Annotated in this window: 53 protein-coding genes, 1 tRNA gene and 1 pseudogene (1 of these 55 only partly in view); 26 read left to right on the top strand and 29 right to left on the bottom strand. The window is 69.4% G+C overall.

The genetic code is table 11. The features are described from left to right. Together ACFT7S_RS02800 and ACFT7S_RS02795 are read left to right on the top strand one after the other, a co-directional pair. Nucleotides 1–3, top strand: partial view of an FtsX-like permease family protein gene (locus tag ACFT7S_RS02800; RefSeq protein WP_382726048.1) — the 3' portion only. Its footprint begins 2,841 nt before the window's first position; only the last 3 of its 2,844 coding nucleotides appear in the window; the start codon falls outside the window, past its left edge; the stop codon is at nt 1–3. 123 nt (nt 4–126) lie between these two features. Then, the gene (locus ACFT7S_RS02795) at nt 127–675 is read left to right on the top strand and encodes a bacterial proteasome activator family protein (RefSeq protein WP_328911193.1); all 549 of its coding nucleotides are present in this window, start codon (nt 127–129) and stop codon (nt 673–675) included. Between the two features lie 116 nt (nt 676–791). On the opposite strand, the gene ACFT7S_RS02790 is transcribed toward ACFT7S_RS02795, so the two are convergent. From ACFT7S_RS02790 to pdhA, 7 genes are all read right to left on the bottom strand, one after another. Continuing rightward, nucleotides 792–1,781, bottom strand: a complete 990-nt coding sequence (locus ACFT7S_RS02790; protein WP_382726045.1) for an NAD(P)H-quinone oxidoreductase — start codon at nt 1,779–1,781, stop codon at nt 792–794. A gap of 100 nt (nt 1,782–1,881) precedes the next feature. Then, nucleotides 1,882–3,021 carry a potassium channel family protein gene (locus ACFT7S_RS02785; protein ID WP_382726043.1) on the bottom strand — a complete coding sequence of 380 codons (1,140 nt, stop codon included), beginning with the start codon at nt 3,019–3,021 and terminating at the stop codon, nt 1,882–1,884. Further along, nucleotides 2,979–4,388, bottom strand: coding sequence for a molybdopterin molybdotransferase MoeA (locus ACFT7S_RS02780; protein ID WP_382726040.1), 1,410 nt, complete (start codon nt 4,386–4,388; stop codon nt 2,979–2,981). The genes ACFT7S_RS02785 and ACFT7S_RS02780 overlap by 43 nt, the downstream gene beginning before the upstream one ends. Nucleotides 4,389–4,552: 164 nt before the next feature. Then, nucleotides 4,553–5,428, bottom strand: coding sequence for a DUF6457 domain-containing protein (locus ACFT7S_RS02775; protein ID WP_382726037.1), 876 nt, complete (start codon nt 5,426–5,428; stop codon nt 4,553–4,555). Nucleotides 5,429–5,518: 90 nt separating this feature from the next. Further along, nucleotides 5,519–6,880 (bottom strand): dihydrolipoamide acetyltransferase family protein, encoded by a 1,362-nt coding sequence (locus ACFT7S_RS02770; RefSeq protein WP_382726035.1) that lies wholly within the window; start codon nt 6,878–6,880, stop codon nt 5,519–5,521. Further along, complete coding sequence (locus tag ACFT7S_RS02765; protein WP_382726033.1) at nt 6,880–7,911, bottom strand: alpha-ketoacid dehydrogenase subunit beta; 1,032 nt, start codon at nt 7,909–7,911, stop codon at nt 6,880–6,882. The genes ACFT7S_RS02770 and ACFT7S_RS02765 overlap by 1 nt, the downstream gene beginning before the upstream one ends. Beyond that, on the bottom strand, nt 7,908–9,068 hold the full coding sequence (gene pdhA, locus ACFT7S_RS02760; protein WP_382726031.1) for a pyruvate dehydrogenase (acetyl-transferring) E1 component subunit alpha: 1,161 nt from the start codon (nt 9,066–9,068) through the stop codon (nt 7,908–7,910). Before pdhA ends, ACFT7S_RS02765 begins: the two co-directional genes overlap by 4 nt. A gap of 212 nt (nt 9,069–9,280) precedes the next feature. Between pdhA and ACFT7S_RS02755 the strand changes: the two genes are divergently transcribed. Further along, a complete protein-coding gene (locus ACFT7S_RS02755; RefSeq protein WP_382726028.1) occupies nt 9,281–9,820 on the top strand; it encodes an Lrp/AsnC family transcriptional regulator in 540 nt (179 codons plus the stop codon). Here the strand turns inward: ACFT7S_RS02755 and ACFT7S_RS02750 are convergent. Continuing rightward, nucleotides 9,810–10,403, bottom strand: coding sequence for a TetR/AcrR family transcriptional regulator (locus ACFT7S_RS02750; protein ID WP_382726026.1), 594 nt, complete (start codon nt 10,401–10,403; stop codon nt 9,810–9,812). The genes ACFT7S_RS02755 and ACFT7S_RS02750 overlap by 11 nt on opposite strands. Before the next feature lie 123 nt (nt 10,404–10,526). On the opposite strand from ACFT7S_RS02750, the gene paaN reads away from it, so the two are divergent. Further along, entirely contained in the window at nt 10,527–12,227 is a 1,701-nt protein-coding gene (gene paaN, locus ACFT7S_RS02745) for a phenylacetic acid degradation protein PaaN (protein WP_382726023.1), read from the top strand. A gap of 367 nt (nt 12,228–12,594) precedes the next feature. Here the strand turns inward: paaN and ACFT7S_RS02740 are convergent, their stop codons facing one another. Genes ACFT7S_RS02740 through ACFT7S_RS02730 form a run of 3 tightly spaced genes read right to left on the bottom strand, consistent with a single transcriptional unit; the run spans nt 12,595 to nt 15,625 of the window. Beyond that, nucleotides 12,595–13,332: a TrmH family RNA methyltransferase gene (locus ACFT7S_RS02740; protein ID WP_382726021.1), complete on the bottom strand. Its 738-nt coding sequence runs from the start codon at nt 13,330–13,332 to the stop codon at nt 12,595–12,597. After that, on the bottom strand, nt 13,329–14,651 hold the full coding sequence (locus ACFT7S_RS02735; protein WP_382726019.1) for an HTTM domain-containing protein: 1,323 nt from the start codon (nt 14,649–14,651) through the stop codon (nt 13,329–13,331). The genes ACFT7S_RS02740 and ACFT7S_RS02735 overlap by 4 nt, the downstream gene beginning before the upstream one ends. Beyond that, nucleotides 14,648–15,625, bottom strand: a complete 978-nt coding sequence (locus ACFT7S_RS02730; protein WP_382726016.1) for a DUF5819 family protein — start codon at nt 15,623–15,625, stop codon at nt 14,648–14,650. Before ACFT7S_RS02730 ends, ACFT7S_RS02735 begins: the two co-directional genes overlap by 4 nt. Before the next feature lie 115 nt (nt 15,626–15,740). Here ACFT7S_RS02730 and paaA point away from each other — a divergent pair, with 115 nt between their 5' ends. The 6 genes from paaA (at nt 15,741) to ACFT7S_RS02700 (ending at nt 20,651) form a co-directional block, all read left to right on the top strand. After that, entirely contained in the window at nt 15,741–16,787 is a 1,047-nt protein-coding gene (gene paaA, locus ACFT7S_RS02725; RefSeq protein ID WP_382726013.1) for a 1,2-phenylacetyl-CoA epoxidase subunit PaaA, read from the top strand. Then, nucleotides 16,784–17,074: a 1,2-phenylacetyl-CoA epoxidase subunit PaaB gene (gene paaB / locus ACFT7S_RS02720; RefSeq protein WP_382726010.1), complete on the top strand. Its 291-nt coding sequence runs from the start codon at nt 16,784–16,786 to the stop codon at nt 17,072–17,074. Before paaA ends, paaB begins: the two co-directional genes overlap by 4 nt. Beyond that, nucleotides 17,071–17,772 (top strand): 1,2-phenylacetyl-CoA epoxidase subunit PaaC, encoded by a 702-nt coding sequence (gene paaC, locus ACFT7S_RS02715; protein WP_382726007.1) that lies wholly within the window; start codon nt 17,071–17,073, stop codon nt 17,770–17,772. Before paaB ends, paaC begins: the two co-directional genes overlap by 4 nt. Beyond that, the gene (gene paaD / locus ACFT7S_RS02710; RefSeq protein ID WP_382726004.1) at nt 17,766–18,263 is read left to right on the top strand and encodes a 1,2-phenylacetyl-CoA epoxidase subunit PaaD; all 498 of its coding nucleotides are present in this window, start codon (nt 17,766–17,768) and stop codon (nt 18,261–18,263) included. The genes paaC and paaD overlap by 7 nt, the downstream gene beginning before the upstream one ends. Then, nucleotides 18,264–19,316, top strand: coding sequence for a 2Fe-2S iron-sulfur cluster-binding protein (locus ACFT7S_RS02705; protein WP_382726001.1), 1,053 nt, complete (start codon nt 18,264–18,266; stop codon nt 19,314–19,316). Between the two features lie 162 nt (nt 19,317–19,478). After that, complete coding sequence (locus ACFT7S_RS02700) at nt 19,479–20,651, top strand: acyl-CoA dehydrogenase family protein (RefSeq protein WP_382725999.1); 1,173 nt, start codon at nt 19,479–19,481, stop codon at nt 20,649–20,651. Between the two features lie 4 nt (nt 20,652–20,655). On the opposite strand, the gene ACFT7S_RS02695 is transcribed toward ACFT7S_RS02700, so the two are convergent. From ACFT7S_RS02695 to ACFT7S_RS02680, 4 genes are all read right to left on the bottom strand, one after another. Continuing rightward, on the bottom strand, nt 20,656–21,000 hold the full coding sequence (locus ACFT7S_RS02695; RefSeq protein WP_382725997.1) for a rhodanese-like domain-containing protein: 345 nt from the start codon (nt 20,998–21,000) through the stop codon (nt 20,656–20,658). Nucleotides 21,001–21,046: 46 nt separating this feature from the next. Then, entirely contained in the window at nt 21,047–21,955 is a 909-nt protein-coding gene (locus ACFT7S_RS02690; protein WP_382725995.1) for a J domain-containing protein, read from the bottom strand. A gap of 58 nt (nt 21,956–22,013) precedes the next feature. Beyond that, nucleotides 22,014–23,474, bottom strand: coding sequence for a DUF2252 domain-containing protein (locus ACFT7S_RS02685; RefSeq protein WP_382725992.1), 1,461 nt, complete (start codon nt 23,472–23,474; stop codon nt 22,014–22,016). 143 nt (nt 23,475–23,617) lie between these two features. Next, nucleotides 23,618–24,745 (bottom strand): hypothetical protein, encoded by a 1,128-nt coding sequence (locus tag ACFT7S_RS02680; RefSeq protein WP_382725990.1) that lies wholly within the window; start codon nt 24,743–24,745, stop codon nt 23,618–23,620. Between the two features lie 104 nt (nt 24,746–24,849). On the opposite strand from ACFT7S_RS02680, the gene ACFT7S_RS02675 reads away from it, so the two are divergent. Next, entirely contained in the window at nt 24,850–25,299 is a 450-nt protein-coding gene (locus tag ACFT7S_RS02675) for a MarR family winged helix-turn-helix transcriptional regulator (protein WP_382725987.1), read from the top strand. Nucleotides 25,300–25,482: 183 nt separating this feature from the next. On the opposite strand, the gene ACFT7S_RS02670 is transcribed toward ACFT7S_RS02675, so the two are convergent. Next, nucleotides 25,483–25,565, bottom strand: a tRNA-Leu gene (locus ACFT7S_RS02670). Nucleotides 25,566–25,881: 316 nt separating this feature from the next. Between ACFT7S_RS02670 and ACFT7S_RS02665 the strand changes: the two genes are divergently transcribed. The 6 genes from ACFT7S_RS02665 (at nt 25,882) to pknB (ending at nt 33,965) form a co-directional block, all read left to right on the top strand. Then, nucleotides 25,882–26,766: an FhaA domain-containing protein gene (locus ACFT7S_RS02665; protein WP_382725985.1), complete on the top strand. Its 885-nt coding sequence runs from the start codon at nt 25,882–25,884 to the stop codon at nt 26,764–26,766. 10 nt (nt 26,767–26,776) lie between these two features. Then, the gene (locus ACFT7S_RS02660; RefSeq protein ID WP_382725982.1) at nt 26,777–27,298 is read left to right on the top strand and encodes an FHA domain-containing protein; all 522 of its coding nucleotides are present in this window, start codon (nt 26,777–26,779) and stop codon (nt 27,296–27,298) included. A 129-nt stretch (nt 27,299–27,427) separates the two neighbouring features. Beyond that, complete coding sequence (locus tag ACFT7S_RS02655) at nt 27,428–28,936, top strand: PP2C family protein-serine/threonine phosphatase (protein ID WP_382725979.1); 1,509 nt, start codon at nt 27,428–27,430, stop codon at nt 28,934–28,936. A 20-nt stretch (nt 28,937–28,956) separates the two neighbouring features. Next, a complete protein-coding gene (locus tag ACFT7S_RS02650) occupies nt 28,957–30,357 on the top strand; it encodes an FtsW/RodA/SpoVE family cell cycle protein (RefSeq protein ID WP_382725977.1) in 1,401 nt (466 codons plus the stop codon). Beyond that, a complete protein-coding gene (locus ACFT7S_RS02645; RefSeq protein WP_382725974.1) occupies nt 30,354–31,808 on the top strand; it encodes a peptidoglycan D,D-transpeptidase FtsI family protein in 1,455 nt (484 codons plus the stop codon). Before ACFT7S_RS02650 ends, ACFT7S_RS02645 begins: the two co-directional genes overlap by 4 nt. Nucleotides 31,809–31,973: 165 nt before the next feature. Next, the gene (gene pknB / locus ACFT7S_RS02640) at nt 31,974–33,965 is read left to right on the top strand and encodes a Stk1 family PASTA domain-containing Ser/Thr kinase (RefSeq protein ID WP_382725971.1); all 1,992 of its coding nucleotides are present in this window, start codon (nt 31,974–31,976) and stop codon (nt 33,963–33,965) included. Nucleotides 33,966–34,065: 100 nt separating this feature from the next. Here the strand turns inward: pknB and ACFT7S_RS02635 are convergent, their stop codons facing one another. The 6 genes from ACFT7S_RS02635 to ACFT7S_RS02610 are packed head-to-tail and all read right to left on the bottom strand — an operon-like array spanning nt 34,066 to nt 38,476. Further along, nucleotides 34,066–34,800, bottom strand: coding sequence for a class E sortase (locus ACFT7S_RS02635; protein ID WP_382725968.1), 735 nt, complete (start codon nt 34,798–34,800; stop codon nt 34,066–34,068). A 25-nt stretch (nt 34,801–34,825) separates the two neighbouring features. Beyond that, nucleotides 34,826–36,100, bottom strand: a complete 1,275-nt coding sequence (locus ACFT7S_RS02630; RefSeq protein ID WP_382725966.1) for a class E sortase — start codon at nt 36,098–36,100, stop codon at nt 34,826–34,828. After that, nucleotides 36,097–36,735: an aminodeoxychorismate/anthranilate synthase component II gene (locus tag ACFT7S_RS02625; RefSeq protein ID WP_382725963.1), complete on the bottom strand. Its 639-nt coding sequence runs from the start codon at nt 36,733–36,735 to the stop codon at nt 36,097–36,099. The genes ACFT7S_RS02630 and ACFT7S_RS02625 overlap by 4 nt, the downstream gene beginning before the upstream one ends. Next, nucleotides 36,732–36,920: a hypothetical protein gene (locus ACFT7S_RS02620; protein WP_382725961.1), complete on the bottom strand. Its 189-nt coding sequence runs from the start codon at nt 36,918–36,920 to the stop codon at nt 36,732–36,734. The genes ACFT7S_RS02625 and ACFT7S_RS02620 overlap by 4 nt, the downstream gene beginning before the upstream one ends. A 57-nt stretch (nt 36,921–36,977) precedes the next feature. Beyond that, nucleotides 36,978–37,688 (bottom strand): class E sortase, encoded by a 711-nt coding sequence (locus tag ACFT7S_RS02615; RefSeq protein ID WP_382725958.1) that lies wholly within the window; start codon nt 37,686–37,688, stop codon nt 36,978–36,980. Nucleotides 37,689–37,708: 20 nt separating this feature from the next. Then, on the bottom strand, nt 37,709–38,476 hold the full coding sequence (locus ACFT7S_RS02610; RefSeq protein ID WP_382725956.1) for a DUF881 domain-containing protein: 768 nt from the start codon (nt 38,474–38,476) through the stop codon (nt 37,709–37,711). A 142-nt stretch (nt 38,477–38,618) separates the two neighbouring features. Here ACFT7S_RS02610 and crgA point away from each other — a divergent pair, with 142 nt between their 5' ends. Continuing rightward, nucleotides 38,619–38,873 (top strand): cell division protein CrgA, encoded by a 255-nt coding sequence (gene crgA / locus ACFT7S_RS02605; protein ID WP_362844815.1) that lies wholly within the window; start codon nt 38,619–38,621, stop codon nt 38,871–38,873. Between the two features lie 282 nt (nt 38,874–39,155). Here the strand turns inward: crgA and ACFT7S_RS02600 are convergent, their stop codons facing one another. Together ACFT7S_RS02600 and ACFT7S_RS02595 are read right to left on the bottom strand one after the other, a co-directional pair. Then, nucleotides 39,156–40,046: a rhomboid family intramembrane serine protease gene (locus ACFT7S_RS02600; protein ID WP_382725953.1), complete on the bottom strand. Its 891-nt coding sequence runs from the start codon at nt 40,044–40,046 to the stop codon at nt 39,156–39,158. A gap of 138 nt (nt 40,047–40,184) precedes the next feature. Next, nucleotides 40,185–40,712, bottom strand: a complete 528-nt coding sequence (locus ACFT7S_RS02595) for a peptidylprolyl isomerase (protein WP_382725950.1) — start codon at nt 40,710–40,712, stop codon at nt 40,185–40,187. Nucleotides 40,713–40,996: 284 nt separating this feature from the next. Between ACFT7S_RS02595 and ACFT7S_RS02590 the strand changes: the two genes are divergently transcribed. Continuing rightward, nucleotides 40,997–41,716 carry a DUF5324 family protein gene (locus tag ACFT7S_RS02590; protein ID WP_382726789.1) on the top strand — a complete coding sequence of 240 codons (720 nt, stop codon included), beginning with the start codon at nt 40,997–40,999 and terminating at the stop codon, nt 41,714–41,716. A 142-nt stretch (nt 41,717–41,858) separates the two neighbouring features. Here the strand turns inward: ACFT7S_RS02590 and ACFT7S_RS02585 are convergent. Next, a pseudogene (locus ACFT7S_RS02585) lies at nt 41,859–42,053 on the bottom strand (phosphotyrosine protein phosphatase); the annotation flags it as partial. A 211-nt stretch (nt 42,054–42,264) separates the two neighbouring features. On the opposite strand from ACFT7S_RS02585, the gene ACFT7S_RS02580 reads away from it, so the two are divergent. The 4 genes from ACFT7S_RS02580 to ACFT7S_RS02565 all read left to right on the top strand — a co-directional run bounded on the left by ACFT7S_RS02580 (nt 42,265) and on the right by ACFT7S_RS02565 (nt 46,952). Further along, nucleotides 42,265–43,098: a metallophosphoesterase family protein gene (locus tag ACFT7S_RS02580; protein ID WP_382725948.1), complete on the top strand. Its 834-nt coding sequence runs from the start codon at nt 42,265–42,267 to the stop codon at nt 43,096–43,098. A 60-nt stretch (nt 43,099–43,158) separates the two neighbouring features. Further along, entirely contained in the window at nt 43,159–43,863 is a 705-nt protein-coding gene (locus ACFT7S_RS02575) for a 4'-phosphopantetheinyl transferase (protein ID WP_382725946.1), read from the top strand. Nucleotides 43,864–44,159: 296 nt separating this feature from the next. Next, nucleotides 44,160–44,858, top strand: coding sequence for a DedA family protein (locus ACFT7S_RS02570; RefSeq protein ID WP_382725943.1), 699 nt, complete (start codon nt 44,160–44,162; stop codon nt 44,856–44,858). Nucleotides 44,859–44,978: 120 nt separating this feature from the next. Further along, nucleotides 44,979–46,952, top strand: coding sequence for an MDR family MFS transporter (locus ACFT7S_RS02565; protein WP_382725941.1), 1,974 nt, complete (start codon nt 44,979–44,981; stop codon nt 46,950–46,952). 7 nt (nt 46,953–46,959) lie between these two features. On the opposite strand, the gene ACFT7S_RS02560 is transcribed toward ACFT7S_RS02565, so the two are convergent. Beyond that, nucleotides 46,960–47,427: an RrF2 family transcriptional regulator gene (locus tag ACFT7S_RS02560; protein WP_382725938.1), complete on the bottom strand. Its 468-nt coding sequence runs from the start codon at nt 47,425–47,427 to the stop codon at nt 46,960–46,962. 192 nt (nt 47,428–47,619) lie between these two features. Here ACFT7S_RS02560 and ACFT7S_RS02555 point away from each other — a divergent pair, with 192 nt between their 5' ends. After that, nucleotides 47,620–50,307: an FAD/NAD(P)-binding protein gene (locus ACFT7S_RS02555; protein WP_382725935.1), complete on the top strand. Its 2,688-nt coding sequence runs from the start codon at nt 47,620–47,622 to the stop codon at nt 50,305–50,307. Nucleotides 50,308–50,418: 111 nt separating this feature from the next. Here the strand turns inward: ACFT7S_RS02555 and cysN are convergent, their stop codons facing one another. From cysN to ACFT7S_RS02540, 3 genes are read right to left on the bottom strand one after another with little or no spacing between them, the layout of a single operon-like run. Further along, entirely contained in the window at nt 50,419–52,332 is a 1,914-nt protein-coding gene (gene cysN, locus ACFT7S_RS02550; protein WP_382725932.1) for a sulfate adenylyltransferase subunit CysN, read from the bottom strand. After that, nucleotides 52,332–53,246 (bottom strand): sulfate adenylyltransferase subunit CysD, encoded by a 915-nt coding sequence (cysD, locus tag ACFT7S_RS02545; protein WP_382726788.1) that lies wholly within the window; start codon nt 53,244–53,246, stop codon nt 52,332–52,334. Before cysD ends, cysN begins: the two co-directional genes overlap by 1 nt. A 5-nt stretch (nt 53,247–53,251) precedes the next feature. Then, nucleotides 53,252–54,046 carry a 3'(2'),5'-bisphosphate nucleotidase CysQ gene (locus ACFT7S_RS02540; RefSeq protein WP_382725929.1) on the bottom strand — a complete coding sequence of 265 codons (795 nt, stop codon included), beginning with the start codon at nt 54,044–54,046 and terminating at the stop codon, nt 53,252–53,254. Nucleotides 54,047–54,355: 309 nt separating this feature from the next. Here ACFT7S_RS02540 and ACFT7S_RS02535 point away from each other — a divergent pair, with 309 nt between their 5' ends. Together ACFT7S_RS02535 and ACFT7S_RS02530 are read left to right on the top strand one after the other, a co-directional pair. Further along, nucleotides 54,356–55,135: a thioesterase II family protein gene (locus ACFT7S_RS02535; protein WP_382725928.1), complete on the top strand. Its 780-nt coding sequence runs from the start codon at nt 54,356–54,358 to the stop codon at nt 55,133–55,135. Between the two features lie 33 nt (nt 55,136–55,168). Beyond that, nucleotides 55,169–56,221, top strand: a complete 1,053-nt coding sequence (locus tag ACFT7S_RS02530) for a sulfotransferase family protein (RefSeq protein ID WP_382725925.1) — start codon at nt 55,169–55,171, stop codon at nt 56,219–56,221. Nucleotides 56,222–56,277 lie beyond the last annotated feature (56 nt).

Genomic DNA, 56,277 nt, shown 5'->3' with positions numbered 1-56,277 from the left:
TGAGCGCGGCTCGCTGAGCCGGTTTCCGGCTCGGCGGACCGCCTGTTTCGGTGCCCCTGGAAGTGGTGGATCAACCATTCCCGGGGGCACCACCGTGGTGTATGGCACGTGCGAGAGAATGGCGGCATGGAGATGCCGAGGAATGACCGGTCGCAGGAGCACCCCCAAGTCCTCGTAGTGGGGCAGGACGGAATGGCTATCGGCGGCGGTGACAGTGGCGACGAATCCCGCGAGGTCCCGGTGACGGAAATGGTCGAACAGCCCGCGAAAGTCATGCGCATCGGCAGCATGATCAAACAGCTCCTCGAGGAGGTCAGGGCGGCTCCTCTCGACGAGGCGAGCCGCGTCAGGCTCAAGGAGATCCACGCCAGCTCCGTGAAGGAGCTGGAGGACGGGCTGGCGCCGGAACTGGTGGAGGAGCTGGAGCGGCTCTCCCTGCCGTTCACCGAGGAGTCGGTCCCGTCGGAGGCGGAACTGAGGATCGCGCAGGCTCAGCTGGTCGGCTGGCTGGAAGGACTCTTCCACGGAATCCAGACGGCACTGTTCGCCCAGCAGATGGCGGCCCGCGCCCAGCTGGAACAGATGCGGCGCGCCCTGCCGCCCGGTTCGGGCCACGAGGACGAGGAAGGCGGCTCGGACCCGCACGGACCGATCCGGTCCGGCCCGTACCTGTAAGCACCACCCGTACCCGTAAGCGCCGCAGGGGCCCGGCACGCAACGTTCGACGTTGTGTGCCGGGCCCCTGCGTCTTCCGGGTGCTCCGGTGCTCCGGATGCTGTGCCTGGCGTGGGTCAGGCGGCTGTCGGTGCGAGCAGGAGCACCTTGCCGATGTGCGTACTGGATTCCAGTACCCGGTGCGCCTCCGCGGCGTCCGTCATCGGCATCGTGCGGTCCACGACCGGCCGGACCACACCACCGGCGATCAGCGGCCAGACATGCTCGCGCACCGCGGCGACGATGGCTGCCTTCTCGGCGAGCGGACGCCCCCGCAGGGAGGTGGCCGTGACCGCGGCCCGCTTGGTCAGCAGCGCGCCCAGGTTCAACTCGCCCTTGACGCCGCCCTGGAGGCCGATGATCGCGAGGCGGCCGTTCACGGCGAGTGCCCGCACGTTCCGGTCCAGGTACTTCGCACCGACGATGTCGAGGATGACGTCGGCGCCCGCGCCGTCCGTCGCCTTGTGGATCTCCTCGACGAAGTCCTGTTCGCGGTAGTCGATGAGGATGTCCGCCCCGAGCTCCGCGCAGCGCGCCAGCTTCTCGGGCCCGCCAGCGGTCACCGCGACGCGCGCGCCGACCGCCTTGGCCAGCTGGATGGCCATCGTGCCGATGCCGCTGGACCCGCCGTGCACCAACAGGGTCTCGCCGGGGCGCAGATGCGCCACCATGAAGACGTTGGACCAGACGGTCGCCGTCACCTCGGGCAGCGCCGCAGCCGTCGCCAGATCCACACCCTCGGGTACGGGCAGGAGCTGCCCGGCCGGCACGGCGACCTTCTCCGCGTAACCGCCGCCCGCGAGCAGCCCGCACACCTCGTCACCGACCGACCAGCCCGTGACACCGGGACCGAGCGCCGCGACACGGCCCGCGCACTCCAGGCCGGGGTAGAGGGAGGCGCCGGGCGGCGGGTTGTAGAAGCCCTGCCGCTGCATCACATCGGCGCGGTTGACGGCGCTGGACACGACCTCGACAAGGACCTCGCCCTCGCCTGGTACGGGATCGGGCACCTCGGCCCATACGAGCGCCTCGGGGCCACCGGGTTCGGAGATCGTGATCGCATGCATGGCCGCGAGGCTACTCCGTACGGCGCGCTCCGGCATGCGGCCGACTCGCGCGCCCCGCCCTGCCCCGCCCCGCCCCGCCCCGAATGAGCGGGTCGATCCGCTACCGCAGCCCGCTGCCCGGCGGGGGACTGCTCATCGGGATGTGGGACGGGGAGGCACGCACGATCGTGATGAGGCGGTCCGTCAGTTGCAGCGGGCTGGCCGCCGGATCGTCGTAACCGAGCAGCCGATGACCCCGCAGCACGCTGACGACCAGGTCCTCGACCTCACGCACGTTCTTGCCCACCTCGGCCTTTATCACCGGCCGCTCGATCAGGTCGAGCCCGCTGCCCTGCTGGATCAGGTCCTCCATGACCGTGCCCGCGCTCGGGCTGAGCACGGAGAGCCCGAGCAGCCGCCCGGCCGCGCTGGCGCTGGTGATCACCGCGTCGGCGCCGGACTGACGCAGCAGCGGCGCGTTCTCCTCCTCGCGCACGGCGGCCACGATCTTCGCGCCGCGGTTGAGCTGGCGCGCCGTCAGCGTCACCAGGACCGCGGTGTCGTCGCGCTGGGTGGCAATGATGATCTGACGCGCTTTCTGGAGCTCGGCGCGCAGCAGCACATCGCTGCGTGTCGCATCGCCCAGCACGCCCACGAAGCCCTCGGCGTTGGCGGCCTCGATCACCTTCGTGGCAGGGTCGACGACGACGATGTGTTCCTTCTTCAGGCCCGTGCTGCACAGCGTCTGGATCGCCGAACGGCCCTTCGTGCCGAAGCCGACGACCACGGTGTGTTCACGCAAGTTGCTTCTCCAACGGTTCAGCCGGAAGTCCTCGCGGGTCCGCTCCGTAAGGACCTCGAGGGTGGTGCCGACCAGGATGATCAGGAAGAGCACGCGCAGCGGCGTCACCAGGAGCACGTTTATGAGCCGGGCGCCGTCGCCGTACGGAACGATGTCGCCGTAACCGGTGGTCGAGAGCGTCACCGTCGCGTAGTAGACGGCGTCGAGGAAGTCGACCCGGCCGTCGGCGTTGTCGTGGTACTCGTCACGGTCCACATAGACGATCAGAACCGTGGCGGCCAGCACCATCATCGCCATCGCCACGCGCTTGGCGACCTGCCGCAGCGGCCGGTCCATGACCCGGCGAGGCAGCATCACCCGGGTGGGGACGACATACTCCTCAGCGCGCCTGGCCATCGCATCCTGGCCGGGAAGTTTCACGTGAAACACCCTTCCGTCCACGGCGTCGCCGAGGCCCACGGCAGATCGAGGATCTCCACCTCGGTGCCGGACCGTACCCCGCCCGGCGACACAACGGCCAGCCCGTCCGCAGCGGCGATCCCACGGAGCATGGCGGGGCCGTTGTAGTGCAGCGGTACGACGTGGTCCAACCCGCCCCCGTGCGCGGCACGATGGACGACGGGGACGAGCCGGGTGTCGTGCGGATGTCCCTGCACGCCGTCATGAACGAGCGCCCGGTACGGGTCCTGGGCCGTCCGCCCCGCGATGCCCCGCAGCAGGGGCTCGGCAAGCGTGAGCAGACCGGAGACGGCGGCCAGCGGATTGCCGGGCAGCCCCACGACGTACGGCCCTTGGGAAGCGAGACGGGCCAGCAGCATGGGATGGCCGGGGCGCACGTCGACGCCGTCGATCAACAGCTCGGCTCCGACTTCGGCGAGGACCGGGTGGACGTGATCGACCGGACCGGCGGCTGTGCCGCCGGTGGTCACGACGAGGTCGGCGTCCGAGGTGGTGAGCGCATGCCGCAGAGCCGCGGCGTCGTCGCCGAGGCGGCGGGGCTCGCCGACCTCTGCGCCCAGGGCCCGCAGCCAGGGGCCGAGCATGGGGCCGAGCGCGTCCCGGATCAGCCCGTCGTGCGGGAGCCCGCCGGTGAGGAGTTCGTCGCCGAGCACGAGGACGTCGACGCGGGGGCGGGGCACGGCGACCAGGGCGTCGTATCCGGCAGCGGCGGCCAGCCCGAGGACGGCCGGGGTCACCAGGGTGCCGGCAGGCAGCAGTTCGTCTCCGGTCCGGCACTCCTGGCCGCGCGGCCTGATGTCCTGCCCGGGAACGACCTCGCGCTCCGCGTAGAGCAGCCCCTTCGCTTCGTCGGCGTGTGCGTGCTCGCTGCGGATGACGGCCGTGGCATCTGCCGGGATACGGGCTCCGGTGGCGATCCGTACCGCCTCGCCGTCGGGCAACGCGGCGGGCGCACTGTGCCCGGCGAGGAGTCCTTGGCCCTCCCGCACGGTCCACGGGCCCGGCCCGGCGACGACCCAGCCGTCCATGGCGGAGGTGTCGAAGGACGGCAGATCGGTGAGCGCGTGGAGCGCCTCGGCAAGGACGTGTCCGAGCGCCCGGTCGAGGGGAAGGCGGTGCGCGGAGACGGGAACGGCATGCCCTGCCCGCGCGGCCAGGGCGCGCGCGTCGCCCCAGGAGGTGGCCTTTGAGCGCCGGGGGCGCGAGGGATGCGAAGGGGCGGCGGGGGAGTGCGGGGTGGAGGAGTGCGGGGTGGAGGAGCGCAGGGCCGAGGCCTCCCGCTCCCCCGGACGGTCTGGCCGGTCTGGCCGGTTCGACGCCACGAGAGCCAGAGCCTCCTCCACGGCCCGCTCGTCCTCCGCCGCCATCGCGGGAATCGAGGACGAACCCGGCGCGGGCGAGGACGAGGGTGCCGATGCCGAGCCTGAACCCACGGGCCGGGACGGTGCGTCGCTCGGGGGCTGCATGGCGCCCGGGGACGAGGAGCCGCCGACACCGGTACCTGTACCTGTACCCGCGCCGTGATGCCCCGTCATTGTGGGTCGGCCTCGTTCGTGGCCCCCGCCTCCTCCTCCCACCGGAGGGCTAGCGCGGCGGCCTTGCGGACGGCGTCGGCCACCGCGTCCGCCGTCGCTTCCGGGCCGTCACCGCTGCTCGCCTTCGCCGCCGCGTAACCGACCAGGAAGGTCGTCAGAGGCGCGGCCGGCCGGGCGACGCCGTGCGCGGCATCACGGGCGAGGTCGAGCAGGAGGCCGGTGTCGACGTCGAGGTCGATGCCGAGTTCGTTCTTGACTGCGGTGATCCATTCGTCCAGCACGGTCCCATGCTCCCTGATGCGGGCCCTGGCTGTGGCGATGTCTTCCCAGGTGTCGCAGTCGAAGGAGTCCAGGGGACCGGCCTCGACCCGGGCGAGATCCAGCTCGGCCGTCAGCAATCGCAGCGGCAGTCCGGCGATGCTGCCGTGCTCGGTGGCCAGGAGCGCGAGTTCACGACGCAGCGGCTCGGCCCGGTACATCGCGACCAGCGGCTGGTCACGCCCGCCGGGATCGGTGCACAGGGCGCCCTCCCGGCTCCCTTCCCCGGCGGCGGCCAGCAGCGCCCCGACGATCGACGCCCCGAGGAACGGCAGGTCGGCGGAGAGTACGAGCACATGCTCCGCCGTCGTGTGCCGCACCCCGGCCCCGAGTGCCGCCAACGGCCCCCCGCCGACCGGAACTTCTCGCGTCCAGGTCACGGGCCGTCCGGTCGGCCGCCGCCCGCCCACCACCACGGTGGTCCCGGCTCCGGCGCACGCCGCGAGAACCCGGTCGAGCAGCGACCGGCCGCCGACCCGGACCCCGGGCTTATCGGCTCCGCCGAGGCGTTTGGCGGCCCCTCCGGCAAGGACGATGGCGTCATAGGCGGTCATGCCCCGAGTATGCGTGTACCCGGCCCCGGCCGATCCCCCAGGGACCGGACACGCACCGCGGTCCGGCCCCGCACAGCCCTCGCCCCGCCGCTACACGGTGCGCAACAACACCGCCGGCTGTTCCACGCAGTCGGCCACATACCGGAGGAAGCCGCCCGCCGTACCTCCGTCACAGACCCGGTGGTCGAAGGTGAGCGAGAGCTGGACGACCTGGCGCACGGCCAGTTCGCCCCCGTGCACCCACGGCTTGGGGATGATCCGGCCGACGCCCAGCATCGCCGCTTCCGGGTGGTTGATGATCGGTGTCGACCCGTCGACCCCGAACACCCCGTAGTTGTTCAGCGTGAATGTCCCCCCGGTCAGCTCGGCCGGCGTGAGCGTCCCCGTACGGGCCGACTCCGTCAGCCGGGCGATCTCGGCCCCGATCGACTCCACGTTCCGGGACTGCGCGTCCCGGACGACCGGCACGACCAGCCCGCGTTCCGTCTGGGCGGCGAAGCCCAGATGGATGTCCCGCAGCCGCACGATCTCCCGGGCGGCCGGGTCCACGGTCGAGTTGAGCTCGGGGAACTTGGCCAGCGCCGCCGTGCAGATACGGGCCAGCAGGGCGAGCACCGACACCTTGGGGCCCGCGGACGGGCCACCGGCGCCGTTCATCGCCGCTCTGGCCGCCATCAGCTCGGTGGCGTCGGCGTCGACCCAGCACGTCGCGTCCGGGATCTCGTGCCGGCTGCGCGACAACTTGTCGGCGACCGCGCCCCGTACCCCGCGCAAGGGAATCCGCTCACCGGCAGCACCCAGCCCCGCCCGTGGCGACGAGCCCGCGACGGGCGCCGTGACCGTCACCGGGGCGGCAGTCGCAGCCGTCCGCTCTGCCACGGCCCGGATCGCGGCCTCGACATCGGCGCGCAGAACCAGCCCGTCGCGCCCCGACCCCGTCACCTGACGCAGATCGACGTCATGCTGCCGGGCAAGCTTCCGTACGAGGGGCGAGACAACGGCCACCGGCCCCCGCACCTCTTCGGCGGCGGGCACCGGTTCGGGCGTCGCGGGCCGCGCCGACACCGACTCGGGCCGGACCCGACGGCGACGTGCCGCCGGCGCCCCCGTTCCGTAACCCACCAGCACATTGCCGGACGACTCGGCCTCGACAGACCCGGAACCAGCCGCCCCGGACCCCGTGGCGGACACCGGCCCGGGCTCCGACGAACCGACCGCCACCGTCAGCAACGGCGCTCCGACGGGGAGTTCCGTCCCCTCCTCGCCGAACCGCGCGGTCACCACGCCCCCGTAGGGACACGGCACCTCCACCATCGCCTTGGCCGTCTCGACCTCGACGACCGGCTGGTCGATGGCGACGACATCGCCGACCTCCACCAGCCAGCGCACGATCTCCGCCTCGGTCAGTCCCTCACCGAGGTCCGGCAGCTTGAATTCGAGCACTTGGGCCATCAGCTCTCCGCCTCCCACTGCAGACGGGCCACCGCGTCGAGCACCCTGTCCACACCCGGCAAATGGTGCCGCTCCAGCATCGGCGCCGGATACGGGATATCGAATCCGGCGACCCTGAGCACCGGCGCCTCCAGATGGTGGAAGCACCGCTCGGTGACCCGCGCGGCGATCTCCCCGCCGGGGCCGCCGAATCCGGAGGACTCATGGACGACCACGGCACGCCCCGTACGCCGTACCGACGCGGCGACGGTCTCGTCGTCGAACGGCACCAGCGAGCGCAGGTCCACGACTTCGAGGTCCCAGCCCTCGGCCACCGCGGCCTCCGCCGCCTCCAGGCAGACCGGCAGGGACGGCCCGTAGGTGATGAGTGTCGCGCTGCGCCCGGAGCGGCGTACAACAGCCCGTCCGATCGGCTCGACCGGCACCGGTGCGTCCGGCGACCAGGCCGCCTTCGACCAGTACAGCCGCTTCGGCTCAAGGAAGATCACCGGGTCGTCGGAGGCGATCGAGGCCCTCAGCAGCCCGTACGCGTCGTCGACCGTGGCCGGAGTGACGACGTGCAGACCGGGGGTGGCCATGTAGTACGCCTCGGAGGAGTCGCTGTGATGCTCGACCCCGCCGATTCCCCCGCCGTACGGCACCCGCACCGTGATCGGCAGCGGCATGGCGCCCCGGGTCCGGTTGCGCATCTTGGCGACGTGGCTGATCAGCTGCTCGAACGCCGGATAGGCGAAGGCGTCGAACTGCATCTCGACCACGGGCCGCAGCCCGTACATCGCCATACCGACGGCTGCGCCCAGGATTCCCGCCTCGGCCAGCGGCGTGTCCGTACAACGGTCGTCGCCGAACTCCTTCGCCAGACCGTCGGTGATCCGGAAGACCCCGCCGAGCGTGCCGACGTCCTCACCGAGGACGTGCACCGAGGGGTCCTCGGCCATCGAGTCGCGCAGCGCACGCCCGAGGGCCAGCGCCATGGTGGCCGGCTTGGGCTTCCCCGCCTGCGTGCCGGGAACCGCCGCTGCGGTCGTCATCGCCGCTCCTCCGCGTTGTCGTCGTGCTGGTCCTGCTCGGCATCCAGCTCGACACGCAAGCGGGCCGCCTGCTCGCGCAGCTGCTCCGTCTGCTCCGCATAGACGTGCGTGAACAGGCTCATCGGGTCGAGCACCGGATCGGCGTTCATCCGCTCGCGCAGTGCGGCGGCCATCACGTCCGCCGCCTCCTTCGCCGCCACGATGCCGTCCTCGTCCAGCAGTCCGCGCCCGGTCAGCTCCCGCTCCAGGAGCCGGATCGGGTCGTGCGCCCGCCATGCCTCGACCTCGCTGTCCACGCGGTACCGCGTGGCGTCGTCGGCGTTCGTATGGGCGTCCATGCGGTAGGTGACGGCCTCGACGAGCGTCGGTCCTTCACCACGCCGGGCGCGGGCCACCGCCTCGCCGAGGACCTGGTGCACAGCGGCCGCGTCGTTGCCGTCGACCAGCCGGCCGGGCATCCCGTATCCAACGGCCTTGTGGGCCAGAGAGGGCGCCGCGGTCTGCTTGGCCAGCGGGACGGAGATCGCGAAGCCGTTGTTCTGTACGAGGAAGACGACCGGGGCCCGCCAGACGGCCGCGAAGTTCAGCGCCTCGTGGAAGTCGCCCTCGCTGGTCCCGCCGTCGCCGACCATGGCGAGCGCGACCACGTCGTCGCCCTTGAGCCGCGCGGCGTGGGCCAGACCCACGGCGTGCGGCAGCTGCGTGGCGAGCGGGGTGCAGAGCGGGGCGATGCGGTGCTCGCGCGGGTCGTATCCGGTGTGCCGGTCGCCGCGCAGAAGAGTCAGTGCCTCGACGGGGTCGAGTCCGCGCGCCACGGCCGCGAGGGTGTCGCGGTAGCTGGGGAAGAGCCAGTCCTGCTCCTCCAGCACGAGCGCGGCCGCGATCTCGCATGCCTCCTGCCCGGTGCTCGACGGGTAGACGGCGAGCCGGCCCTGCTTGGTCAGGGCCGTGGCCTGCGCGTTGTACCGACGACCGCGCACCAGCTCGGCGTAGAGCCGCAGCAGCAGAGCGGGGTCCGCGTCGGCCGCCGCGTCCGTACCGAGCACGCGGTACGGCTCGGGGTCCGGGAGCAGCGGCGCCGGGTCGGTGAGCGGCTTCCAGGCCGGGGGCGGCGTGGGCCGGTAGGCAGCCGCGCCGGGCAGCTCTTGAACCGTCATGAACAAGCACCTCCTGGCTTCGAGGTATATCGAGGGGTGTCGAAATATGTCGAAATGTCGAGGGGTAGACGAGGCACGGGTGTGGCGTGCCTCACCTACCGATTGTTCGGTCGCGGGGGCATTTTGGCTACAGGCACCGCCAGGCTGTGGACAAACGGTTCTCCACAGCCTGGGATAGGGGCAGGTCGTCCACAACAGGGAGGCACGGGGAGATGGCGTCTGAACAAATGGCCGAGCGGGGCGAGGACCCTGGTCCCGTTCCGCCCGCCAGGCCGCTCGATGCCATCGACCGCGACATCCTCCGCATCCTGCGGTCGGACGGCCGCGCCTCGATACGGTCGGTCGCCGACCGCGTCCACGTCTCGCGCGCCAACGCGTACGCACGTATCAACCGGCTCGTGGAAGACGGCGTGATCCGCGGGTTCAGCGCACGGGTGGACCACGAGCGGGCAGGGCAGGGCGCCTCCGCGTACATCACGCTCAAGATCGTGCAGAACTCGTGGCGCACGGTGCGCGAGCAGTTGCAGGCACTCCCGGGGGCCACCCATATCGCGCTGGTCAGCGGCGATTTCGACGTACTGCTCCTGGTCCACACCCCGGACAACCGGGCGCTGCGCGAACTGGTCCTGACCAGGATTCAGGCCATCCCCGAGGTGCTTTCCACCCGCACCCTGCTGGTGTTCGAGGAGACCGACCTGGGCCCCGGCCCGGACCGCCCCACGGATCTGGCCCAGGGCTTGGTCAGCGAGTGACCCGCATCCCCTCGAAGGCCAGCTGCACCACCGTGTCCGCCAGCTGCTCCGCCTCCGCGGAACCGCCGGGCTGCGGGCGGTACCACTCGACCAGGGAGTTCACCATCCCGAAGAGCAGCCGAGTGGCCAGGCGTATGTCGACGTCGGCACGCAGATCCCCGTCGGCCACCGCCGCCTTGAGCAGCTCCGACACCCGCTGGTCGAACTCGCGCCGCCGCTCCAGCGCCCAGCGCTCGGTCTTCGTGTTGCCCCGCACGCGCAGCAGCAGCGTGACGTAGGGCAGCTCGGTCATCAGCACCTCGACGGTGCGGCGCGTGACGTATTCGACCCGCTCGATCGTGCGCCCGCGCGTCGCGCCGGACTCCTCGAGAATCGCGAAGAGCCCGTCTATCGCCCGGCTGACGGCCCGCCTCAGCAGCTCTTCCTTGCCACTCACATGGTGGTAGATGGACGACTTGGAGATGCCGGCCGCCTTGGAGAGGTGCTCCATCGAGGTGCCGTCGTAGCCGCGCTCGTTGAAGACACGAACGGCCACGGTGAGGAGCGTCTCAGGCGTGTAGGTGTCCCGCTTGGCCGTAGTCATGCCCGCGATCCTCCCCCATGAGTTGTCCACAGGTTTCCCGGGGGCCCTTGCCCCGACCGATCGTTCGGTTACTCTAACTCCGTCCGCCCGTCCCTGCCCAGCTCGATGAGGAGTTGGTCCGTCATGGCCGCCGAGCTCTCCCCCCAGCAGCTGTCCGAGACCCATCGACCGACGCTCGACCAGGCTCTCGAAGCCATGCGTACGCGTGCCTACTGGTCCCCGCACCCCGAGCACCCGAAGGCGTACGGCGAGGGCGGCGCCCCGGGCAGCCTGGGCCCGGCCGAGGGCAAGGCCGCGTTCGACGCCGTGCTGAACGCCCGGCTCGACCTCGGTCAGCCCGGCACCGACGGATGGACGGGCGGCGAGACCTCGCCGTACGGACTGGAGCTCGGCGTCGAGTACCCCCACGCCGACCTGGACATCCTGCTGCCGGCCATGAGCGCGGGCATGGGCGCCTGGCGCGAAGCCGGACCGGAGACCAGGGCCCTTGTCTGCGTGGAGATCCTTTCCCGGATCAGCGCCCGCACCCATGAGCTGGCCCTCGCGGTGATGCACACCAGCGGCCAGGCGTTCATGATGGCGTTCCAGGCGGGCGGCCCGCACGCTCAGGACCGCGGCCTGGAAGCAGTGGCGTACGCGTACGCGGAGCAGATCCGCACCCCGCAGACCGCCGACTGGTCCAAGCCCCAGGGCAAGCGCGACCCGCTCCAGCTGAGTAAGTCGTTCACCGCGGTGGGCCGCGGCATCTCGCTGCTGATCGGCTGCAACACCTTCCCCACCTGGAACAGCTACCCCGGCATCTTCGCCTCCCTCGCCACCGGCAATCCGGTTCTGGTCAAGCCGCACCCCCGCGCGGTGCTTCCGCTCGCGCTCACGGTGCAGCTGGCGCGCGAGGTCCTCACCGAGGCCGGCTTCGACCCGAACCTGATCGCCCTGGCCGCCGAGCGGCCGGGTGAGGGCATCGCCAAGACCCTGGCGCTGCGCCCCGAGATCAAGATCATCGACTACACCGGGTCCACCGCCTTCGGTGACTGGCTGGAGGCCAACGCCCGCCAGGCGCAGGTCTACACGGAGAAGGCGGGGGTCAACACGATCGTCATCGACTCCACCGACGACTACCGCGGCATGCTGGCCAACCTGGCGTTCTCGCTCTCCCTCTACAGCGGCCAGATGTGCACCACTCCGCAGAATCTGCTGATCCCCCGCGACGGCATCACGACGGACGCGGGCGACAAGTCGTACGAGGACGTGGTCACGGACATCGCCGCCGCCGTCACCGGCCTCCTCGGCGACGACGCCCGGGCCGGCGCCCTGCTCGGCGCCCTGGTCAACCCGGACGTAAAGGCCAGGGTGGACGGCGCCGCGGAGCTGGGCGAGGTGGCCCTGCCCTCACGGACGGTGGCCAACGCCGACTTCCCCGACGCGGTGGTCCGTACACCGGTCATCGTCAAGCTCGACGGCACCAAGTCGGACGACGGCGCTGCTTATCTCTCGGAATGCTTCGGCCCGGTCTCGTTCGCGGTCTCGGTCGACTCCACGACGGACGCCCTGGCCCTGCTGAGGCGCACGATCCGCGAAAAGGGCGCGATGACGGTCGGCGCGTACACCACGTCACCGGAGGTCGAGCGCGAGGTGGAGAACGTCTGCTTCGAGGAGTCGGCCCAACTCTCGCTGAACCTGACCGGCGGGGTGTACGTCAACCAGACGGCGGCGTTCTCCGACTTCCACGGATCGGGCGGCAACCCAGCGGCGAACGCGGCACTGTGCGACGGCGCGTTCGTCTCGAACCGCTTCCGAGTAGTGGAAGTCCGCCGCCAGGCATAAGCGCCTCGGCCCCCGCTCCCACCGGCGTCTGAGGAGCGGGGGCGCAGGACGTCCCCACGCAGTTCTGCCCCCACCACCTCTACGCAGCGCTGCCACCCACCGACCTCTACGCGGCGCTGCCACCCACCAACCTCTACGCGGCGCTGCCACCACCTATCCCCCACTCAGCGCTGCCCCACCCCAGCTCTGCCCCACCCACCCCAGCTCTGCCACGACCCACCCCCGCTGAGCCCCTGCCCCGCCCCCACCCAGCCCCTCCGGCGCTTGAGGAGCGGGGGGCCGGGGGCAGAGCCCCCGGTTACGGGAAGGGGCGGGGTGGGGAAAGGCCCGCCGCAGGCGCCACAAACCGCCCGCCGCAACCCCCCACTCAGCCGCCAGAAACCACCGCACCCGCACCCGGCCCCACACCCGGCCCCGGAATATCCGCATACCGCTGCACCCACGCATGCATCGCAATCGCCGCCGCAGCCCCCGCATTGATCGACCGCGTGGACCCGAACTGCGCAATCGAGCACACCATCGACGCGTGCTTACGCGCCTCCTCCGTAAGCCCCGGCCCCTCCTGCCCGAAGAGCAGCACACAGCGCCGCGGCAGCTCGGTCCGCTCCAGCGGCACCGCACCGGGAAGGTTGTCGATCCCGATGATCGGCAGTCCCTCGGCCGCCGCCCAGGCGGTCAGGTCCGCCGTGTCGGGGTGATGCCGCACATGCTGGTAGCGATCGGTGACCATCGCCCCCCGACGGTTCCACCGCCGCCGCCCCACGATGTGGATCTCCTTCGCGAGGAAGGCGTTGGCGGTACGCACCACCGACCCGATATTGAAGTCGTGGCCCCAGTTCTCCACCGCCACATGGAAGTCGTGCCGCCGCAGATCCAGATCCGCGACGATCGCCTCCCGCGTCCAGTACCGGTACGCGTCGCCGACATTGCGCCGATCTCCGTGGGCGAGCAGCTCGGGGTCGTACCGCTCGCCCTCGGGCCACGGCAGCGGATGCGGCCCGACGCCGATCTCCGGCCCGTATCCGTCGTCGTACTGGACCGGTTCCGCCGCCGGGTCGGGGGCCACATTCGAAGGGGGCTCTGTACTGCCGTTCTCGCTGCTCACCCGACGAGCGTATGGCCCGCGCCACCACTGTGCTGCGGGACCTCCCCCTCGTCCTCCTCGGCCCGCCCCCGGTCGGCGGTCGCCGAGCCCTTACGCACACGGCGGGAGAAGAACCGCTCCCGCGTGAGCGTGGCCCGGCCACCCAGCCACACCAGGAAGACCGTCGGCAGGAACACCGCGTCCGCGGCGATCATCGCCATCGAGAAGAAGGGCAGTCCGAGCAGCAGGGCGATTCCGGCGTGCTCGCCGATCATGGCGACCAGCAGCACGTTCTTGACGCGCCGGTTGAACAGGGTGAACGGGAACGCGACCTGCACGAGGACCGTGCCGTACGTCAGCACCATCACCATCACGCCGCTGGACGCGAGGAGGTCAGAGAGCCCGGGCCACGGGGTGAAGTAGTCCAACTTGAGCGGGTAGTAGAGCGCCGTACCGTCCTGCCAGCGCGAGCCCTGGATCTTGTACCAGCCCGCCGTCGCGTAGATCAGACAGACCTCGGCCATGATCACGACGAGCGTCGTGTTGTGGGCGAGGTTGGCCAGGACATCGAGCAGCGTGCGCGGCTCCCCGTCCGGTGCGAAGCGGTTCGCGGCCCACCAGGCACCGTTGCCCACCCACAGCACCCACAGCAGGGTCGGCAGCCACCACGTGCCACCGAGGCCGCCCATGAACGTGGCCACCAGCAGTACGGAGCCGAGTACGGTCCAGAGGACGGGACCCGCCACGTCCCGAACCGGCCCGAGCCCGTCCGCCGCCCGTGCCGCGTTACGCCCCGCACGCCGCGCGTCCAGCGACCACACCTGTGCGCAGCGGGTCAGTACGAGGTAGATCGCCATCAGATGGATGACGTTGTCGCCGCCGTCGCCCATGAAGATGCTGCGGTTCTGCAGGGACAGCACACCGACCATGAAGAGGACGGACATGGTCCGGCTGCGCCAGCCGACCATCAGAAGCGCGGCCGACACCAGCGCGAGCGCGTACACGCTCTCGAACCACACCGTGCCGTCCGACCACATGAGCACCGTGAAAGCGCCGTTGTTCCCTATGAGCTGCTCCGCCATGCCCCACTGCCACGGGCCGTCGGGGCCGTACATCTCGTGGCGGTGCGGGAACTCCCGCAGCAGGAACAGCAGGTACGTGGCGGCGAAGCCGATCCGGATGACGGCGCTCTGGTACGGGCCCAGGGCCGCCGAAGTGACGCGCTGGATACCGTGGGCGAGCTTGCCCGCGACCTTTCCAACGGGCTTTCCGACGGGCTTCCCGACGGGCTCGGGACCGGGATTCCGGCCGCTGTCCCGCACATCGGTGGGAGTGCTCACTTGTCCGTCTCCTCACCCTGCGACGCCCGCGTCGCTGCGTCGTCGTTCCCGGGAAGATCGGCGGCGTCCACGGTCCACCAGGGGAGCACCCGGTAGGTGGGCCGGGTGCTGATCTTTTCCTCGCTCCACGCCGGCGCCGGGACGGAACGTACGGCGGAGCGGACCTGGATGCGCTCGACCGTGCCGCCGTAGTCGTGCGCGTCGAGGCGCAGCATCACGATGCGGCGGATGTAGCGCTCGGAGAGATCTCCGCGCAGACCGTTGGAACGGTTCTCGCTGTCGTGGGAGTTCAAGTAGAAGTCCCAGCCGCGGCGGAGCTCGTTCTGATCGACATGGCTCGGAAGGAGGTTGCCGCGTATCGCCTCGCCGTCCTCACCGGACAGGCTCATCCAGGGGGTGGTGCGACGGCCGTCGTCCCCTGCCACCTCGGCGCGCACGTGTACGGCGATGTTCTGCTGAAGCGGATTGGGAGCGAAGAGCTTCCAGTTCTGCTCGAACTCCGGATAGACCCATTCGTCTATCGCCTCGCCGTGCTGCTTCGTCAGGGTGTTGGACGGCGCGACGTGCAGAAACACCATGGCCAGGTGTACGGCACCGAGCACCCCGATAACGGCCAGCGCCAGGGCGGCGACGACCTGGTACCGAACCGAGAGCGCGGCTATCCCGCCTCCGCGGGCAGCGACTGCTCCGGGGACGGCATCCCCTCCGCCGTCCGTATCCGCGTCCGGTGAGGCACCGGCTTCGCTGTCCGCCGAGACATTCTGCGAGGCACCCGCCGTGACGTTCGGCGAGGCACCCGCCGTGGCATTCGGCGAGGCATCCCGCCCCGGCCCTGCCTCCTGCCGGGGGACCTGGCCCGTCCCGGTGTCCGTACGCCCGCCCGGCCCGTCCGACCCGTCCGCCCGGTGGCTCACCGCCTCAGGCCAGGCGGCCTTCCGCTCGCTCTCGGCGCCCCCGCCGTGGTCCGCATCCATCCCGCCCCGATCACCGTCGATCACCACTCAGTTATCCACAGGGTTGACACCCTACGGGCCGCCGACTCACCATTGAAGTCATTGAACCGAACGATCGGTCGGTAGGGAGCCCGGGATGGCGGCAGTGACTGCGGACCAGCAGAAGCACAGGGCGGCAGGCGCAGCGGAAACGGCGCAGGACGCGGCAGGGGACGCGGCCCGCACCGCGGCGTTCGACGCCGCGGTGGCGGCGGACGACCGAATCGAGCCGCGCGACTGGATGCCGGAGGCGTACCGGGCCTCGCTGGTCCGCCAGATGGCCCAGCACGCACACTCGGAAATCATTGGCATGCAGCCCGAGGCCAACTGGATCACGCGCGCGCCCTCGCTGCGCCGCAAGGCGATCCTGATGGCCAAGGTCCAGGACGAGGCGGGACACGGGCTGTATCTCTACAGCGCCGCCGAGACCCTGGGCACGAGCCGCGAGGAGCTGCTCGACAAGCTCCACGCCGGGCGCCAGCGGTATTCGTCGATCTTCAACTATCCGACGCTGACCTGGGCGGATGTCGGCGCGATCGGCTGGCTGGTGGACGGCGCCGCGATCACCAACCAGGTGCCGCTCTGCCGCTGCTCCTACGGCCCGTACGCCCGCGCGATGGTCCGGATCTGCAAGGAGGAGTCCTTCCACCAGCGGCAGGGGTACGAGCTGCTGCTCGCCCTCAGTCGCGGGACCCCGGCCCAGCACGAGATGGCCCAGGACGCGGTGAACCGCTGGTGGTGGCCGTCCCTGATGATGTTCGGCCCGCCGGACGACGCATCGGCGCACTCCGAGCAGTCGATGGCCTGGAAGATCAAGCGGCACTCCAACGACGAGCTGCGCCGACGCTTCGTGGACATCTGCGTCCCCCAGGCCGAAGCGCTCGGGCTCGCCCTCCCCGACCCTGACATCCGGTGGAACGAGGAGCTGGGCCGGCACGACTTCGGCGACATCGACTGGACGGAGTTCCAGGAGGTCCTCAAGGGCAACGGGCCCTGCAATGAGCAGCGCCTCACCCAGCGGCGCACAGCTCACGAAGAGGGCGCCTGGGTCCGCGACGCGGCGGCGGCCTACGCCACGAAACACACCACAGGACGGCCCGGGCCCACCGGAACGGCCACACAGCCCGGGGAGGCAACGGCATGAGCAGCTCGACCGACTGGCCGCTGTGGGAGGTGTTCGTGCGCTCACGGCGCGGACTGTCCCACACCCACGCAGGCAGCCTGCACGCCCCGGACGCCGAAATGGCCCTGCGCAACGCACGCGACCTGTACACCCGCCGCTCCGAGGGTGTCTCAATCTGGGTGGTGCCGTCGACGGCGATCACGGCCTCCTCGCCGGACGAGAAGGACTCGTTCTTCGAACCGGCCGGCGACAAGCCCTACCGGCACCCCACGTTCTACGAGATCCCGGAAGGGGTGAAGCACCTGTGACCGCGGCCCTCGCCCTCGGCGACGACGCGCTGGTGCTCTCGCACCGGCTGGGAGAGTGGGCAGGCCACGCCCCCGTACTGGAAGAAGAAGTGGCGCTCGCCAACATCGCCCTGGACCTGCTGGGTCAGGCCCGCGTGCTGCTCTCCCTCGTCGGCGACGAGGACGAACTCGCCTATCTCCGCGAGGAGCGGGCCTTCCGCAACGTCCAGCTGGTAGAGCAGCCGAACGGCGACTTCGCCCACACCATCGCCCGGCAGCTCTACTTCTCCGTCTACCAGCACCTGCTGTACGAGCGCCTGGCGGCCGGGGACGGCGAGTTCGCGGACCTCGCGGCGAAGGCGGTCAAGGAGGTCGCCTACCACCGCGACCATGCCGAGCAGTGGGCCCTGCGCCTCGGCGACGGGACGGCAGAGAGCCACGAGCGCATGCAGAGCGGTCTCGACACCCTGTGGCGCTTCACCGGCGAGCTCTTCCAGCCCGTCGAGGGCATCGGCATCGACTGGCAGGCGCTCCGGGCCGGCTGGCTGGCCGCCGTCACAGACGTGGTGGAACGGGCCACCCTCACCGTCCCGGCAGGACCGCAGTCGGGGGCGTGGCAGGCCGGGGCCGGACGGCAGGGACTGCACACCGAGCCCTTCGGCAGGATGATCGCCGAGATGCAGCACCTGCACCGCAGCCACCCGGGGGCGTCATGGTGACCGAGACCCGGCTGGAAGCGGAACTGCACAGGCTCGCGGGCGCCGTTCCCGACCCCGAGCTTCCCGTACTGACCCTGCAGGAGCTCGGCGTGCTGCGCAGCGTCCGGGTGGACGGCCCGGACAGCGTCACGGTGCAGCTCACCCCGACGTACACGGGCTGCCCGGCGATCGAGACCATGTCCGCCGACATCGAGCAGGTCCTGCACGACCACGGAATGAAGGACGTCTCGGTGGTCACCGTTCTCGCCCCCGCCTGGTCGACGGACGACATCAGCGACGAGGGGCGGCGCAAGCTCTCGGAGTTCGGTATCGCACCCCCGCGCCCCCAGGGCGGCACGGGCGGGCCGGTGCCCCTGACCTTGGCGGTGCGCTGCCCGCACTGCGGTTCGACCGACACCGAGCTGCTCAGCCGCTTCTCCTCCACCGCGTGCAAGGCGCTGCGCCGCTGCGTGGCCTGCCGCGAGCCGTTCGACCACTTCAAGGAGTTGTAGATGTTCCATCCGCTCCGGGTCAGCGCGATCGAACGGATCACGGACGATGCGGTGGCTGTCACCTTCGCCGTGCCGCCCGAACTGCGCGAGACCTTTCGCCACACCCCGGGTCAGCACCTCAACGTGCGCTACGCCCTCGACGGCCAGGAGATCCGCCGGTCGTACTCGATCTGCGCGCCCGCCGTCGAGGCGCCGGCCGACCCGGTGCTGCGAGTGGGTATCCGCATGGTCGACGGAGGGGCGTTCTCCACGTACGCCCTCAAGGAACTGGCCGTCGGTGACCAGGTTGAGGCGATGCCCCCGATGGGCCGCTTCGTGCTCCGGCCGCGGCCGGGCTTCTTCGCCGCGATCGTCGGTGGCAGCGGCATCACGCCGGTGCTGTCCATCGCGTCGACGCTGCTGGCCCGCGAACCCCTGGCCCGGTTCTGTCTGATCCGCAGCGACCGGACCGCGGCCTCGACGATGTTCCTCGACGAGGTGGCCGACCTCAAGGACCGCTACCCGGGCCGCTTCCAGCTGGTCACCGCCCTCTCGCGGGAGGAGCAGGCAGCCGGTCTTCCGTCGGGCCGCCTGGACCGGGAGCGGCTGACCGGCCTGCTGCCGGCCCTGCTGTCCGTCCCGGACGTGGACGGCTGGTTCCTCTGTGGGCCGCTGGGCCTGGTGCAGGGTGCGGACAAGGCGCTGCGGGAGCTGGGCGTCGACCGTTCCCGTATCCACCAGGAGATCTTCCACGTCGAGGACAGTCCGGCCCCCGCCACCCGGATCGAGGTGCCCACGGACAGCACCCTCACCGCGACTCTCCACGGCCGCTCGGGGAGCTGGCCGGTGCAGGACGCGGAATCGCTTCTGGAGACGGTGCTGCGCAGCCGGTCGGACGCCCCGTACGCGTGCAAGGGCGGGGTGTGCGGCACGTGCCGCGCGTTCCTCGTATCGGGTGAGGTGCGGATGGACCGCAACTTCGCGCTGGAGCCGGAGGAGACCGAGGCCGGCTTCGTCCTGGCCTGCCAGTCGCACCCGGTCACCCCGGAGGTGGAGCTCGACTTCGACCGCTGACAGTCGTGGTGTGACTGCCCCGGTGTGACCGCCCCGGTGCGTGAGCACCGCCCTGTTCGCCCTGTTCCCTTCTCCTAGAACCTGTTCTATCTTGACGAACCGTCAGGTCCGGTTGCGGGCCCAGCGGTTCAGGGACACTACGGTTCGCGGGAGGCCGGGACAGTGGACTTCACCTTCACCGAGGAACAGCAGGCAGCCGTCGAGGCGGCAACGTCGGTCTTCGCCGGGGTCGCACCCGACGGTGTCCCCAGCCCCGCCCTGACCCCGGGGGCGGTGGCCGAGGACATGGACCGGCCGCTCTGGGCCGGGCTCGCCCGCACCGATCTGCTGAGCCTGACGCTGGCTCCGGAACACGGCGGGGCCGGGCTCGACCTGGTCGCGCTCTGCCTGGTGCTGCGCGAGTCGGCCAGGGTGCTGGCCCGGGTGCCCCTGCTGGAGGCCTGCGCGGTCGCCATGACCCTTCAGCGGTACGGCGACCGCGCTCTGGCGGCGGAGCTGCTGCCGAAGTTCGGCCGGGGCGAGCTGGTCCTCACCGTCGGCGCCAACGGCCGCACCGGCCACGACCCGGCAGAGCTCTCCGTCGCGGCCCGCAGAGCCCCGCAGAGTGACACCGGGACCGCAGCCGAAGCCACGGCCGGGGCGGGATGGGTGCTCGACGGGGTGCAGTCAGCGGTGCCGTGGGCTCAGTGCGCGGACTGGATCGCGGTGCCTGCCCACACGGCTGAGGGACAAGCGGTCCTCGCCCTGGTCCGCCGTACGCACGACGGCGTCCATCTCGCCGAGCAGGTGTCCACCAGTGGCGAGCGTTTTGCCGAGGTCAGGCTGGACGCGGTCCGCATCGACGACCGTGAGCTGATCGAAGCCGAGGGCGCCTGGGAATGGCTGCGCAACCTCCTCACGACCGGGACCTGTGCTCTGGCACTCGGTCTGGGCGAGAGCGTGCTTGCCATGACGAGCGCGTACACGGGCAAGCGGGAACAGTTCGGCTTTCCCGTGGCCACGTTCCAGGCCGTCGCCGTACAGACCGCTGACCGGTACATCGATCTGCGGGCCATGGAAGTGACCCTCTGGCAGGCGGCCTGGCGGCTGTCCACCGGAGCCGACGGAGCCCTGCCCGCCGCCGGGGACATCGCCGTGGCGAAGATCTGGGCATCGGAAGGCGTACGCCGCGTCGTGCAGACGGCACAGCACCTGCACGGCGGCATCGGCGCCGACACCGACTACCCCCTGCACCGCTTCCACGCCTGGGCAAAGCAGATCGAGCTCTCGCTGGGACCGGCAGCAGCCCACGAGGAGGCACTGGGCGACCTGCTGGCCGCCCATCCCCTCGGCTGATCTCTCAGAGGACGAAGGCCGGGCTCGCGCCGTCCGCGACCATCGGCCGCCCGGCACCGTCCCAGGCCTGCATACCGCCGTCGATGTTCACCGCGTCGATGCCTTGCTGGACCAGGTACTGCGTCACCTGGGCCGACCGGCCGCCGACCCGGCACATCACGTGGACACGCCGTCCGTCCTCCGCCGCCTCGGTCAGCTCGCCGAAGCGGCCCACGAAGTCACTCATGGGGATGTGCAGCGCGCCCTCGACATGCCCGGCCGCCCACTCGTCGTCCTCCCGGACGTCCAGCACGAAGCCTTCCGACGGCACCGCCGCAACATCCACCGAGGGCAGCGGGGCGAAATTCATGGGTCATGCCTTCTCTCGTACGTACGCGGCAGGGATACCCGGAACGCTACTGCACCAGGTCCGCCAGCTCGGCCTCACGCTGAGAAACCTCAGCCAACAGCTTCTCGCCGATGTCCTCCAGCAACCGGTCCGGATCGTCCGGCGCCATGCGCAGCATCGATCCGATGGCGCTCTGCTCCAGCTCCTGAGCCAGAACCGTCAGCAATTCCTTGCGCCGGCTGAGCCACTCCAGCCGTGAGTACAGCTCTTCGCTCTCGCTGAACCGGGCCTCGGGTGCGACCGGCCCCGCCTCCCATTCCTGGACCAGCTCCCTCAGCAGCGCCTCGTCCCCGCGCCCGTAGGCGGCGTTCACGCGGGTGATGAACTCGTCGCGGCGCTCCCGCTCCTTCTCGTCCGGCGCCAGGTCCGGATGCGCCTTGCGTGCCAGTTCGCGGTAGAGCTTGCGGGCCTCCTCGCTGGGCCTGACCCGCTTGGGCGGCCGGACGGGCTGCTCGGTGAGCATCGCCGCAGCCTCGGGGGACAGACCGTCGGAGTCCATCCAGTCGTGGAACAGCTCCTCGACCCCCGGCATCGGCATGACGATCGCCCGCGCCTCCTGGGCCTTGCGCACATCCTCCGGATCCCCGGTCCGGGACGCACGGGCTTCCGCGATCAGCGCATCCAGCTCGTCGAGCCGCGCGTACATCGGGCCGAGCTTCTGGTGGTGCAGCCGGGAGAAGTTCTCGACCTCCACCCGGAAGGTCTCCACCGCGATCTCGAACTCGATCAACGCCTGCTCGGCCACCCGCACCGCCTTGGCAAGCCGCTCCTCCGGACGAGGCGCCGCACCCTCCGCGTCTTCGGGCCGGCCGCCCTGCGGCTCGCCCTGGGCAGCGGACGGTTCGTCCTGCCGGTCGTTGTCCTGCCGGTCATCGTCGTTCCGGGTGGTTGGCACCCCGGCGGCTTCGTGGGTCACCCGTCCAGCGTATGGCCAGGACCGGCACCCCGAGGACCCGCAGCCGCCGGGATCTTCGTCAAACGCCGAGTTCGGCGGCTATTCGCCCCGCCGCGACCGCCCGCACCAGCTCGGCGTGATCCGCTTCCGTCCGGTCGGCATACGTCACGGCGAAGGAGGCCATCGCCTCGTCCAGCTCGGTGTTCTTGCCGCAGTAGGCCGCCAGCAGACGGGGGTCCGCACTGTGCGCGTGGGCGCGCGCCAGCAGCGCACCGGTCATCCGCCCGTAGTCGTCGACCTGGTCGGCCACGAGCGCCGCCGGGTCCACGCTGCCCTTGCGGTTCCTGAACTGACGGACCTGGAACGGCCGCCCGTCGACCTCCGCCCAGCCGAGCAATATGTCGCTGACGACCTGCATCCGCTTCTGCCCGAGCACCACCCGGCGACCTTCATGCGCGATCTCGGCCACATCGAAACCGACCTCCGGAAGATAGGGCGCCAGCGCGGAAGGCCTGGCCTCCTTCACCTGAAGCACCAACGGCTCGCCCCGGTGATCGAGCAGCAGCACCACGTAGGACCGCGTCCCGACGCTTCCCGTGCCGACCACCCGGAACGCCACATCGTGGATGGCGTACCGCGCCAGCAGCGGCACCCGGTCCTCGGAGACCGTGCTCAGATAGCCACCGAGCCCCGCAGCGACCGCCGCCGCCTCCTCGTCCGGCACCCGGCGCAGCACCGGCGGAGCGTCGATGAACCGGCGCCCGCCGTCCCCCGAGTCCTCCGTGGACCTGGCGGCGAAACGGGCGCTCGTGTTGTTGCGCGCCTTCTCCGAGACCCGCTCCAGCGTCCCGACGAGGTCCCGCGCGTCCGTGTGCGAGACGAGCTCCTCATCCGCGATCGCGTTCCACGCGTCGAGCGCCGGAAGTCCGGCCAGCAGCCGCATCGTCCGCCGGTACGCACCCACGGTGTCGTACGCACCCTTTCGGCAGGTGGCCTCGTCGGCACCGGCCTCGCGGCCCGCGAGCACCAGAGAGGTGGCGAGCCGCTTGAGGTCCCACTCCCACGGGCCGAAGACCGTCTCGTCGAAGTCGTTCAGGTCGATGACGAGATTTCCCCGCGCATCGCCGTACAGACCGAAATTGGCCGCATGTGCGTCCCCGCAGATCTGCGCACCCACCCCGGTGACCGGCGTACCCATGAGGTCGTGGGCCATCAGTCCCGCCGAGCCGCGCATGAAGGCGAACGGAGTGGCCGCCATCCGCCCCACCCTTATCGGCGTCAACCCGGGCACGCGGCCCCGGTTCGACTCCTCGACCGCCTGCACGGCGTCGGGCCGGCCGGGAGGAAGGACCAGTGAGCTGTGCGCGGACCGCGCCACCTCGGCTCTCAGCGCCTTGCCCGCCGCCTTCAGCGAACCGTTGGCTCCCGCTGCGGCCGGCGAGCCCAGTGCCGCGCGCCGCGCGAACCCGGGCACGACCGGAATGCGCGCGGCACCCGCCCCACTCCGCTGCCCCAGTGCAGTCGTATCGATCTCACCCATGGAACGCCGCCTCCCCCGTCTCCCGGCCGTCCGCCATCAATTCCCGATGACGGTACCGCCGTTCGCCGACAAGCGTCCGACCCTGTGGACAAGTCACGCATCACCCTGTGGACAACATCGACAAGGGCCACGATCACCGCCGGTCAGACGCCGACGGTCTCCTCCATCTCCTCCTCGGCCTCGGCATCGGTCGCCCGCGCGTCCGACTGCGCCTCCGACCGCGTCTCCGACCCTGCTTCCGACCGCGCCCCTTCGGCAGTCCCAGGGCCCGGCACCGCGACAACCCGGCGCCGCTGCGCCTCCGCCCACCCGGCCACACCCATGAGGGCCAGCCCCGCCACGAACCACAGCGTGAGAACCAGCAGGTGACCGCCCAGCCCATGGCCACCGAAGTACACATGACTGCGCACGCCCTCGACGAAGCCCGCGCCGTTCCAGAACGAGTGAAGCGCACCGAAGAACCCGGGCTGCACCTCGGGCCGGAAGATGCCGCCGGAACTGGTGAAGTTGAGCATGACGAACAGCACCATCAGGCCGAGCGTCGTCCAGCGCTTGAGGAAGGTGTGCAGTCCGACACCGATCAGCAGAATGCCCGCCGAGTAGAGCCAGGCCATCGCCCAGAGCCCACCGAGCCCGTGGTCCACGAGGCCGAAGACCGGCCCGGCGAGCGCCATGCCGATCACGCTCACTACGAGCGAGGCACCGACCGCCAGCGCGGCCCTGATCCACAGCGCCAGCGCCGCACCCGCGCCGCCGATCACCGCGACCGACGCGTACGAGCCGATGCTCAGTACGACCAGCAGGAAGAAAATGCCCTGCCCCGTCGCGTCCCCGTCCGCCGACGGCACCACGTCCGTGACCGTGAGCGGCGCCCCCTGCTCGGCCGCCACCTTGGTGAAGACCTTCTCCACCACCATGGCGCTGGTGTCCGACGAGGCGGTGGCCACGAGGAGCTCAGGGCTCTTCCCCGGCAGGTACGCCCCGTAACTCGCCTGCGTGCTCAGGTGGTCCACGGCGGTTGCGCGGTCGGCCACCGTACGCACGCTCAGTGCGCCGTCGCCCTTGTCCTGCAGCGTCTGCGCGAGCACCTGGGCGCTCGGTCCCGAGCCGACCACATCCACCCTCATGTCGTGCGGTGCCGGGGCGTGGAAGGCCCCCAGGTAGGCGAAGCCCATGCCCACACACATCAGCAGCGGCGTAAGGAGATGACTGAGGACATGGCGCAGCGCGGCGGCCGGGGAGCCGGAGGCGTTGGTCGGGCCTGCGGACATCGAGAACAGCTCCAGTAGTTGGCTTTTACAACTTCAAGTTCCGTTGTACTATACAACTGAAATTCGACAAAGGCGCACCAGCGAGAAGCGCGAAAGGCAGATCAGTGACAGACACACCCGGGGAACGCGAAGAGTCGCTGGACGTCATTCAGCGTGAACTGACCGCCTTCGCGCGCCGCGCACGATCGGCGGCCGCGCGGCTGCACCCGGAACTACCGCTGGTCTCGTACACACTGCTGGCCCATATCGACGAACAGCACGGTTGCCGAGCCGCCGATCTGGCCGCGCACTACATGCTCGACAAGTCGACCGTCAGCAGGCAGATCGGAGCCCTGGAAAAGCTGGGCCTGGTCGAGCGCCATTCGGACCCCGCCGATCACCGCATCCAGGTACTGCACCCCACCGAGGCCGGAATACAGGCCCTCGCATCGACGAAATCCAGCCGCCGGGCCGCCTACCGTCAACGCCTCGGCGACTGGACAGCGGAAGATCTCTCCCAGTTCGCGCAGTATCTGCTGCGCTACAACTCCGCCGGCGAGACAGCGGCTCAGTAGCCGCCTGCCCGGCTCAAACCGGGCGTTTCACGTGAAACAAACCACTGCGACAAACCGCGCAACAAACCGCGGAACACGCAGCTGAACAACCACGTCCGCACAACGACGAAACGGCCGCCATCGTGATTCCGATGACGACCGTTTCTGCGTTACTACCAAGCACCAACCATCGGCGCTCCGTTGTGCGCGAGGGGGGATTTGAACCCCCACGTCCCTAAGGACACTGGCACCTGAAGCCAGCGCGTCTGCCGTTCCGCCACTCGCGCATGAGTGTTGTTTTGAGACTCTCTCACCGTTTGGTGTGAGCGCCTGGCGACATCCGGAAGATTAGCACGATGGACTGGGTGGATTCACATCCGTTGTTTTGGCGAACACCTGAGGGGAAGCGGGAACGCGGAGCCTGCGCCCCCCACTCCTCCTGACCGCACCCCGAGTGCGGGACACTGTGAGGAGGCCACCTCTACGATCCGTGTGAGGGGTGACACTCATCCACTGGGCAGACAAGGGGAACCAGCCGATTTCCCGACGCGTGGATACGATCAGTAGGCAGTACAGGGATGACGACACCGGAGGAGGTGCCCCATGGGAGTCATGAAGCGTTTCGAGCAGCGTCTCGAAGGTCTGGTCAATGGCACCTTCGCCAAGGTCTTCAAGTCAGAGGTCCAGCCCGTCGAGATCGCGGGCGCCCTCCAGCGCGAGTGCGACAACAACGCCACGATCTGGAACCGCGAGCGGACCGTCGTCCCCAACGACTTCATCGTCGAGCTGAGCACACCCGACTACGAGCGGCTCAGCCCGTACTCCGGCCAGCTCGGCGACGAGCTGTCCGGCCTCGTACGGGACTACGCCAAGCAGCAGCGCTACACCTTCATGGGCCCGATCAAGGTCCACCTGGAGAAGGCCGACGACCTCGACACCGGGCTCTACCGTGTCCGCAGCCGGACGCTCGCGTCGAGTTCGTCACAGCAGGGCCAGCCCGGACAGCAGGCCGGCCCTGCCCAGCACGCACAGCCGAACCGGCCCGGCCCCGGGCGGCCCGCCGCCCCGCAGGGCCCAGGCGGTTACGGTTACCCCCCGACCGCCGCTCCGCCCATGCCCGCGGCCCCGCCGCCGGGCGCCGGGCGCCCCGGCGGCCCCTCGACCGACCGGCGCCCTCCGACCGCACCCGGCCCCCTGCCGGACGCACAGGTACGGCGCTGGATCGAGATCAATGGCACCCGCCATCAGATCTCCCGCCCGACGTTGGTGATGGGACGAAGCACCGACGCCGACGTGCGGATCGACGATCCCGGCGTATCGCGCCGGCACTGTGAGATCCGGACCGGAACGCCCTCGACGATCCAGGATCTCGGGTCTACCAACGGCATCGTGGTAGACGGGCAGCACACCACCCGCGCTACGCTCCGCGACGGCTCGCGGATCGTCGTGGGCAGCACCACCATCGTTTACCGGCAAGCCGAAGGGTGAAGCGGGGGCAATGTCAGAGCTGACCCTGACGGTCATGCGGCTAGGTTTCCTGGCCGTTCTGTGGCTGTTCGTCATCGTGGCCGTTCAGGTCATCAGAAGCGACCTGTTCGGAACACGCGTCACGCAGCGCGGCTCACGCCGCACTGCCGCCGACGCACGCCCGCAGCAGGGGCGCCAACCATCCGCTGCTGCTGCTCCACCGCAGCAGCGCCAGCAACCCGGGCGCCAGCGCCGCGGGGCACCCACCAAACTGGTCGTCTCCGAAGGCACCCTCACCGGTACTACGGTGGCGCTCCAGGGCCAGACCATCACCCTGGGACGGGCGCACGACTCAACGATCGTGCTGGACGACGACTACGCGTCCAGCAGGCATGCCAGGATCTACCCGGACCGTGACGGCCAGTGGATCGTCGAGGATCTCGGGTCCACCAATGGCACGTATCTCGACCGGACCCGACTCACCACCCCGACGCCTGTTCCGCTGGGCGCGCCGATCCGCATCGGCAAGACCGTCATCGAGCTGCGGAAGTAGTACGAAAATGAGCGAGCGGAGCGAGCGAGCCGCGGCGGTCCTTACGACGGACCCGGCCCGGCTCCCGACCGGAGGGTGGGCAGTGTGGCTCGAGACCGGCTGTACCCCGAACCGACGGGCGAGGTGCGCATGAGCTTGTCCCTGCGCTTCGCCGCCGGATCGCACAAGGGCATGATCCGGGAAGGCAACGAGGACTCCGGCTACGCCGGCCCCCGCCTTCTCGCCATCGCCGACGGCATGGGCGGCCAGGCGGCCGGAGAGGTCGCCAGCTCAGAGGTGATCTCCACGCTCGTCCAGCTCGACGACGACGTGCCGGGCTCCGACATCCTGACCTCGCTCGGCACAGCGGTCCAGCGGGCCAATGACCAGCTGCGTCTGATGGTCGAGGAGGACCCCCAGCTGGAGGGCATGGGCACCACGCTCACCGCCCTGCTCTGGACAGGTCAGCGCCTCGGCCTCGTCCACGTCGGCGACTCCCGCGCCTATCTTCTGCGCGACGGTGTGCTGACGCAGATCACCCAGGACCACACCTGGGTGCAGCGTCTCGTCGACGAGGGCCGGATCACCGAGGAAGAGGCCACCACCCACCCGCAGCGCTCCCTGCTGATGCGGGCGCTGGGCAGCGGCGACCACGTCGAACCCGACCTCTCCATCCGTGAGGTCCGGGCCGGCGACCGCTATCTGATCTGTTCCGACGGGCTTTCCGGCGTCGTCTCCCACCAGACGATGGAAGAGACCCTGGCCAGCTACCAGGGGCCCCAGGAGACCATCCAGGACCTCATCCAGCTGGCTCTGCGCGGCGGCGGCCCCGACAACATCACCTGCATCGTGGCCGACGTCCTGGACGTCGACAGCAACGACACCCTGGCCGGTCAGCTCAACGACACCCCGGTCATCGTCGGAGCGGTCGCCGAGAACCAGGCCGCCCAGCACAACGACGGCGGGGCCATGCAGACCCCGGCGGGACGCGCGGCCGGACTCGGCCGCCCCGTCCCGCCGCCCGCCGGCGGCTTCGGCCCGCCCGGCAGCGGCGACGACAACGGCTACGGCGGAGCGCCGGACGGCGCCTTCGGCTCGTACACCGACGACGACTTCACCAAGCCGCGCGGCGGCCGTAAGTGGCTGAAGCGGTCCCTGTACGTCGTCCTGGCGCTCGCCGTCATCGGCGGCGGTCTGTACGCCGGCTACCGCTGGACGCAGACGCAGTACTACGTGGGCGCGAAGGACGAGAACGTCGCGCTGTACCGCGGCATCAGCCAGGACCTTGCCTGGGTGTCGCTCTCGAAGGTCGAGAAGGACCACCCCGAGATCGAACTCAAGTACCTCCCGCCCTACCAGCGCAAGCAGGTCGAGGCGACCATCGCCGAGGGCAGCCTCGCCGACGCCCGCAAGAAGGTCGGCGAACTCGCCGCCCAGGCATCCGCATGCAAGAAGGACGCCCAGCGCCGCGCAGCCGAGGCCGAGGCCGACGCCCGCACCGGCGAGGGCCAGGCAGGGGGCACCGCCGGTGCTCCCGCAGACAAGACTTCCGCCACGTCCTCCACCACGGGGACCAAGCCGACCGCAGCGACTCCCACTCCCGGCCCCAGCCTCTCGGAGGAAGAGAAAAAGCTGGTCCCGCAGTGCGGTAAGCAGTAAGCCGTAGGGGGCCTCAGCACATGAGCGTTGTCACCAACACGACCACCATCGGCGCGATCGACGCACCGAGCCGCCGCAACACCGAGCTGGCGCTTGTCGTTTTCGCCGTCGTCATCTCGGTGTTCGCCTACGCCAACGTGGGCCTCGCGCTCAACGGCGAACTGCCCTCCGGCATGCTCGGATACGGAATCGGGCTCGCCCTGCTCGGCGGCGTGGCCCACTTGGCGGTCCGTAAGTTCGCCCCGTACTCGGACCCGCTGCTGCTACCGCTGGCCACGCTGCTGAACGGTCTGGGACTGGCACTCATCTGGCGCCTGGACCAGTCCGTACGCTTCCAGGCCGAGAGCACCTTCGTCGCCGCTGCCTCCAAGCAGCTGCTGTTCTCCGCAGTCGGCGTGGGGCTGCTGGTGGTCGTTCTGGTGGCGCTCAAGGACCACCGGCTCCTCCAGCGCTACACGTACATCTCCATGGTCGTGGCGCTGTTCCTGCTGATCCTGCCGATGTTCTTCCCAGCCGTGAACGGTGCCAAGATCTGGATCAAGATCCCCGGCGTCGGCACAATCCAGCCTGGCGAGTTCGCCAAGATCATCATCACGGTCTTCTTCGCCGGCTACCTCATGGTCAAGCGCGACGCCCTTGCTCTGGCCAGCCGCCGCTTCATGGGGCTCTACCTGCCGCGAGGCCGTGACCTCGGACCGATCCTCATGGTCTGGGCCTTCTCGATCCTGATCCTCGTCTTCGAGACCGACCTCGGTTCCTCCCTGCTGTTCTTCGGCATGTTCGTCGTCATGTTGTACGTCGCAACCGAGCGCACCAGCTGGATCGTCTTCGGCCTCGTGATGTCCGCGGCCGGCGCCGTCGGCGTCGCCTCGTTCGAACCACACGTCCAGGATCGCGTCGAGGCTTGGCTCGACCCGTTCGCGGGTTGGGGCAAGGTGGCTGCGAGCGAGCAGATGGCGAAATCCCTCATGGCCTTCGGCTCGGGCGGCACCCTCGGTACCGGCCTCGGCCAGGGCAACTCCGACCTGATCGGCTTTGCCGCCAACTCCGACTTCATCCTCGCCACCGTCGGCGAGGAGCTCGGGCTGGCCGGCATGATGGCCGTCCTCCTCATCTACGGTCTGATCGTGGAGCGAGGCGTCCGCACGGCGCTCGCTGCCCGCGACCCGTTCGGCAAGCTCCTCGCCGTCGGTCTCTCCGGCTCCTTCGCCATTCAGGTCTTCGTCGTCGCCGGCGGCGTCATGGGACTCATCCCGCTGACCGGTATGACCATGCCGTTCCTCGCGGCCGGTGGCTCGTCCGTGATCGCCAACTGGGCGCTGATCGGCATCCTGATCCGTATCAGCGACACCGCACGCCGCCCCGCTCCGGTGCCCGCCCCCTCCACGGACGCCGAAATGACCCAGGTGGTCCGGCCGTGAACAAGCCCCTGCGACGAATCGCGATCTTCTGCGGGGTCCTGATCATGGCGCTGCTCGTACGGACCAACTACCTCCAGTACGTGCGCGCCGACGAACTCAACGCGCGTGATGAGAACCGGCGCGTACGTATCGACCGGTACGCCCACGAGCGCGGCAACATCATCGTCGACGGGAATCCCGTCACCAGCTCCGTCAAAACGACGAGCGGCGACTTCATGTACAAGCGTGACTGGAAGGACGGCCCCATGTGGGCGCCCGTCACCGGATACGCCTCGCAGGCCTTCGATGCCTCCCAGCTCGAGAAGATCGAGGACGGCATCCTCACCGGCAACGACGACCAGCTCTTCTTCGACCGGACCCTGTCGATGTTCACCGGTGAGAAGAAGCAGGGCGGCAACGTCGTCACGACGCTCAACGGCGCCGCTCAGAAGGCCGCCTTCGAAGGGCTCGGCAACAAGAAGGGCGCCGTCGCCGCGATCGATCCGCAGACCGGCGCCATCCTGGCCCTCGCGAGCACACCCTCGTACGACCCCTCGTCCTTCGCCGGTAACTCCGACAAGGACACGGCGGCGTGGCAGAAGCTCCTCAAGGACAAAGACAAGCCCATGCTCAACCGGGCCCTGCGGGAGACCTACCCGCCCGGCTCCACGTTCAAGGTCGTCACCGCCGCCGCGGCGCTGGAGAACGGTCTGTACGACGACATCGACGCGAAGACCGAGTCCCCGCTTCCCTGGACGCTGCCGCAGACGAGCGTCCCGCTGAAGAACGAGGGCAACATCCCGTGTGAGAACGCGTCCCTCCGGGAAGCGCTCCGCTGGTCGTGCAACACCGTCTTCGGCAAGATGAGCGACGACCTCGGCAACGAGAAGATGATCGAGCAGACCGAGAAGTTCGGCTTCAACAAGGAGATCTTCACTCCGGTCCGCGCCGACGCGAGCATCTACCCCAAGGACAACCGGCCGCAGAACGCGATGGCGGGCATCGGCCAGGCGTCCAACCGCACCACCCCGCTCCAGATGGCCATGGTCGCCTCCGCGATCGCCAACGACGGCAAGCTCATGCAGCCGTACATGGTCGCCGAGCGCCAGGCACCCAACCTGGACGTCATCTACACCCACGAGAAGGAGCAGCTCGGTCAGCCGCTCTCTGGTGAGAACGCCCAGAAGGTCCAGCAGATGATGGAGACCGTCGTCAACAGCGGCACGGGAACCAATGCCCGGATCGACGGCGTCACAGTCGGTGGCAAGACCGGTACCGCCCAGCACGGTCTCAACAACAGCGAGAAGCCGTACGCCTGGTTCATCTCGTACGCCAAGACCGACAGTGGCTCCCCGGTGGCCGTGGCAGTGGTGGTCGAGGACGGCAACGCCAACCGGGACGACATCTCGGGTGGTGGTCTGGCCGCCCCGATTGCCAGGAATGTGATGAAGGCGGTCATCGACAACAAGTGATCACCGTCACAGCGGCCGTCATACGAGCACATTGGGATACCGGTCAGATATCAGCTGACGGGGGCGGGCCGATCACATAGCGCGTGCCCGGTAGCGTATGCGCGAACAGCGCACCGCCGGACCACACACGGGTGCGGTCGGGACTGACGGAGAGGGCTGGAACGTATGGAAGAGCCGCGTCGCCTCGGCGGCCGGTACGAGCTGGGCTCGGTGCTCGGCCGTGGTGGCATGGCCGAGGTATACCTCGCGCACGACACCCGGCTCGGCCGCACCGTTGCTGTGAAGACGCTCCGGGCCGATCTGGCCCGCGATCCGTCCTTCCAGGCCCGGTTCCGCCGTGAGGCCCAGTCCGCCGCCTCGCTCAACCACCCCGCGATCGTCGCCGTCTACGACACCGGCGAGGACTACGTCGACGGGGTCTCCATCCCGTACATCGTGATGGAGTACGTCGACGGGTCGACGCTCAGGGAGCTGCTGCACTCCGGTCGCAGACTGCTGCCCGAGCGCACCCTCGAGATGACGGTGGGCATCCTCCAGGCGCTGGAGTACTCGCACCGCGCCCAGATCGTCCACCGCGACATCAAGCCGGCGAACGTCATGCTGACGCGCACCGGTCAGGTCAAGGTCATGGACTTCGGCATCGCCCGCGCCATGGGCGACTCCGGCATGACGATGACCCAGACCGCAGCCGTCATCGGCACCGCCCAGTACCTCTCCCCGGAGCAGGCCAGAGGCGAGCAGGTCGACGCGCGCTCCGACCTGTACTCCACGGGCTGCCTGCTCTACGAGCTGCTCGCGGTCCGGCCGCCGTTCGTCGGGGACTCACCTGTCGCGGTTGCCTACCAGCACGTACGGGAAGAGCCTCAGCCACCGAGCAACTTCGACCCGGAGATCACGCCCGAGATGGACGCGATCGTGTTGAAGGCCCTCACCAAGGACCCCGACTACCGCTACCAGTCGGCCGACGAGATGCGGGCCGACATCGAGGCGTGCCTCGACGGTCAGCCGGTCGCGGCCACGGCGGCGATGGGCGCGGCGGGCTACGGCGGTTACGGCGGCTACAACCAGGACCAGCCCACGACCGCCCTGCACCAGGCCGACCCGAACAGTGCGCAGACATCCATGCTGCCGCCCGTCAACGCGGACGACGACTACGGATACGACGACCGCCCCGGCCGGCGGCGCCAGAAGAAGAGCAACACCTCGACGATCCTCCTGATCGTCGCGGGCATTCTGGTGCTGATCGGCGCCATCCTGATCGGCAAGTCCGTCTTCGGTTCCAACGGCGGCGACAGCGGCCAGGTCAAGGTGCCGAACATGGTCGGTTCGACCGTGCCGGAAGCGCAGCGACTCGCGGACAACGCCGGTGTCACCCTCAAGGTCGGCGGCAAGGAACCCTGCGAGGCCCAGGCGAAGGACAAGATCTGCAGCCAGTCGCCGGAGACCGGCAAGATGGAGGAGAACGAGACTGTCACGGTCGTCGTCTCCTCCGGAGCGCCGAAGGTCGAGGTCCCCGACGTCACCGACGAGACCGAGGCCGACGCCCGCAAGACTCTGGAGGACCAGGGCTTCTCGGTGATCGTCAAGTCGGTCGAGTCCGAGCAGACGCCGGACACGGTCGTCAAGCAGAACCCCGCGGGCGGCTCGAAGGCCGAGAAGGAGTCCGAGGTCACGATCACCGTGGCCAAGGAGCAGATGTTCAACCTGCCTGACGTCCGCACCCGTACGTACGACGCGGCACTGGCCCAGCTCAACGCCCTCGGCTTCGTCAACGTCTCGAAGGCCGAGATCGACTCGAACGAGCCGGTGGGCACGGTCATGGAGCAGACCCCGACCGGGCCCAGCAAGCAGGCCAAGGACGTCCAGATCGTCCTGAAGGTCTCCAAGGGCCCGCCGCAGCCGGAACAGGTCACCATCCCGGCCGACATCTACGGCAAGAAGTACCAGGACGTGAAGGGCCAGCTGGAGGGCCTCGGCCTGGTGGTCACGCTCGCTCCCGCCTCCGTGGACAAGCCGAACGCCATCGTGGCCAACAGCACCCCGGCACCCAACACCCCGGTGGCGAAGGGCAGCACGGTCACCCTCTTCACCGTCGACGGTGGCGGCGGGGACGACGGCGGCGGCCTCTTCGGCGGCCTCTCCGGCACCCGGAACTGACCACGTAACCCCGCACGACCCCGCACGATCAAAGGGCCCCGTTCACCGACATGGTGAACGGGGCCCTTTGCGGTACCGCGGCGTCAGAAGGCCGGCCGGCTCAGCGCAGCTCCACCGGCTTGGTCCGGTCCCGGTCGACCTTCTCCGTACGCACCAGCTCGCCCCACACGATGTAGCGGTACTTCGACGTGTAGACCGGCGTGCAGGTCGTCAGCGTGATGTAGCGGCCGGGCTTCTTCACGCCCGAATCCTTCGGCACCGGCTGGATCACGTCGACGTTGTACTTCGAGGTCTCCGGGAGCTTCTTGTAGACCTTGTAGACGTACCAGGTGTTCTTGGTCTCGAAGACGACCGAGTCGCCCGTCTTCACCTTGTCGATGTTGTGGAACTTGGCGCCGTGCCCGTCCCGGTGCGCCGCGAGCGTGAAGTTGCCCGGCTCGTCCCAGGGAAGGGCCGACTTCACCGGGTCCGTGTAGTAGCCGGCGATGCCGTCGTTCAGGGACTTGGTGGTGGTGCCCTTCTTGACCAGCACCTCGCCGTTCCTCATGGCGGGGACGTGCAGGAAGCCGATGCCGTCCTTGGTGTCCAGGGCTCCGGGGCCACGTGCCTCGGCCCAGTGGTCGCGGACCGTGTTGCCCTGCTTGTCGGCCGCGCGGTCGGCGAGGACGTTGGTCCACCACAGCGAGTAGACGACGAAGAGGCCGAGCACCAGGCCCGCGGTGATCAGCAGCTCACCGAAAATGCTGACGGCGGTGGCGACAGGGTGACGGCCGCCGCGGCGTGCCGGAGGCGCGGAGTTGCTGTTCCGCACTTCGTGCTCGGTCCTCGCTGCCACCGCACCGCCCCTGTCGTGATGATGTTCAGCCCACGAGCGCGTCGGGCTTCCCCTTGCTGCGCGGCCGTTCGTCGACCATCTTGCCCCAGACGATCAATCGGTACGTACTCGTGAATTCCGGCGTACAGGTCGTCAGGGTCAGGTACCGGCCCGGCCCGGTGAACCCCGAACCGACAGGGACGGGGGCGATCACCGAGACGTTGGAGGGCGACGTCTGGGGAAGGGTCCTCGTCATCTCGTACGTGTAGTACGTGTCCTGCGTCTCTACGACGATCGGGTCACCGGGCTGCAGTTTGTTGATGTAGCGGAACGGTTCCCCATGGGTGTTCCGGTGGCCCGCCACCGAGAAGTTGCCCTGCTTCGCCGACGGCATCGCGGTCTTCAGCTTGCCTTCGCCGTAGTGACCGACCATCCCGCGGTCGAGGACCTTCTCCTTGTCGATGCCTTCGGCGATCGGCGCGACGACGTCGAGTTTCGGAATGTGCATGATGGCGAAGCCCTGGCCCGGCTCGAAGACACCGGGTTTGCGCTCCCCGTTCGCCCACTCGTCCTGGATCTTGTTCGTCTCGTTTCCGGCGATCAGGCCGGCGCGGACGTTGGTCCACCAGAGCTGGTACGTGACGAACAGCAGCATCAGCACGCCGAGCGAGATGAACACCTCGCCCGCAACCCGGCTGGCGACGACGGCCGGGCTGTCCTTGGCCGCGCGGGCCGCCCTTCGCGCCTCCACGCGTGACATCGGGGCGGCGGCGGGCCGGGCCGCTTCCGGCTCTGCCTCGGCCGTGGCTTCCGTACGGCGCCTGCCTCGCCCCTTCGCCGCCCTGCGGCGCTCGGCGCGTCCTCCGGTACGAGGTTCGGCAGCGACTGCCGACGGCGGCGCGGGCTCCGCGTCCGCAGGCTCCACGTGCGACGGCTCACCGGCTGCCGCTGCCCGCCGCGTATCGGCCGGAGCAGGAACAGGAACAGGAACAGGAGCAGGGACAGGAGTGGGAGCAGGGCCCTGGAACGGCTCCTGTTGGCGGTACCAGTCCCGTTGGTAGCCCTCGGGGTCGTACCACTCCTTCGGGTCCTCCTGGGGCTGCTGGAGCCCCTGTTGGGCCTGTTGCGCCTGGGGCGCCGCCCCGCTTTCCGGGACGTTACCCGCCCTGAACCAGGGCGAGGCGTGCTGACCCGGCAAAGGGTCCGTCAGCGGGTCCGCGAGCTGGTCGATCGCCGCCACGAACGTGCCATCGGCCTCGTACGCACCCTGCGCGTACGGGCCTTCGTCTCCGGCACCTCGTTCGGGGCGGAGTCCACTCACGCGGCGGCCTTGCCCACCACCGGCGCGAGCCCTTCGGACCTCGCCACCGCCCCCGTGTCACCGCACTGCACCAGCCAGTTGGCGAGCATCAGGTGGCCGTGTTCGGTGAGCACCGACTCCGGGTGGAACTGCACGCCCTCCACCGCCAGTTCACGGTGGCGCAGTCCCATGATGATGCCGTCCGCCGTGCGCGCCGTGACCTCCAGCTCGGGCGGAACCGTGTCCGGTTCGGCCGCGAGCGAGTGATAGCGCGTGGCGGTGAAGGGGGACGGAAGCCCGGCGAACACGCCCTTGCCCTCGTGGGTCACGGGGGACGTCTTGCCATGCAGCAGCTCCGGGGCGCGGTCCACCACACCGCCGTACGCGACGGCCATCGACTGCATCCCGAGGCAGACACCGAAGACCGGAACGCCCGTGTCGGCGCAGTGGCGCACCATGTCGATGCAGACCCCGGCCTGCTCGGGAGCGCCGGGCCCCGGCGACAGCAGGACTCCGTCGAAGCCGTCCTGGGCGTGTGCCGTGGTCACCTCGTCATTGCGCAGCACCTCGCACTCGGCGCCGAGCTGGTAGAGGTACTGGACGAGGTTGAAGACAAAACTGTCGTAGTTGTCGACGACGAGAATGCGTGCGCTCACTGACCGGTCCCCGCTCCACTGGTGCCTTCGCCGTCCACCGTGACATCACCGAACGGAAGCAGCGGCTCCGCCCAGGGGAAGACGTACTGGAAGAGCGCATAGACAACAGCCAGGGTCAGCACGAGCGAGATCACTGCCCGCACCCACGCGTTGCCCGGCAGATGCCGCCAGATCCAGCCGTACATACTGTCCCCTCCATTCGGTACAGCACCCAGACTAAAGGGCCCGGGCTCAGGCGTGGGTCAGCTGTGGAAAGCCGCCGGTCTGCCGTCGGTCACAGGCTGGGTGGCGTCCAGATGGGCCCAGGCGATCAGCCGGTGGCTGCTGCCCCACTCGGGCTCGCACGTGGTCAGCGTGAGGTAGCGGCCCGGGCCGTCGAAACCGGACTTGCGGGGCACGGGGTCGATGACCGCGGTGTCGCCCGGCACGGTCCGGTAGGGCTTCTTGCCGATGCGGTACGTGAACCAGGTCGTCCCGTCCGTCAGCACGACCGCATCCCCGGGGCGCAGCCGGGGGAAGTCCTTGAACGGGTCCCCGTACGTCCGCCGGTGGCCGGCCACCGCGAAATTGCCGGTCGCCCCGAGCCGCGCGGTCCCCGCGTAGTGGCCGAGCCCTTTCTGCAAGGTCCTGACCTTCGTGTTCTCCAGTACGGGCCACTCCCAGCCCGTACCGAAGCGGGGGATGTACATCATCGCGAAGGGCTTTCCGTCCCGGTACGCCGGAGACGACGGCCCCGAATCGGGAGCCGGATCAGGGGTGGGGGCCGGTGCGGGTGCCGGTGCGGCGACGGCGCCCTGCGCCCACTGGCTCCGGAGCGTGTCGATCTCGCCCTCGGTGGCTCCGGCCGCCTTCACGCCCGTCCAGAACAGCACGTAGAGGACGAAGAGAACAATCAGGGCGCCGACGGTGATGCACAGCTCGCTGAAACTTCTGACGATCAGTCGCACCGACACCGGCCGGCCTCCCCGGGGGATTACTCCACAGGCTTCGCGTAGTGGAGATCCACTGTGCCCGAGTAGCCGGGAAGAGTCACTCGGTCGTCCTCGTCGACTTTCCAGCCCAGTCCGTACGCCTTCACGTACAGCTGGTAGTTCTGGATCGACGTGGAGTCGTTGAGCGCCTGCTTGAGCTTGTCCGGGTCTCCCACCGCGGTGACCTTGTACGGCGGCGAGTAGACCCGGCCCTGGAGGATCAGGGTGTTGCCCACGCAGCGGACGGCGCTCGTGGAGATCAGCCGCTGGTCCATGACCTGGATGCCGCGGGCTCCGCCCTGCCAGAGCGCGTTGACGACGGCCTGGAGGTCCTGCTGGTGAATGACCAGGTCATTGGGTTGCGGCTCGGGGTATCCGGGGTTGGCCGTGGCGTTCGGAGGGGCGTCGTCGAGCGTGACGCCGACTGCTTCTCCGGTGATCTTCGTGGTGCCCGCGGCCCTCTCCAGCGCCTTGAGCTTGGCGTCCTCGGCCTTGGTACTGCCGTCGTCGCGCTGGGCCAGGGTGTCGATGTCCTCGCGGAGCGCGGCGGTCGATTCGTTCAGTTCGGCGTTGTTCTGGCTGCGCTGCTGGATGAGATCGGAGAGCTTCAGCAGCGAGGAGTCGGTACGGATGTTGGTGCCCTTGGCCGTGTTGGCACTGGTGACGAAGATCAGTCCGGCCAGGGCGAAAACGGCAGCGGTGAGCCCCCGGACCGGCCATCGCGAGGCGTGCCGGACCGGGCCTTCGGGAGAGTCGGCAGAATTGCTCAACGTACCCTTATCTCCTTAGGCGCCACGGAAGCACTACGCTAACGGACGCCCGGGGGCGGCATCATTCCCCCCTCGTGCCCAGCCCCGGCGTCAGCCACAGTTCCCTGCGCGGTCACGCAGCGCATCGACAGGAGAGTTCCTCGTGCCGAAGTCACGTATCCGCAAGAAGGCCGATTTCACGCCCCCTCCGGCGAAGACGGCCACGAACATAAAGCTGACCAACCGCAGTTGGGTGGCGCCGGTGATGCTGGCGCTGTTCCTGATCGGTCTGGCCTGGATCGTCGTCTTCTACGTGACCGAGGGCGACCTGCCCATCAAGGCACTGGGCAACTGGAACATCGTCGTCGGCTTCGGCTTCATCGCCGGCGGCTTCGGTGTGTCCACGCAGTGGAAGTAGTCCCACCCGGATCAGCCCCGCTTCCGCAAGCCCTGCCCTGAGTTACCCACAGAGTTATCCACAGGTGGGGGAAAAGGTCAGACGATCTGTGGATAACCTACGTCGAAGTTGACGCCGGTGTGACTGCACCTTCCCCCATCCGGGGAGGGTTCGCCCCTTGTCCTGACTGGAGAAACCCAGCTCAGCGACAAGGGGCACACCTGTTCCCCACGGGATGCACAGTATTCGGCACGCTCTGTGGACAACTCGGAGCCCGAAGGGTCGAAACTGCTGAGGACCCGCTCAGGTGAGCGCTGCAGTCCGGGCGAGGACGATACCGATCACCGCGACCAGAACCAGCGCACAGGTCCCGTACTGCACCAGGTTCCGGCGCTCCCGCGGTGCGTGCACCAGGCCGATCGCGATCAGGATGCCCGCGATCAGGCCGCCGACATGGGCTTCCCAGGCGATACCGCCCCAGGTGAAGGTGAAGAGCAGGTTCAGCGCGAGGAGCGCGAGGACCGGACGCATGTCGTAGTTCATCCGGCGCATCAGGACGACCGTGGCGCCCAGCAGACCGAAGATCGCACCCGAGGCACCGAGCGAGCCCTGCTGGGGCGAGGCGATCAAGTAGGTGAGGGCACTCCCCGCCAGCCCGGAGAGCAGATAGAGCGCCAGGTAGCGGACCCGCCCCAGAGCCGCTTCCAGCGGGCCGCCGAGCCACCACAGCCCCAGCATGTTGAACGCGATGTGCCACACCTCCTGGTGCAGGAACATCGAGGTCACCAGCCGGTACGACTGCCCCTCGGCGACTCCCTCCAGCCCGTCGGAAGTAGATGCCCGGCCGAACAGCAGCAGATCATCGAGCAGCCATTCCCTGCCCCACACCGCGATGAAGACCGCGACATTGATGCCGAGCAGGATCTTGGTGATCAGCCGCGGGTCCGCCGCCACCGTGCCGCCCGCGAGCGTACGGGGCTGGTTCGCGGCCGGGTGGTGACCGGTGCCGGAGCCCTCACGGACACAGTTGGGGCACTGGAAACCGACGGACGCGTTGACCATGCACTCGGTGCAGATCGGCCGCTCGCAGCGGGTGCAGCGGATGCCCGTCTCCCGGCCGGGGTGGCGGTAGCAGGTGGGAGGACCGCCGGAGACCGCAGACGGGTCCTGGCCTGCTGGCGGCTGCTGGTCCATCGGTCCTCGCCCCTTGGTCGGTCCTGGTCCTGACGGCGACGAACATGCCGACGCCCTGCTCGTCCGCTATGTAACAGTACGGACGAGCAGGGCGGTTGGTTCCCCGTGGAGCCGGGACCGATCAGCGGTGGACCGGATTCAGCGGGTCTCGACGACGACGGACTCGATCACCACGTCCTGGACCGGGCGGTTGGTACGCGGGTTGGTCGGCACGGCCGCGATGGCGTCCACGACCTTCTTGCCGGCGTCGTTGGCGACCTCACCGAAGATGGTGTGCTTACGGGTCAGCCACGCGGTCGGCGACACGGTCAGGAAGAACTGCGAGCCGTTCGTGCCCGGGCCGGCGTTGGCCATGGCCAGCAGGTAGGGCTTGTTGAAGCTGAGGTCCGGGTGGAACTCGTCACCGAACTCGTACCCCGGGCCGCCCGTGCCATTGCCCAGCGGGTCGCCGCCCTGAATCATGAAGCCGCTGATGACCCGGTGGAAGACGGTGCCGTCGTACAGCTTGTCCGTGGACTTCTGCCCGGTCGCCGGGTGGGTCCACTCACGCTCTCCCTTGGCGAGCTCGACGAAGTTCTTGACCGTTTTGGGCGCGTGGTTCGGCAGGAGCCGGATCTCGATGTCGCCTTGGTTGGTCTTCAAGGTGGCGTAAAGCTGCTCGGCCACAATCTGCCTTCCGTAAGTCCTCGCTGACGTCCACCGATCCTCGCACGGAGGACCCACCGCGACATCCGGCCGCCGGGGCCCATACGGCCGAGTACGCGACGACGCAGCGCGCGCCGGCCCGAACCGTGGCATTGTCGTCGGCACGCTCCCCTTGCACCGCAATGTCCGAGAAGCGATTCATGACCCGGATGCCCGCCCCGCATGCCACGCGGGGCACCGGCGGGCATGATTTCGAAATGGGTGGAAAGGCGGAGTACCTACCCGCCACCAAGGAGGAGGATCTCGTGACCCGCATCGACAGCGTGCGCGCCGCAACCGACTCGGCGAAGGAGAGCGCGCAGCACGCCGCGGAAGTGGTGGCGCCCTATGCCGACATGACCAAGGAACAGGCAGCGCACTACGCACACGAGGCACGTGTGCGACTCGCGCCCAAGATGTCCAAGGCAGCCCACCAGGCTCGTGTCCAGTACGTGGCACACCTCGCACCACACATCGAACAGGCACGTACGCATGTGCCGCCCAAGGTGGACCTGGCCGCGCAACGCGCCGTGGTCCGCACCCGCCACGCCGCCCGGAGCGCCGCGGACTACACCGTGCCACGCGTCGAGCACGCGGTGTCCGTGGCCCAGCCGATGGCCGAGGAGGCCACCGCACGCAGTGCGGCGGCGCTGGCGGTACTGCGCGGCCAGGTGACGGCCAAGGACATCCGGAAGCTGGTCAAGAAGCACCAGCGGCGGGCCAAGGCAGGCCGGCTGGCCAAGAATCTCACCGTGCTGGCCATCGTGGCCGGTGGCGCCTACGCCGCCTGGAGGTGGTGGGACAAGCAGGCCAACCCGGACTGGCTCGTCGAACCGCCGGCGCCCACGGAGGTGTCCGACGACCGCGCACCGCTGTCCTCGGTCGACGGCAGCGGGCAGACGGGATTCGACCCGGACGCCCGGCCCAAGCAGTCCGACACCGAAGCGAACGGCCTGGACGGCACCGATCGCGACGACCGCCCCTGACCACAGCCGGACCGGCACGACAGCCGGACCGGCACGACGCAAAAAGTGCCCCCTGACATGCGTTCTCGCATGTCAGGGGGCACTTTGCTGTGGAGCCCAGGAGATTCGAACCCGGCATTGTTACCTTCCTGACCTGCGGGAGTCACTCGCTCTTCGCATCGATCTCGGCGATGAGGGCCTCGATACGCGCCTTGATCTCATCAAGGATCGGGCGGACAACCTCGACGCCTGCCCGGCGGGGTCGTCGAGTGGCCAGGAGGTACTTCTTGCCGGGGAAGATCGGGCAGGCGTCGCTGCAGCCCATGGTGATGACGATGTCCGCGGTCTGCACCACCTCGACGGCGGGGTGGGTGCCCACCGAACTCACGGTCACCCGTCCGGTGCGGTTCACCGGGGGTGCGGTCGTGGTTAGGGGTGGCGGAACAGGGCGAATCTGAAACCATGGTGGCCGCGATAAATTTCGTACAGCTGCACGGATTCCCGAAGCCGCAAGTCTGTGCGCGCAAGGACGAACATGCCGGTACCACCCTCTGTTTGGACAGGTGATCTTGAACCACGGGAACCTGCTGGCCATCAGCGATCTCCATATCGCCTACGAGCAGAACCGGAAGATCGTCGAGGAGCTGCGTCCCCGGACCGCCGAGGACTGGCTCCTGGTCGCCGGAGACATCGGCGAACTGACCGAGGACATCGCCTGGGCCCTGCGCGCCCTCAGCCGGAATTTCGCCAAGGTGGTGTGGGCGCCGGGCAATCACGAGCTCTGGACCCCCCGCCAGGACACGGTTCAGCTGCGTGGCGTCGAGCGGTATCAGTACCTTGTCCGGCTCTGCCGCGAGCTGGGTGTCGTCACCCCCGAGGATCCGTATCCCGTCTGGGAGGGGCCGCAGGGGCCCGTCGTCGTGGCTCCGCTCTTCCTGCTCTACGACTACACCTTCCGCACCCACCCCCGGCTGTCCCGGGAGCAGGCTCTCGCCGAGGCGCACGAGAAGGGGGTCGTGTGTACCGACGAGTTCTTCCTCTTCCCCGACCCGTATGCCAGCCGCCAGGAGTGGTGTGAGCACCGGGTGGTGGAGACGGAGGCGCGGCTGGCCGCCCTGGATCCGGATCTGCCCGTCGTGCTGGTCAACCACTATCCGCTGGTACGGGAGCCCACCAGGATCCTGCGCTACCCGGAGTTCGCGTTGTGGTGCGGCACGGAACGCACGGCCGACTGGCACCGGCGCTTCAACGTCGAGGCCGTGGTCTACGGGCATCTGCACATTCCCCGCACGACCTGGCACGACGGAGTGCGCTTCGAGGAAGTCTCGCTCGGCTACCCCCGTGAATGGCAGCGCCCCGGGCACCGCCCCACGGTGCCGCCCCGCCGGATCCTGCCGAAGTAGCCGCCTGCCGGCGGGCCATCGGGCAAGGCACAGGGAAACCCAGCAGAAGGAAGCCTGATCATGCTGCAGCGGATACTGCCGTCCTGTATAGCCGTCGCAGAATCGCGCGACGATCTGTCGGAGGCAGAGCTGTTCCCGGAGGAAGCAGCCCTCATCAGCAACGCGGTGGACTCACGGCGCCGCGAGTTCACCACCGTCCGTCACTGCGCGCGGCAGGCAATGAGTGAACTGGGCCTGACCTCCGGCCCGGTACTGCCCGGTCGGCACGGTGCCCCCCGCTGGCCCCGGCAGACCGTCGGAAGCCTCACGCACTGTGCCGGATACCGGGGCGCGGCGTTGGCGCGGGACACGGACATCAGGATGCTGGGCATCGACGCCGAACCGCACGGACCCCTGCCCGCCGGGATCCTGGAAGCGATCGCACTGCCGCGGGAGAAGCTGCGGGTGGAGGAACATCTGGCCCGGCACCGAGGGGTGTTCTGGGACCGCCTGCTGTTCAGCGCGAAGGAGTCCGTCTACAAGGCCTGGAACCCCTGCACGGGCCAGCGCCTGGGGTTCGAGGACGCCGACATCGTCTTCGCCCCGGCCGCGATGACATTCACGGTGCAGCTGCTCGCACCCCGTCCCGCCCCTCCCGCCGGTGAGCCCCCGTTGCCGGACCGGCTCGAAGGGCGCTGGCTGGTGAGCGAGGGACTGGTCCTCACCGCCATCGCGGTGCCGACTCGTTCGGAACGTGTCCCCGGGTACGCGGACGGCCTTTCGTAGGAGCGCGTCGACGGGTCGATCGCGTTCGCGGAACAGCGGAACGACAGACGACCTTGCGGATCTTCTTCGCCGCCGCCGTCGCCGGGCCGCCCGTGGACCCGTTCCGGCCGACCGCGGTGCCCACAGGGACCGTACGTTCCGAGGGGTGTCGGGAATGGCGGGCATTTCCCCGGGGCTGCCGTGTCCTCCATGTCCACCACGGTGCTAGGGGTATCGCCCCACCGGTTGCCGGGGCACCCCCTAGCCCTCCCCTAGCCCCGTGATATCGCATTTTCCCGTCTGTACTGTGTCGGCACATGACCGTCGCACTCAGCGCCACTTTGGCATCATTCAGTTTCAAAACGCTGTGGGATTTCGACCAGCTCTCCGACTCTCTCGGCCCGTACCTGTTGCTCGGGCTGTGCCTGATTGTCTTCGCCGAGTGCGGGCTGCTCATCGGCTTCTTCCTGCCCGGGGACATCCTGCTCTTCCCCGCGGGCATGTTCTGCGCCCAAGGCGTGATCGACACACCGTTCTGGCTGACCTGTGTCCTGCTGGTCGTCTCCGCGTTCCTCGGAAACGTGGTCGGCTACTGGATCGGCTGGCAGGCCGGGCCCGCGCTGTTCAGCAAGCCGAATTCCAAGCTGTTCAAGCGTGAGCACGTCGAAAGGACCAATGAGTTCTTCGCGCGCTACGGTGCGCGGGCTATTGTCATCGGCCGTTTCGTGCCGATCGTGCGGACCTTCATCACCACGATGGCCGGAGTCGGCCGGATGAACCCGGTGCGGTACTTCACGTACTCCGCCATCGGTGGCGTGATGTGGGCCGCGGGTGTCCCTGCCGCCGGGTACTACCTCGGCAAGGTCGCGTTCGTGCACGACCACTTCGAGCTGGTCATCATCGGCATCGCGCTGCTCTCGGTCCTGCCGATCTACCTGGAGATGGTGCGCTCCAGCAACGCCAAGGACAAGGCGAAGAAGGCCGAGGCCGCCCGGCACGCCGCCGGCCGTTACTGAGCCCGGCCGTCACCTGTCCCCGGCGGTCCGCAGACGACCGCACCGGGCGCCTCTGCTCCCCCCAAGAGGCACCTCCCCCACCCCCCAAGAGACGCAACCGCCCCCGAGGGAGCCGTACTCATGAACCGCCCCCCGTCAGCGGACGACACACCCCGCCCGGACATCACCCCGCGTCAGATCAGGTTGATCATCGCAGGCCTGATGCTCAGCATGTTCCTGTCCTCGCTGGACCAGACAATCGTGTCCACGTCGATGCGGACCATCGCCGACGATCTGCAGGGCCTGGATGTCCAAGCCTGGGTCAGTACCGCCTATCTGGTCGCCCTGGCGGTGACCACGCCGCTGTACGGCAAACTGTCCGACATCTACGGGCGCAAGCCCTTCTTCATCGGCGCCATCTCGGTCTTCATCGTAGGCTCGATCGCCTGTGCGTACGCCGACTCCATGTACCAACTGGCCGCGTTCCGCGGACTGCAGGGCGTCGGCGCGGGAGGCCTGGTCACGCTCGGACTCACGATCATCGCCGACATCGTCCCGCCACGGGACCGCCCCAAGTACCAGGGCGCCTTCTTCGCGGTGTGGGGCACATCCAGTGTGCTCGGGCCACTGCTGGGCGGTCTGCTGTCGGGTCAGAGCGAGATCCTCGGGATCACCGGATGGCGCTGGGTCTTCCTGGTCAACGCACCCACCGGCATCCTCGCCCTGATCGTCGTGTCCAAGGTGCTCAAGCTCCCGCACCAGCGCAGTGAACACCGGATCGACTGGTGGGGCGCGGCCCTGCTGCCGCTGTGTGTGGTGCCGGTCCTGGTCGTCGCCGAGCAGGGCGACGACTGGGGTTGGGACTCGATCCGCTCGATCGCCTGTTACGTGCTGGGCGGGGTCTCGTTGATCGCCTTCCTGCTGATCGAGCGCCGCATGAAGCACGAGGCGCTCATCCCGCTGCGGCTGTTCACCATTCCGACCTTCCGCATGTCGATGGTGACCGCCGCGCTGGTGGGTGTCGGCATGTTCGGCGGCATCGTGCTCGCCCCGCAGTACCTGCAGATCGCCCGGGGCGCGTCGCCCACGGAGGCGGGACTGATGACGCTTCCGCTGATGCTCGGCATCATGATCGGGTCGATCATCTCGGGCGGCGGGATCGCGCGCAGTGGCCGCTACAAGATCTTCACGGTGGTCGGTGCGGCCCTCACCGCCATCGGCCTCGGCCTCTTCTACACCGTGGAGGTGGACACTCCGCTGTGGCAGCCACTGCTGTTCATGGGGATCTTCGGTCTCGGCCTGGGCAACTGCATGCAGACCCTGACCGCCGCCGCGCAGAACGCCGTTCCGGTGCGGGCGATGGGGCTGGGCACCGCGCTCGTCACCTTCTTCCGGCAGATCGGCGGCTCGCTGGGCGTGGCCGCGCTGCTGTCGGTGCTGTTCCACACCGTGGGCGGCAACATCACCGATTCCTTCAAGGCTGCGCGCCATGACCCGGACTTCCTGGCGGCCATGCAGGACCCCGCAGTGCACACGGATCCGGACAACGCCCCGTTCTTCAAAGCGCTGGACACCGGTGACACCGGGCACCTGCTGTCGGACTCGTCGTTCCTCGAGCACCTCGATCCCCGCCTGGCCAGGCCGTTCAGGGCCGGGTTCACCGAGTCCATCGACCTGGTCTTCCTGATCGCGGCCTGTGTACTGGTGCTCGGGTTCGTGGCTGCCCTGATGATCAAGGAGGTCCCGATCCGGACGGCGCCGGACGCCGACGAGGTCACCGGGACGCCCGAGGAGGACGCTCCGGAAGCCGAGGGCCTGGAGTTGGTCAAGGCCACCGCGGGCGCCCCTTCCCCGGCGACGGAGAACGCCGGGGACCACCAGCCGCAGCGGCTCAGCGAGACGACCATGCAGCTGCGCTTCAGCGACTTCAACGCGCTCGGCTCGCCGGATGCGCAACGGCGCGTACCCGACCGGGATTCGCTCGGCGAGATGACGATGCAGCTGCGCATCGTGGCCGCGGCCGAGGAGGCTTCCGCCCCGATCCTCCTGCCGAGGAGGATGAAGAACAGGACTGCCGATCCGCAGGGGACGTTCCCCCCGCCCAGGTCGGAGTGAACAGCGGCTACTGGTAGATCCGTACGTCGTTCCGGTACTGATCCGCAAGCAGAGTGATCGCCTCGGGCAGCCCGCCCGAGGCGATCTCCGCAAGGGTCACCTGTTCCAGCACATTGCGCAGACTGGTCCGTGCAGCCATCCAGACCTCGCGCAAGGGCTCGGCGGGGCCCGCGTACTGAAGCTCGGTGAGCCGGGCGTCGCGCACATTGATCAACGGGCCGTCCACCGCCCGGTACACATCGGCGAGAGTGATCTCCTCCGCCGGCCGCCCCAGCAGGAATCCTCCCTCGGGCCCCCGCGTGCTGCGTACAATCCGTGCCCGCTTCAGCTCCGCCAGCACCCCTTGCAGGAACTTCAGCGGGATGTCCTGCTCCGCGGCTATCCGGCTTGCCTTGACCGGGGTTCCTCCGGCGGCGTCCAGGGCCAGTTGGGCCGTGGCGCGCAACGCGTAGTCCGCCTTGGCCGAGATCCTCACGTCATCAATCCTTCTGCGAACCGTGCTCGGGCCCTACCCCTTGGAGCCGACGGGTTCGGGCGTCACCCGCTAGGGGGTCGCTAAGGGTAGCGCGGGGCGGCCGGGCGAGCCCTCTCCTCATAGCCTCGGACCACCGATAACTTTGTCTATCAAAAAAGTAGACATAGGTTCTGAGCTGGGGGTATCTCACCAATGATCGGTGGAGAACCGAACTACCGCGTCGCAGTCATCGGCGCCGGGGCAGCGGGAGCAATCACCGCGGCCCGCCTGCTGGAGGCAGCCACCACCCACGGCCTGCCGCTGGAGATCGGCCTCATCGACCCGGCGGAGACGACGGGCCGCGGAATCGCCTACTCGACGCCGGACGAACGCCACCTGCTGAACGTCCCGGCCGGGCGTATGAGCGCCAGCCCCGACGATCCGGACGACTTCGTGCGCTGGCTGCGCGAGCACGCCGGCCACCTCGCGGACCCCGGCCGGTTCGTCCCACGCCGCCTCTTCGGCGCCTACCTCGCCGATCACCTCGCCGACCGGTCGGCCCGCGGACCCGGACGCCTCGTCCGGCTGCGCGACCGCGTGGTCGTGGCCACGCGCGCGGACCGGCGGCTGGCACTGCGGCTGGCCTCCGGCAGTACCGCCACCGTGGACGCCGCCGTGCTGGCCACCGGCAACCACCCGCCGTGCGCCGACTGGGCGCCGGCCGCGCTCCGCGAGTCGGACGTCTTCATCGCGGACCCGTGGGCGCCCGGGGCACTCGACCGGGTCCCGCACGACGCGGACGTGCTGCTGGTCGGCACCGGGCTGACCATGGTGGACGTCGCGATGTCCCTCGACCGGCCGGGCCGCACCCTGCACGCGGTCTCCCGCTCCGGACTGCTCCCCCAGCCGCATGCCGCCGCCCCGGCGCCCGTCGCCCCGCCGGACCTCACCGGCTGTACCGGACTGGACGAACTGCGCGGTGCGGTGCTGCGCCATGTGGCACGCACCCGGCGCCATCACGGGGACTGGCGGCCCGCCCTCGACGGTCTGCGCCCGATGACTGCCGCGCTGTGGCAGGGGCTGCCGGAGCACGACCGCGCCAGATTCCTGCGCGCCGACGCGCGCGTGTGGGACGTGCACCGGCACCGGATGCCGCCGGTCACCGCCGCCCGGGTCACGGACGCGCGGGAAGCCGGGCGGCTGACGGTGGGCGCCGGGGAGGTGGCCGGTGCGGTCCTCACCGGAGGCGGGCCGCAGATCACCCTCACCGACGGCCGGCGGCTCGCCGTCGGCGCCGTCGTCAACTGCACCGGCCCCCAGGCCGACCCGCGCCGGACCTCGGACCCGCTGGCCGCCGCGCTGTTCACGGCCGGCCTCGCCGTCCCCGGGCCGCTGGGACTCGGCCTGCACACCGGCCCCGACGGCAGGGTCTCGACCGCGCCCGGGACACCCGACGCCCCGCTGTGGACGCTCGGCGCCACCCGCCGCGGCAGCCTGTGGGAGAGCACCGCGATCCCGGAGATCCGGACCCAGGCCGCCGAGGTCGCCGCCGCCGTGGTGGCCACGCTGACCGCCGCGCCCCGGCCCCGGCCGGGGTCCCGCCGTACTCCGACGGACCACCACGGCCTGCGGTTGAGCACCACCCCCGAAGCGGCGGCGGCCTACAACGAGGGGCTCGACCGGATCCTGCGCGTGGCGTCCGGCGTCGAGGGGCCCATCGCCGAGGCGGTCCGCCTCGACCCTGAGTTCGCCGTCGGGCACGCGGCGCTCGCCCTGCTCGGCCACGAGTGGGGCGCGCAGGTGAACGTGCCGGCGGCGCTCGCGGCCGCGGCCGGAGGCCTGGGCCGGGGGGCGGACGAGCGGGAGCGGAGCTTCGTCGCCGCGGTCGCCGCCCGGGTCGACGGCACCCCGGCCGAGGGCGACACCGCGCTGCTGCGGCACATCGAGGACCACCCGCGCGACGCGTTCGCGGTGAGCCTGGCGGTGCCCACCATCGCCTTCGGCGGGGTGACCTGCGGCGAGCAGACCTGGCAGCTGGTGGAGGGACTGGCCCCGGCGTACGGGGACGACTGGTGGTACCTGGGACAGCTCGCGTTCGTCCGGCAGGAGCAGGAACGGTGGGACGAGGCCGAGGCGCTGGCCGCCCGCGCGCTTGCGGCCGTGCCCTCCTCCGGCCACGCGGTGCACGCCCGCGCCCATGTCTTCTACGAGACCGGGCAGCACACCGAGGGGCTCGCGTGGCTGAACGAGTGGATACGGGTGGAGGGGCCGCGGGCCAACAACCGGGCGCACTTCTGCTGGCACGCCGCCCTGCACGAGCTGATGACCGGTCAGGCGGACGCGGTGCGCAGCCGCTACCTGGATCAGCTGGCCCCGCCGACGGTCACCGGCGCCCGTGCGCTGGTCGACTCCGGCGCCCTACTGTGGCGCTGCCGGATGACCCGGTCCTGGGAGGGCCCGCAGCCGGCCGATGAGGTGCTGGCCCATGCCCCCGAGGGATGGCTGGCCGAGCCGCCGACGGCGTTCGCCGCGCTGCACTGCGCGCTCTCGCTGGCGGCCGCCGAGGATCCGGCCGGTCTGGCGCGGCTGCGCGGGACCGCCGCGCGGCACGCGCTGCCGGTCTTCCGTGAGGTCGTCGCCCCGCTGTGCACCGCGCTGACCTCGGTGCTCGACCGGTCCTGGGCAAGCGCGCTGCCGATCCTGCAGAACCTGGGGCCTCGGCTCGGCGCGCTCGGCGGCAGCGCGGCACAGCGCGACGTCATCGAGGAGACGCTGCTGTTCACACTCACTTCGGCCGGACACCACGCCGAGGCGGCGGCGCTGCTGGAGGCGCGGCTGGAACGGCGGCCCGCGCCGCTGGACCGGACCCGGCTCGTGGGACTGCGGCCCACCGGGGTCTGAGCGCGGGCGCAGATGCGTGAGCGGCGCGGCCGGTGTTCCCACTGGCCGCGCCGCTCACTCGGGGGAGGAAAATGGTCTGTTGGGGGTGACGGGCGTGTCCCGGCGCCGGATTCAGCGCAGTACGCCCATGCCGGTCAGCTGCGCCACGATGGCCTCGACGGCCTCTTCGGGGGAGCACTCGGTGGTGTCGATGCGCACGTCCGGGTGGACCGGCGCCTCGTACGGCGAGTCGATGCCGGTGAAGTCCGGCAGCTCTCCGCGGAGCGCCTTGCGGTAGAGCCCCTTGGGGTCGCGTTCCTGCGCCACCGCGAGCGGGGTGTCCACGAAGACCTCGCAGAACTCTCCGTCGGCCACCAGCCCGCGGGCCATGTGGCGTTCCGCGCGGAACGGCGAGATGAACGAGACCAGCACGATCAGCCCCGCGTCGACCATGAGCCCGGCGACCTCGGCCACCCGCCGGATGTTCTCCACCCGGTCCGCCTCGCTGAATCCGAGGTCGCGGTTGAGCCCGTGCCGGACGTTGTCGCCGTCCAGCAGATAAGTGCGCTTGCCCAAGCTGTGCAGATGCTTTTCGAGCAGGTTCGCGATGGTGGACTTGCCCGCACCGGACAGACCGGTCAGCCAGACCACGCAGGGCCGGTGGCCGCCGAGTTCGGCCCGCGCGCTCTTGTCGATGTCCACACTCTGCCAGTGCACGTCCCCGGCGCGGCGGGAGGCGGACCGCAGCAGCCCCGCGCCCACGGTGGTGTTGGTCAGCCGGTCGATGACGATGAAGCCGCCGGTGTGCCGGTTGTCCAGGTACGGGTCGAACGCGACGGGCTGGTCGAAGGCAATCTCGCACAGCCCGATCTCGTTGAGCCGGAGCGCTTTGGCGGGGTCGCGTTCCAGGGTGTTGACGTTCACGGTGTGCTGGATCTGGGTGATGGTGGCGCCGACCGTCCTGGTGCCTGTCTTGACCAAGTACGGGCGGCCGGGGAGCATCGGCTGTTCCGCCATCCACACCAGGTGGGCCTCGAAGCGGTCGGCGACCTGGGCCGGGTCGTCGGCGGAGCACAGCAGATCGCCCCGGCTGACGTCGATCTCGTCGGTGAGGGTGAGCGTGACCGCCTGGCCGGTGGCGGCCACATCCAGGTCGCCGTCCCAGGTGACCACCCGCGCAATGCGGCTCACCGTGCCCGCCGGGAGGACCCGGACCCGGTCCCCCGGCTGCACGGTGCCGCCGACGACCGTTCCGCAGAAGCCGCGGAATTCGGAGTCGGGACGGTTGACGTACTGCACGGGCAGCCGGAAGCCGGTGCCGTTCGGGCGGGCGTCGCCGCTGCCCGCCGGTGTCACCGTCTCCAGGTGGTGCAGCAGGGTGGGGCCCGAGTACCACGGCATGTGGACGCTGGGCTCGGTGATGTTCTCGCCGCGCAGTGCGGAGGTGGGGATGCAGGTGATGTCGGTCAGGCCGATGTCCCCGGCGAACTCCCGGAAGTCCCGCTCGATCCGGTCGAAGACATCGGGCGAGTAGTCCACCAGGTCCAGCTTGTTGACCGCGAGCACGACGGTGCGGATGCCGAGCAGGGAGACCAGGTAGCTGTGCCGCCTGGTCTGGGTGAGGACACCCTTGCGCGCATCCACCAGGATCACCGCGATGTCCGCGGTGGAGGCGCCGGTGACCATGTTGCGGGTGTACTGCTCGTGCCCGGGGGTGTCGGCGACGATGAACTTGCGCTTGTCGGTGGTGAAGAAGCGGTAGGCGACATCGATGGTGATGCCCTGCTCCCGTTCGGCGGCCAGGCCGTCCACGAGCAGGGCCAGGTCCAGGTCGCCCCCGCGGGTGCCGGAGCGCGCGGAGTCGGCCTCCAGCGCGGCGAGCTGGTCCTCGAAGATGAGGTGCGACTGGTAGAGCAGCCGCCCGATCAGGGTGCTCTTGCCGTCGTCGACGCTGCCGCAGGTGATCAGCCGCAGCAAGTCCTTGCGCTCGTGCCCGCGCAGATACTCCTCGATGTCCCCGGACACCAGCTTCGTGGTGTTGACCATCAGAAGTAGCCTTCCTGCTTCTTGCGCTCCATGGAGGCCGAGGAATCGTGGTCGATCATGCGTCCCTGCCGCTCGGAGGTGGTGCTGAGCAGCATTTCGCGGATCACCGCCGACAGCGTGTCCGCGGTGCTCTCCACCGCACCGGTGAGGGGGTAGCAGCCGAGGGTCCGGAACCGGACGTCGCGCAGCATCGGCTGCTCGCCGGGCCGCAGCGGCATCCGGTCGTCGTCCACCATGATCAGCGCCCCGTCCCGCTCCACCACGGGACGGCGGGCAGCCAGATACAGCGGCACGACGGGGATCTTCTCCATGTAGATGTAGAGCCAGATGTCCAGTTCGGTCCAGTTGGACAGCGGGAACACCCGGACGCTCTCGCCCTGCGCGGTGCGGACGTTGTACAGCTGCCACAGCTCGGGGCGCTGGCGCTTGGGGTCCCAGCGGTGCTGGGCGGAACGGATGGAGAAGATCCGCTCCTTGGCACGGGACTTCTCCTCGTCCCTGCGGGCACCGCCGAAGGCCATGTCGAAACCGTGGGTGTCCAGCGCCTGCTTGAGTCCGGCGGTCTTCCACATGTCGGTGTGCACGGCGGAGCCGTGGGTGAACGGGTTGATGTCGAGCTCAAGACACTCGGGATTCCGGTGAACCAGCACGTCCATGTCCAGCTCCGCGGCGGCCCGGTCCCGGAACTCGATCATCTCGCGGAACTTCCACGTGGTGTCCACGTGCAGCAGCGGGAAGGGGGGCTTGCCCGGGTAGAACGCCTTGAGCGCGAGGTGCAGCATGACCGAGCTGTCCTTGCCCATGGAGTACAGCATCACCGGGCGCTCGCTGTCGCCGACCGCCTCCCGCATGATGTGGATGCTCTCCGCCTCAAGCCGCTCCAGGTGGCTCAGTATCGGCGCGGTGTCCACCATTGTCCTCATCGGGCCTCCACGGTGAGCGCGACAGATTCCGCGGCGATCGTCTCCAGCAGCCGCTCCGCGGCTTCCTGACGGCACACCAGCAGGTCGGGCAGGTACGGGTCCGGGCGGTTGTAGCGCAGCGGCGAACCGTCCAGCCGGGAGACGTGCAGCCCGGCAGCCGCCACCACTCCCGCAGGGGCCGCCGAGTCCCACTCGTACTGGCCTCCGGCGTGCACATAGGCGTCGACCGTGCCGCGCAGCACCGCAATCGCCTTCGCGCCCGCCGACCCCATCGGGACCAGTTGCGCGCCGAGGCGTTCCGCAACCGCTGTCGCGACGGCAGGCGGCCGGCTGCGGCTGACCGCGATCCGAAGGGGCCCGGCCGACGGAGAGGGCGCGGGCACCGGGGGCGGGGCCGTCGGCGACCCGGTGGTGAAGGTGGTGTCCTCGGCGGGCAGGCAGACCGCAGCCGCAAGGGGCACGCCGTCCAGGGCGAGACAGATGTGCACGGCCCAGTCGGCACGGCCCTCGGAGTATTCGCGGGTGCCGTCCAGCGGGTCGATCACCCATACCCGGCTGTGCGCCAGCCGGGCGGGGTCCAGGGCACCCTCCTCCGACAGCAACGCGTCCCCGTGCTCGGCGAGCACCCGGGCGATCCACGCGTGGGCCAGGGCATCGCCCGCCCGTCCCAGCGCGGCGCCGCTCAGCAGCTGCTCCTCGCGGACGCCCAGCAGCAGTCGCCCGGCGCCGCGCGCCAGGGCCGCCGCCAGCCTGTGGTCGTCGTCCGCCGCTATTCCGGAAACCTCGGACACGTCCACCCCACCCCCAAATTCTCAACTAATTCTGCACGATACCTTCGGCATCTGCCAATTCCTTGCCGGAATGGTAAGCAGCCGTCTGAGCAAAACACGCCAGAAACGGGATGGCGCAGCAAATGGTGGAGTTATTCTCCAGGGGCTAGGGGGGCTTTAGGGGCGAAATAGGGGTTGGTCTTTTCGGAGCATGATGGGAATGTCTCACTCGGCTACAAATTGACGACGGCCAGCGCTCACTGAATATTTTCGGCCGAATTCGCATCCTCTGCGACGCTGGCGTTCCGCTCTGGAAGGACAGCGCCCCACATGCCAGGAATACCCGCGGCCAGCACTGCCTGGATACGCCGGTTCCATCCGTCTCCGGGTCCCACCACCCGTCTGGTCTGCTTCCCGCACGCCGGCGGCTCGGCGAGTTACTACTACCCGCTCTCCAAAGCGATGTCGCCTTCCACGGAAGTGCTCGCGCTGCAGTACCCGGGCCGGCAGGACCGAAGATCCGACAGGCCGATCGAGAACATTCCGGAACTGGCCGACCAGATCTTCACGGCGCTGCGCCCTTGGGCCGACCAACCGATCACCCTCTTCGGGCACAGCATGGGCGCGACGCTGGCATTCGAGGTGGCCGCCCGGATGGAGCTGGTGGGTATCGACCCGCTGGGCCTGTTCGTCTCCGGGCGGCGGGCGCCGTCCACCCACCGCGACGAGTTCGTTCACCGGGGCACGGACGACCGAATCGTGGCCGAACTCCAGACGCTCAACGGCACCAACTCGCAACTTCTCGGCGACGAGGAACTGCTGCGGATGGTGCTGCCCGCGATCAGAAGTGACTACAAGGCCATCGAGACCTACCAGTACGAACCCGGGCCGAAGCTGAACTGCCCGGTATATGCGCTGGCCGGGAAGGACGACCCGAAAGCAACACTCTCGGAAGTCCGCGCCTGGGCCGACCACGCCGCGGGCCCCATCAGCTTCCAAGTGTTCCCCGGCGGCCACTTCTACTTGAACGATCACCAGTCGGAGATCGTCAATCTTGTCTCCGACCACATCATTTCGGCCATGGCCGGCCTGTCGTCGATGCACAGATGACATCGACACGACGAGTGAGAAAGTGATGAATTGATGTCCACCGATCAGATCGCACCGGGCACCGATCCAGGCACCATCATCGTGTGCAGCGGTCGTTGTGGCTCGACTCTGGTGTCGGACCTGCTCGCCGAACACTCCGCCATGGTCCCCCTGCTGGAGTTCTTCGGCTCCCAGTACCAGGCGGGCATGGTGCAGGAGGTCCTGAGCGGCGAGCAGTTCTGGCAGCTGGTGACCGAGCCATGGCTGTCCATGAACACTGTGGTGCGCCTCGGCCGCGTACCCAAGGAGGTCCGTTACGACCTCAGCCGTCACGAGACCCCGCCGGAGCTGTCCGGGCTGCTCGGCTTCACCCTGCCCGCGATCAGCGAAGATCCCGACAAGCTGATGGAAGAACTGGCCGGCCTGGTCACGCAGTTCCCCACCCAGCAGCTCGGCGCCCACTACCGTCGGCTCTTCACGCTGCTCGCCCAGTACGTCGGCAAGCCGCGCTGGGTGGAGAAGTCCGCCGCCTCCGGCCTGTATGTCTCCGAGCTGCTGGAGATGTTCCCCGGGGTGCGGATCGTCTACTTGACCCGGGACATCGTGGACGTGGCACTGTCCATGACGAACCACTCGATGTTCCTGATGGCAGACCTGAGCGTGAGCTTCCAGCAGCGGTGCGGCTTCGACCCGTTCGTCAAGGGCTCCCGCCCGCCGGGCGCGCAGGTGCCGCCGGACCTGGAGCACCTGCTGCCGGAGAACCTCACCCCGTCGGTGCTCGACTACCGGGCGGGCAGCGAGGCGTCCATGATGAACCTCATCGCCCTGCAGGCGATGATGGCCCGTCAGACCGACGATGCTCTGCGCGATCTGCCTGATGACCGCGTGATCCGCATCGCCTACGAGGAGCTGCTGCAGGACCCGGAGGGCGAACTCGCCCGTCTCGGCTCCTTCCTGGCCATCGACGACTCCCAGGACTGGGCGAAGCGTTCGGCCGACCGGGTCGCCAAGCCCCGGCCGCGGAGCGACAAGGTCGACGAGGCGGGGCGGGCGCGCTACCAGTCGTTCTACAACAACATCTACCAGTCGGCCCCGATGCTGGGCTGACGTATCACCGTCGCCCCCTCCGCAGCGAAGAACGGCCGGCCCTGGATCTCCCGGGC

The organism is Streptomyces sp. NPDC057136 (genome assembly GCF_042670885.1).
GTDB lineage: Bacteria > Actinomycetota > Actinomycetes > Streptomycetales > Streptomycetaceae > Streptomyces.
Note: the sequence above shows the minus strand (reverse complement) of the source record. Positions and strands in the feature narration are given on the sequence as shown.

Excerpts from the sequence above, each read along its gene's own strand:
- ACFT7S_RS02795 (WP_328911193.1), top strand. The coding sequence starts at position 127 with ATGGAGATGCCGAGGAATGACCGGTCGCAGGAGCACCCCCAAGTCCTC.
- ACFT7S_RS02790 (WP_382726045.1), bottom strand. The coding sequence starts at position 1,781 with ATGCATGCGATCACGATCTCCGAACCCGGTGGCCCCGAGGCGCTCGTA.
- ACFT7S_RS02780 (WP_382726040.1), bottom strand. The coding sequence starts at position 4,388 with ATGGCGGCGGAGGACGAGCGGGCCGTGGAGGAGGCTCTGGCTCTCGTG.
- ACFT7S_RS02775 (WP_382726037.1), bottom strand. The coding sequence starts at position 5,428 with ATGACCGCCTATGACGCCATCGTCCTTGCCGGAGGGGCCGCCAAACGC.
- ACFT7S_RS02770 (WP_382726035.1), bottom strand. The coding sequence starts at position 6,880 with ATGGCCCAAGTGCTCGAATTCAAGCTGCCGGACCTCGGTGAGGGACTG.
- ACFT7S_RS02765 (WP_382726033.1), bottom strand. The coding sequence starts at position 7,911 with ATGACGACCGCAGCGGCGGTTCCCGGCACGCAGGCGGGGAAGCCCAAG.
- pdhA (WP_382726031.1), bottom strand. The coding sequence starts at position 9,068 with ATGACGGTTCAAGAGCTGCCCGGCGCGGCTGCCTACCGGCCCACGCCG.
- ACFT7S_RS02755 (WP_382726028.1), top strand. The coding sequence starts at position 9,281 with ATGGCGTCTGAACAAATGGCCGAGCGGGGCGAGGACCCTGGTCCCGTT.
- ACFT7S_RS02750 (WP_382726026.1), bottom strand. The coding sequence starts at position 10,403 with ATGACTACGGCCAAGCGGGACACCTACACGCCTGAGACGCTCCTCACC.
- paaN (WP_382726023.1), top strand. The coding sequence starts at position 10,527 with ATGGCCGCCGAGCTCTCCCCCCAGCAGCTGTCCGAGACCCATCGACCG.
- ACFT7S_RS02730 (WP_382726016.1), bottom strand. The coding sequence starts at position 15,625 with ATGGATGCGGACCACGGCGGGGGCGCCGAGAGCGAGCGGAAGGCCGCC.
- paaA (WP_382726013.1), top strand. The coding sequence starts at position 15,741 with ATGGCGGCAGTGACTGCGGACCAGCAGAAGCACAGGGCGGCAGGCGCA.
- paaB (WP_382726010.1), top strand. The coding sequence starts at position 16,784 with ATGAGCAGCTCGACCGACTGGCCGCTGTGGGAGGTGTTCGTGCGCTCA.
- paaD (WP_382726004.1), top strand. The coding sequence starts at position 17,766 with ATGGTGACCGAGACCCGGCTGGAAGCGGAACTGCACAGGCTCGCGGGC.
- ACFT7S_RS02705 (WP_382726001.1), top strand. The coding sequence starts at position 18,264 with ATGTTCCATCCGCTCCGGGTCAGCGCGATCGAACGGATCACGGACGAT.
- ACFT7S_RS02695 (WP_382725997.1), bottom strand. The coding sequence starts at position 21,000 with ATGAATTTCGCCCCGCTGCCCTCGGTGGATGTTGCGGCGGTGCCGTCG.
- ACFT7S_RS02685 (WP_382725992.1), bottom strand. The coding sequence starts at position 23,474 with ATGGGTGAGATCGATACGACTGCACTGGGGCAGCGGAGTGGGGCGGGT.
- ACFT7S_RS02680 (WP_382725990.1), bottom strand. The coding sequence starts at position 24,745 with ATGTCCGCAGGCCCGACCAACGCCTCCGGCTCCCCGGCCGCCGCGCTG.
- ACFT7S_RS02665 (WP_382725985.1), top strand. The coding sequence starts at position 25,882 with ATGGGAGTCATGAAGCGTTTCGAGCAGCGTCTCGAAGGTCTGGTCAAT.
- ACFT7S_RS02660 (WP_382725982.1), top strand. The coding sequence starts at position 26,777 with ATGTCAGAGCTGACCCTGACGGTCATGCGGCTAGGTTTCCTGGCCGTT.
- ACFT7S_RS02655 (WP_382725979.1), top strand. The coding sequence starts at position 27,428 with ATGAGCTTGTCCCTGCGCTTCGCCGCCGGATCGCACAAGGGCATGATC.
- ACFT7S_RS02650 (WP_382725977.1), top strand. The coding sequence starts at position 28,957 with ATGAGCGTTGTCACCAACACGACCACCATCGGCGCGATCGACGCACCG.
- pknB (WP_382725971.1), top strand. The coding sequence starts at position 31,974 with ATGGAAGAGCCGCGTCGCCTCGGCGGCCGGTACGAGCTGGGCTCGGTG.
- ACFT7S_RS02620 (WP_382725961.1), bottom strand. The coding sequence starts at position 36,920 with ATGTACGGCTGGATCTGGCGGCATCTGCCGGGCAACGCGTGGGTGCGG.
- ACFT7S_RS02600 (WP_382725953.1), bottom strand. The coding sequence starts at position 40,046 with ATGGACCAGCAGCCGCCAGCAGGCCAGGACCCGTCTGCGGTCTCCGGC.
- ACFT7S_RS02575 (WP_382725946.1), top strand. The coding sequence starts at position 43,159 with ATGCTGCAGCGGATACTGCCGTCCTGTATAGCCGTCGCAGAATCGCGC.
- ACFT7S_RS02570 (WP_382725943.1), top strand. The coding sequence starts at position 44,160 with ATGACCGTCGCACTCAGCGCCACTTTGGCATCATTCAGTTTCAAAACG.
- ACFT7S_RS02565 (WP_382725941.1), top strand. The coding sequence starts at position 44,979 with ATGAACCGCCCCCCGTCAGCGGACGACACACCCCGCCCGGACATCACC.
- ACFT7S_RS02555 (WP_382725935.1), top strand. The coding sequence starts at position 47,620 with ATGATCGGTGGAGAACCGAACTACCGCGTCGCAGTCATCGGCGCCGGG.
- cysN (WP_382725932.1), bottom strand. The coding sequence starts at position 52,332 with ATGGTCAACACCACGAAGCTGGTGTCCGGGGACATCGAGGAGTATCTG.
- cysD (WP_382726788.1), bottom strand. The coding sequence starts at position 53,246 with ATGGTGGACACCGCGCCGATACTGAGCCACCTGGAGCGGCTTGAGGCG.
- ACFT7S_RS02535 (WP_382725928.1), top strand. The coding sequence starts at position 54,356 with ATGCCAGGAATACCCGCGGCCAGCACTGCCTGGATACGCCGGTTCCAT.
- ACFT7S_RS02530 (WP_382725925.1), top strand. The coding sequence starts at position 55,169 with ATGTCCACCGATCAGATCGCACCGGGCACCGATCCAGGCACCATCATC.